Source organism: Streptomyces sp. NBC_01775, assembly GCF_035917675.1.
In the GTDB taxonomy this organism is placed as follows: domain Bacteria; phylum Actinomycetota; class Actinomycetes; order Streptomycetales; family Streptomycetaceae; genus Streptomyces.
Genome location: NZ_CP109104.1, coordinates 1073071 through 1128359 on the forward strand (window position 1 = coordinate 1073071; position 55289 = coordinate 1128359).

Annotated in this window: 51 protein-coding genes and 1 pseudogene (2 of these 52 only partly in view); 21 read left to right on the forward strand and 31 right to left on the reverse strand. The window is 73.1% G+C overall.

Annotated features, from left to right (window positions below; genetic code table 11):
• Both OHB04_RS05130 and OHB04_RS05135 read left to right on the forward strand, forming a co-directional pair.
• Nucleotides 1-5: the end of a bifunctional metallophosphatase/5'-nucleotidase gene (locus OHB04_RS05130; protein ID WP_326806896.1), read on the forward strand. The gene continues 1876 nt to the left of window position 1, outside the view; only the last 5 of its 1881 coding nucleotides appear in the window; its start codon lies beyond the left edge, outside the window; it ends in the stop codon at nt 3-5.
• 222 nt (nt 6-227) lie between these two features.
• On the forward strand, nt 228-1601 hold the full coding sequence (locus tag OHB04_RS05135) for a glutamate-cysteine ligase family protein (protein WP_326806897.1): 1374 nt from the start codon (nt 228-230) through the stop codon (nt 1599-1601).
• A gap of 118 nt (nt 1602-1719) precedes the next feature.
• Here the strand turns inward: OHB04_RS05135 and gdhA are convergent, their stop codons facing one another.
• Both gdhA and OHB04_RS05145 read right to left on the reverse strand, forming a co-directional pair.
• Nucleotides 1720-3072, reverse strand: a complete 1353-nt coding sequence (gdhA, locus tag OHB04_RS05140) for an NADP-specific glutamate dehydrogenase (protein ID WP_326806898.1) — start codon at nt 3070-3072, stop codon at nt 1720-1722.
• A 124-nt stretch (nt 3073-3196) separates the two neighbouring features.
• Nucleotides 3197-5014, reverse strand: a complete 1818-nt coding sequence (locus OHB04_RS05145) for a glycoside hydrolase family 15 protein (RefSeq protein WP_326806899.1) — start codon at nt 5012-5014, stop codon at nt 3197-3199.
• A 195-nt stretch (nt 5015-5209) separates the two neighbouring features.
• On the opposite strand from OHB04_RS05145, the gene OHB04_RS05150 reads away from it, so the two are divergent.
• The 4 genes from OHB04_RS05150 (at nt 5210) to OHB04_RS05165 (ending at nt 8113) form a co-directional block, all read left to right on the forward strand.
• Nucleotides 5210-5626: a CBS domain-containing protein gene (locus tag OHB04_RS05150; protein WP_326686486.1), complete on the forward strand. Its 417-nt coding sequence runs from the start codon at nt 5210-5212 to the stop codon at nt 5624-5626.
• A 107-nt stretch (nt 5627-5733) separates the two neighbouring features.
• Nucleotides 5734-6336: a helix-turn-helix domain-containing protein gene (locus tag OHB04_RS05155; RefSeq protein ID WP_326806900.1), complete on the forward strand. Its 603-nt coding sequence runs from the start codon at nt 5734-5736 to the stop codon at nt 6334-6336.
• 173 nt (nt 6337-6509) lie between these two features.
• A complete protein-coding gene (locus tag OHB04_RS05160) occupies nt 6510-6713 on the forward strand; it encodes a hypothetical protein (protein WP_326686488.1) in 204 nt (67 codons plus the stop codon).
• 11 nt (nt 6714-6724) lie between these two features.
• Nucleotides 6725-8113: an NADP-dependent succinic semialdehyde dehydrogenase gene (locus OHB04_RS05165; protein WP_326686489.1), complete on the forward strand. Its 1389-nt coding sequence runs from the start codon at nt 6725-6727 to the stop codon at nt 8111-8113.
• 87 nt (nt 8114-8200) lie between these two features.
• Here the strand turns inward: OHB04_RS05165 and OHB04_RS05170 are convergent, their stop codons facing one another.
• Nucleotides 8201-8458: a hypothetical protein gene (locus OHB04_RS05170; protein ID WP_442814782.1), complete on the reverse strand. Its 258-nt coding sequence runs from the start codon at nt 8456-8458 to the stop codon at nt 8201-8203.
• A 186-nt stretch (nt 8459-8644) separates the two neighbouring features.
• Here OHB04_RS05170 and OHB04_RS05175 point away from each other — a divergent pair, with 186 nt between their 5' ends.
• Nucleotides 8645-9013, forward strand: a complete 369-nt coding sequence (locus tag OHB04_RS05175; RefSeq protein ID WP_326692594.1) for a nuclear transport factor 2 family protein — start codon at nt 8645-8647, stop codon at nt 9011-9013.
• A 3-nt stretch (nt 9014-9016) separates the two neighbouring features.
• Here OHB04_RS05175 and OHB04_RS05180 read toward each other — a convergent pair whose 3' ends face one another.
• Both OHB04_RS05180 and OHB04_RS05185 read right to left on the reverse strand, forming a co-directional pair.
• A complete protein-coding gene (locus tag OHB04_RS05180; RefSeq protein WP_326686490.1) occupies nt 9017-10048 on the reverse strand; it encodes a glutathione S-transferase family protein in 1032 nt (343 codons plus the stop codon).
• A gap of 142 nt (nt 10049-10190) precedes the next feature.
• Nucleotides 10191-10460 carry a hypothetical protein gene (locus OHB04_RS05185; protein ID WP_326686491.1) on the reverse strand — a complete coding sequence of 90 codons (270 nt, stop codon included), beginning with the start codon at nt 10458-10460 and terminating at the stop codon, nt 10191-10193.
• Nucleotides 10461-10660: 200 nt separating this feature from the next.
• On the opposite strand from OHB04_RS05185, the gene OHB04_RS05190 reads away from it, so the two are divergent.
• Complete coding sequence (locus OHB04_RS05190; protein WP_326686492.1) at nt 10661-11383, forward strand: VOC family protein; 723 nt, start codon at nt 10661-10663, stop codon at nt 11381-11383.
• Nucleotides 11384-11397: 14 nt separating this feature from the next.
• Here the strand turns inward: OHB04_RS05190 and OHB04_RS05195 are convergent.
• The 8 genes and pseudogenes from OHB04_RS05195 to OHB04_RS05230 form a co-directional block, all read right to left on the reverse strand.
• Nucleotides 11398-12284: pseudogene (locus tag OHB04_RS05195) on the reverse strand (hypothetical protein); the annotation flags it as partial.
• A 133-nt stretch (nt 12285-12417) separates the two neighbouring features.
• A complete protein-coding gene (locus OHB04_RS05200; RefSeq protein WP_326806901.1) occupies nt 12418-13122 on the reverse strand; it encodes a hypothetical protein in 705 nt (234 codons plus the stop codon).
• Between the two features lie 429 nt (nt 13123-13551).
• Nucleotides 13552-14397, reverse strand: coding sequence for a S1 family peptidase (locus OHB04_RS05205; RefSeq protein WP_326806902.1), 846 nt, complete (start codon nt 14395-14397; stop codon nt 13552-13554).
• 16 nt (nt 14398-14413) lie between these two features.
• On the reverse strand, nt 14414-14782 hold the full coding sequence (locus tag OHB04_RS05210) for a CU044_2847 family protein (protein ID WP_326686496.1): 369 nt from the start codon (nt 14780-14782) through the stop codon (nt 14414-14416).
• 57 nt (nt 14783-14839) lie between these two features.
• Entirely contained in the window at nt 14840-15487 is a 648-nt protein-coding gene (locus OHB04_RS05215; protein WP_326686497.1) for a response regulator transcription factor, read from the reverse strand.
• Nucleotides 15488-15532: 45 nt separating this feature from the next.
• Nucleotides 15533-16873, reverse strand: a complete 1341-nt coding sequence (locus tag OHB04_RS05220) for a sensor histidine kinase (RefSeq protein ID WP_326806904.1) — start codon at nt 16871-16873, stop codon at nt 15533-15535.
• 52 nt (nt 16874-16925) lie between these two features.
• Nucleotides 16926-17573 carry a sensor domain-containing protein gene (locus OHB04_RS05225; protein ID WP_326686499.1) on the reverse strand — a complete coding sequence of 216 codons (648 nt, stop codon included), beginning with the start codon at nt 17571-17573 and terminating at the stop codon, nt 16926-16928.
• Nucleotides 17574-17708: 135 nt separating this feature from the next.
• The gene (locus OHB04_RS05230; protein ID WP_326806905.1) at nt 17709-18500 is read right to left on the reverse strand and encodes an alpha/beta fold hydrolase; all 792 of its coding nucleotides are present in this window, start codon (nt 18498-18500) and stop codon (nt 17709-17711) included.
• Nucleotides 18501-18855: 355 nt separating this feature from the next.
• On the opposite strand from OHB04_RS05230, the gene OHB04_RS05235 reads away from it, so the two are divergent.
• On the forward strand, nt 18856-20076 hold the full coding sequence (locus tag OHB04_RS05235; RefSeq protein ID WP_326806906.1) for a hypothetical protein: 1221 nt from the start codon (nt 18856-18858) through the stop codon (nt 20074-20076).
• A gap of 130 nt (nt 20077-20206) precedes the next feature.
• Here OHB04_RS05235 and OHB04_RS05240 read toward each other — a convergent pair whose 3' ends face one another.
• Nucleotides 20207-21799: a PTS ascorbate transporter subunit IIC gene (locus tag OHB04_RS05240; RefSeq protein WP_326686502.1), complete on the reverse strand. Its 1593-nt coding sequence runs from the start codon at nt 21797-21799 to the stop codon at nt 20207-20209.
• A 125-nt stretch (nt 21800-21924) separates the two neighbouring features.
• On the reverse strand, nt 21925-22761 hold the full coding sequence (locus OHB04_RS05245; RefSeq protein WP_326806907.1) for a PTS sugar transporter subunit IIA: 837 nt from the start codon (nt 22759-22761) through the stop codon (nt 21925-21927).
• A gap of 214 nt (nt 22762-22975) precedes the next feature.
• Between OHB04_RS05245 and OHB04_RS05250 the strand changes: the two genes are divergently transcribed.
• On the forward strand, nt 22976-24136 hold the full coding sequence (locus OHB04_RS05250) for a baeRF2 domain-containing protein (protein ID WP_326686504.1): 1161 nt from the start codon (nt 22976-22978) through the stop codon (nt 24134-24136).
• 112 nt (nt 24137-24248) lie between these two features.
• Here the strand turns inward: OHB04_RS05250 and abc-f are convergent, their stop codons facing one another.
• Together abc-f and OHB04_RS05260 are read right to left on the reverse strand one after the other, a co-directional pair.
• A complete protein-coding gene (gene abc-f, locus OHB04_RS05255; protein ID WP_326686505.1) occupies nt 24249-25904 on the reverse strand; it encodes a ribosomal protection-like ABC-F family protein in 1656 nt (551 codons plus the stop codon).
• Between the two features lie 77 nt (nt 25905-25981).
• Nucleotides 25982-27367, reverse strand: coding sequence for an MFS transporter (locus tag OHB04_RS05260; RefSeq protein WP_326806908.1), 1386 nt, complete (start codon nt 27365-27367; stop codon nt 25982-25984).
• Between the two features lie 693 nt (nt 27368-28060).
• On the opposite strand from OHB04_RS05260, the gene OHB04_RS05265 reads away from it, so the two are divergent.
• A complete protein-coding gene (locus tag OHB04_RS05265) occupies nt 28061-28405 on the forward strand; it encodes a DUF3574 domain-containing protein (protein ID WP_326686507.1) in 345 nt (114 codons plus the stop codon).
• A 53-nt stretch (nt 28406-28458) separates the two neighbouring features.
• Here the strand turns inward: OHB04_RS05265 and OHB04_RS05270 are convergent, their stop codons facing one another.
• Entirely contained in the window at nt 28459-28974 is a 516-nt protein-coding gene (locus tag OHB04_RS05270) for a lytic polysaccharide monooxygenase auxiliary activity family 9 protein (protein ID WP_326806909.1), read from the reverse strand.
• 144 nt (nt 28975-29118) lie between these two features.
• On the reverse strand, nt 29119-29916 hold the full coding sequence (locus tag OHB04_RS05275) for a polysaccharide deacetylase family protein (protein ID WP_326806910.1): 798 nt from the start codon (nt 29914-29916) through the stop codon (nt 29119-29121).
• 224 nt (nt 29917-30140) lie between these two features.
• On the opposite strand from OHB04_RS05275, the gene OHB04_RS05280 reads away from it, so the two are divergent.
• A complete protein-coding gene (locus OHB04_RS05280; RefSeq protein WP_326806911.1) occupies nt 30141-31016 on the forward strand; it encodes a phosphotransferase enzyme family protein in 876 nt (291 codons plus the stop codon).
• Between the two features lie 49 nt (nt 31017-31065).
• Here OHB04_RS05280 and OHB04_RS05285 read toward each other — a convergent pair whose 3' ends face one another.
• The 3 genes from OHB04_RS05285 to OHB04_RS05295 form a co-directional block, all read right to left on the reverse strand.
• On the reverse strand, nt 31066-32604 hold the full coding sequence (locus OHB04_RS05285; RefSeq protein WP_326806913.1) for an FGGY-family carbohydrate kinase: 1539 nt from the start codon (nt 32602-32604) through the stop codon (nt 31066-31068).
• Nucleotides 32605-32687: 83 nt separating this feature from the next.
• Nucleotides 32688-33488, reverse strand: a complete 801-nt coding sequence (locus OHB04_RS05290) for a DeoR/GlpR family DNA-binding transcription regulator (RefSeq protein ID WP_326686512.1) — start codon at nt 33486-33488, stop codon at nt 32688-32690.
• 15 nt (nt 33489-33503) lie between these two features.
• Complete coding sequence (locus OHB04_RS05295) at nt 33504-34199, reverse strand: histidine phosphatase family protein (RefSeq protein WP_326686513.1); 696 nt, start codon at nt 34197-34199, stop codon at nt 33504-33506.
• A 133-nt stretch (nt 34200-34332) separates the two neighbouring features.
• Here OHB04_RS05295 and OHB04_RS05300 point away from each other — a divergent pair, with 133 nt between their 5' ends.
• From OHB04_RS05300 to OHB04_RS05310, 3 genes are all read left to right on the forward strand, one after another.
• Nucleotides 34333-35796 (forward strand): FGGY family carbohydrate kinase, encoded by a 1464-nt coding sequence (locus OHB04_RS05300; protein WP_326809403.1) that lies wholly within the window; start codon nt 34333-34335, stop codon nt 35794-35796.
• Between the two features lie 71 nt (nt 35797-35867).
• On the forward strand, nt 35868-36377 hold the full coding sequence (locus OHB04_RS05305; protein ID WP_326686514.1) for a methylated-DNA--[protein]-cysteine S-methyltransferase: 510 nt from the start codon (nt 35868-35870) through the stop codon (nt 36375-36377).
• 78 nt (nt 36378-36455) lie between these two features.
• The gene (locus tag OHB04_RS05310; RefSeq protein ID WP_326686515.1) at nt 36456-36575 is read left to right on the forward strand and encodes an LPFR motif small protein; all 120 of its coding nucleotides are present in this window, start codon (nt 36456-36458) and stop codon (nt 36573-36575) included.
• Between the two features lie 39 nt (nt 36576-36614).
• Here OHB04_RS05310 and OHB04_RS05315 read toward each other — a convergent pair whose 3' ends face one another.
• The 5 genes from OHB04_RS05315 to OHB04_RS05335 form a co-directional block, all read right to left on the reverse strand.
• Nucleotides 36615-37658 (reverse strand): zinc-dependent alcohol dehydrogenase, encoded by a 1044-nt coding sequence (locus OHB04_RS05315; RefSeq protein WP_326686516.1) that lies wholly within the window; start codon nt 37656-37658, stop codon nt 36615-36617.
• A 103-nt stretch (nt 37659-37761) separates the two neighbouring features.
• A complete protein-coding gene (locus OHB04_RS05320) occupies nt 37762-40842 on the reverse strand; it encodes an alpha-mannosidase (RefSeq protein ID WP_326806914.1) in 3081 nt (1026 codons plus the stop codon).
• Nucleotides 40835-42160 (reverse strand): glycoside hydrolase 5 family protein, encoded by a 1326-nt coding sequence (locus OHB04_RS05325; RefSeq protein WP_326806915.1) that lies wholly within the window; start codon nt 42158-42160, stop codon nt 40835-40837. Before OHB04_RS05325 ends, OHB04_RS05320 begins: the two co-directional genes overlap by 8 nt.
• A gap of 167 nt (nt 42161-42327) precedes the next feature.
• Nucleotides 42328-42738: a hypothetical protein gene (locus tag OHB04_RS05330; protein WP_326806916.1), complete on the reverse strand. Its 411-nt coding sequence runs from the start codon at nt 42736-42738 to the stop codon at nt 42328-42330.
• Between the two features lie 29 nt (nt 42739-42767).
• A complete protein-coding gene (locus tag OHB04_RS05335; RefSeq protein WP_326806917.1) occupies nt 42768-43286 on the reverse strand; it encodes a hypothetical protein in 519 nt (172 codons plus the stop codon).
• Nucleotides 43287-43671: 385 nt separating this feature from the next.
• Here OHB04_RS05335 and OHB04_RS05340 point away from each other — a divergent pair, with 385 nt between their 5' ends.
• Nucleotides 43672-45285 (forward strand): hypothetical protein, encoded by a 1614-nt coding sequence (locus OHB04_RS05340; protein ID WP_326806918.1) that lies wholly within the window; start codon nt 43672-43674, stop codon nt 45283-45285.
• A 107-nt stretch (nt 45286-45392) separates the two neighbouring features.
• On the opposite strand, the gene OHB04_RS05345 is transcribed toward OHB04_RS05340, so the two are convergent.
• Nucleotides 45393-45947, reverse strand: coding sequence for a sugar O-acetyltransferase (locus OHB04_RS05345; RefSeq protein ID WP_326806919.1), 555 nt, complete (start codon nt 45945-45947; stop codon nt 45393-45395).
• A gap of 279 nt (nt 45948-46226) precedes the next feature.
• Here OHB04_RS05345 and OHB04_RS05350 point away from each other — a divergent pair, with 279 nt between their 5' ends.
• Nucleotides 46227-47354 (forward strand): Glu/Leu/Phe/Val dehydrogenase dimerization domain-containing protein, encoded by a 1128-nt coding sequence (locus OHB04_RS05350; protein ID WP_442815078.1) that lies wholly within the window; start codon nt 46227-46229, stop codon nt 47352-47354.
• A gap of 90 nt (nt 47355-47444) precedes the next feature.
• Nucleotides 47445-48788, forward strand: coding sequence for a 2-oxoadipate dioxygenase/decarboxylase (gene hglS, locus OHB04_RS05355; protein ID WP_326806921.1), 1344 nt, complete (start codon nt 47445-47447; stop codon nt 48786-48788).
• A 109-nt stretch (nt 48789-48897) separates the two neighbouring features.
• Here the strand turns inward: hglS and OHB04_RS05360 are convergent, their stop codons facing one another.
• Both OHB04_RS05360 and OHB04_RS05365 read right to left on the reverse strand, forming a co-directional pair.
• On the reverse strand, nt 48898-49803 hold the full coding sequence (locus OHB04_RS05360; RefSeq protein ID WP_326806922.1) for a LysR family transcriptional regulator: 906 nt from the start codon (nt 49801-49803) through the stop codon (nt 48898-48900).
• 129 nt (nt 49804-49932) lie between these two features.
• The gene (locus tag OHB04_RS05365) at nt 49933-51972 is read right to left on the reverse strand and encodes a tetratricopeptide repeat protein (RefSeq protein WP_326806923.1); all 2040 of its coding nucleotides are present in this window, start codon (nt 51970-51972) and stop codon (nt 49933-49935) included.
• 408 nt (nt 51973-52380) lie between these two features.
• Here OHB04_RS05365 and OHB04_RS05370 point away from each other — a divergent pair, with 408 nt between their 5' ends.
• The 3 genes from OHB04_RS05370 (at nt 52381) to OHB04_RS05380 (ending at nt 54828) form a co-directional block, all read left to right on the forward strand.
• Nucleotides 52381-53733 (forward strand): Hint domain-containing protein, encoded by a 1353-nt coding sequence (locus OHB04_RS05370; protein ID WP_326686526.1) that lies wholly within the window; start codon nt 52381-52383, stop codon nt 53731-53733.
• 100 nt (nt 53734-53833) lie between these two features.
• Entirely contained in the window at nt 53834-54460 is a 627-nt protein-coding gene (locus OHB04_RS05375) for a hypothetical protein (protein WP_326806924.1), read from the forward strand.
• Complete coding sequence (locus tag OHB04_RS05380; RefSeq protein WP_326806925.1) at nt 54457-54828, forward strand: hypothetical protein; 372 nt, start codon at nt 54457-54459, stop codon at nt 54826-54828. The genes OHB04_RS05375 and OHB04_RS05380 overlap by 4 nt, the downstream gene beginning before the upstream one ends.
• 342 nt (nt 54829-55170) lie before the next feature.
• On the opposite strand, the gene OHB04_RS05385 is transcribed toward OHB04_RS05380, so the two are convergent.
• On the reverse strand, nt 55171-55289 hold the final stretch of the coding sequence (locus tag OHB04_RS05385; RefSeq protein WP_326806926.1) for a GlxA family transcriptional regulator. 976 nt of this gene lie beyond the right edge of the window; only the last 119 of its 1095 coding nucleotides appear in the window; its start codon lies off the right edge, out of view; the stop codon is at nt 55171-55173.

Here is a 55289-nt window from a genome sequence, read left to right on the forward strand (position 1 = left end):
GCTGAGGCCCCGGGGCTTCCGCTGGAGGCGCCCTTCCGTTCCGGGCCGGTGCGGGTTCTGCTGGGGTGTGCGCGCCATGGACGGCGCGTACACCCCGGCCGTGCGCCGAGGTCCTCGACTGAAGGGGGTGCGCCGGGCCGTCGGCCTTCCCGAATACGGGGTGGACCGGCGCCGGGGATGATGTCGTTCCCTCCGATCCGCTTTCCGCCGAGACCCCGAGGTGCGTCATGGCTTCCGCTTCCGGCACCCCCTCGCTCTCCAGGGCCGAGCTGCGCAGCGTCTTCGACAAGGGCAACGCCGAGGGGTGCGCCAGGGAACTGGTCGGTATCGAGGTGGAGGCGGCGGCGCTGGACCCGGTCACCGGCGCCGCCGTGCCCTACGGGGGCGAGAGCGGCGTCCGCGCGCTGCTGGAATCCCTCGCCGCCGTGCCGGGCGCCGTACCCGAGTACGACCGGGGCGCGCTGGTGGGGGTACGGCCGAAGGAGGGCGGCGCCGTTTCGCTGGAGCACGGCGGTGCCGTGGAGTACTCCTCGCCGCCGGCCGGCTGTGTGGCGGAGCTGGCCGAGGTCAGCGGCCGGGCGCTGCGCGGACTGGCGGAGCGGGCCCGGCGGTTCGGCTTCGCGCTGGTGCCCGGGGGCCAGTACCCGTTCACCTCCATCGAGGAGGTGTGCTGGGTGCCGCACTCGCGTACCCCCCTCATGCGCCGCCACTTCGCGCGCCTGGGGGAGGCGGGTGTGTGGGGCCCGCGGGTGATGTCGATGACCCTGTCGACGCAGGCGTCGTTCGACTTCGGTTCGCCCGCCGATCTGGGCGAGAAGCTGCGGACGCAGGTCGCCGCCTCGACGCCCGCCGCCGCGCTCTTCGTCAACGCGCCGATGGAGGCTGGCCGGCCCTGCGGGGTGCTGTCGCGGCGCATGCACTACTTGAGCCGCACCGATCCATGGCGTACGCGGGTGATTCCGGTGACGCTGCGCGAGGACTTCAGCGTCGACCACTTCATCGACTGGGCGCTGTCCCTGCCGATGATCCATCGCTCCGCACCGGACGGCGGGCGCCGGAGCGCGCCGCCGGTGCCCTTCGGGACGCTGCTGACCGAGGGCTTCGAGGACGGCACCCGGCCGGATCTGCGGGATTGGCGGGCGCACCTGTCACAGATGTTCACCGATGTGCGGCTGCGCGAGACGCTGGAGATGCGGGCCTTCGACGGGCCTCCCTTCGGGGCCTTCGCGGCGGTGCCCGCGTTCTGGAGCGGGCTGACCTACCACCGGCCCTCGCGCACCGCCGCCTGGGAGCTGCTGCGCGGCGCCGGGCCCCGGCAGCACCAGGAGGCGCTGGACGACATCGCCCGGCGGGGGCTCGCGGCCCGCTTCGACGGGCAGCCGGTGCGGGAGATCGCCGCCGAGCTGCTGCGGCTGAGCGCGGAGGGGCTGCGCGCCCGGATCGAGGCGGGTCTGGAGCGCCCGGCGGCCCTCGCCTGTCTCGACCCGCTCCACGATGTCCTCGCCACCGGGGCGACCTTCGCCGAACGGGCCCTGGCGCTGTGGCGCGAGGAGCCCGCGAGCTATCCGGAACGGTTCGTGGCGCAGCACAGGATCCGCTGAACGCTCCGCGGGGGTGCCCCCTGTGGGCGCGTTTTCGGCTGCGGGTGAATTGTGGCTGGTCGCGCCCACGCGGCGGAGCCGCACATGTCACGATCCCGCGCCCCTTCGGGCGCACCGGTCACACCACGCCCTGGTCCCGCATCGCGTCCGCGACTCGGAAGAACCCGGCGGCGTTGGCGCCCAGCACGTAGTCGTCGGGGGCGCCGAACTCCTCGGCGGCGGTGACGCAGTCGGCGTGGATGCCGCGCATCACGGCGGCGAGCCGCGTCTCGGTCTCCTGGAACGTCCAGGAGTCGCGGGACGCGTTCTGCCGCATCTCCAGCGCCGAGGTGGCCACCCCGCCCGCGTTGGCGGCCTTCCCGGGTCCGTACAGGACACCGGCGTCGCGCAGCACCTCGACGGCGTCGGGCGTGCAGGGCATGTTGGCACCCTCGGCGACCGCCTTGACCCCCTTCTTGACGAGGCTGACGGCGTGCTCCTCGCGCAACTCGTTCTGCGTCGCGCACGGCAGGGCGATGTCGCAGGGCACGTCGTAGACGGAGCCACGGGTGCTGAAGGTGGCACCTGAGCGGGCCTCGGCATAGGTGTCGAGCCGGGCGCGGCGCTCCAGCTTGATCTCCTTCAGCAGGTCGAGGTCGAGGCCCCTCTCGTCGACGACATAGCCGGAGGAGTCCGAGCAGGCGATCACCCGCGCGCCGAAGGACCGGGCCTTCTCCAGGGCGAACAGGGAGACGTTGCCCGCGCCGGACAGCACGACACGGCGGCCGGACAGCTCCTCGCCACGGGTGGCGAGCATCTCGCGGACGAAGTGGACGGTGCCGTAGCCGGTGGCCTCGGTGCGGGCCTGTGAGCCGCCCCATCCGGTGCCCTTGCCGGTGACCACCCCGGCCTCGAAGCGGTTGGTGAGCCGCTTGTACTGGCCGAACAGGTAGCCGATCTCGCGGGAGCCGACGCCGATGTCACCGGCCGGAACGTCGGTGTGCTCGCCGAGGTGGCGGTGCAGCTCGGTCATGAACGACTGGCAGAAGCGCATCACTTCGGCGTCGCTGCGGCCCTTGGGGTCGAAGTCGGCGCCGCCCTTGCCCGCGCCGATGCCGAGCCCGGTCAGCGCGTTCTTGAAGATCTGCTCGAAGGCGAGGAACTTCACCGTGCCCAGCGACAGCCGCGGCACGAACCGGAGGCCGCCCTTGTAGGGGCCCAGCGCGCTGCTGAACTCGACGCGGAAGCCCCGGTTGACGTGGACCTCGCCCCTGTCGTCGGTCCACGGCACCCGGAAGAGAACCTGACGCTCGGGCTCGACCAGCCGCTCGACCAGGTTGGCCTCGGCGTACTCGGGCCGCTTGCGCAGCACCGGTTCCAAGCTGTGCAGTACTTCGCGTACGGCCTGGTGGAACTCCTCCTCGCCGGGGTTGCGGCGAAGAACCTCCGCGTACACGGCTTCGATACGGGCGCTGGCATCCACGTGCATCATCCTCGTCGGTCGCGCGGTCGTCCGCCCATTCCGGGCGAACGGGCCGGCTTCGAGGGTACGTGCGGCTGCCATGAGCCCCGCTCGGAGTCGTCCTCAGCCGACAGCCCGCGCCCGCCCGCTCTCCTCAGCCCGCGAGGCGCACGGCGTTCTCCAGGAGCAGGGCGTGCACGAACGCCTGGGGGAGGTTGCCGCGCAACTGCCGCTGTACGACGTCGAACTCCTCGGCGTACAGCCCCGGCGGGCCGTAGGCGGAGCGGCTGCGCTCGAACCAGCGGACGGCGGCGGTCATGTCGCCCTGGTGCCGGGCGGCGAGGGCCATCATGAAGCCGCACAGCAAGAACGCGCCCTCGGCGTCGGCCAGCGGGCGCTCGTCGTGCCGGAAGCGGTAGACGAATCCGTCCTCGGACAGCTCCTCCTCGACCGCGGCCAGGAACCGGGCCGTGCTCGGGTCGTCCTGGGGCAGAGCGCCCCTGGCCAGCGGCAGCAGCAAGGCGGCGTCCAGCGTGCCGTCGTCGGCGGCCCGCGCCCACGCCCCGTCCGGCCGCAGACAGCGCCGCCGGGTCTCGGCCAGTACGGCGTCGGCCAGTTCGCGGGGGCGGCGCGCCTCCTTGTCCGGGAGGTGCCCGGCGAGGGCGCGCAGCCCGGTCACCACGCTGAGCCGCGAGTGGGTCCACCAGCGGTCCTCCAGCTCCCACAGTCCGGCCTCGGGGCGCTGCCAGTTGTGCTCGACGGCGGTGACCGCGGTCTGCGCGGCGCGGCGCGCTTCCGGGTCGTCGAGGTGGCCGTGGCCGGCAGCCGCGGCGTAGAGCTGGAGGACCTCTCCGTAGGTGTCGAGCTGGAACTGACTGCCCGCGTGGTTGCCGACCCGGTCGCTGCCGCCCGGGTAGCCGCGCAGCCGCAGACTGCGCTCGGCGGGGACGTGCGCGCCCGTGACGGTGTAGGCGGGCCGCAGCGCGTCCCCGGCCTCCAGCACCCGCGCGGTGACGAAGCCGACGGTGCGCTCCAGCAGCGAGTGGGGGCCGTGTGCCGCGACGGCGATGCCCGCGTAGCACTGGTCGCGCAGCCACGCGTAGCGGTAGTCGTAGTTGCGGCCCTCCCCCGCGTGTTCGGGCAGCGAGGTGGTGGCTGCCGCGGCCATGCCGCCGGCGGAGCTGGTCAGCCCGGCCAGCACCGCGTACGCCTGCCGCGCGTCGCGGGGTGCCAGCAGTCCGGAGCAGTCGGGCACGGACCGGTGCCAGTGCCGCTCCGTCTCCTCCCACAGCCGCCGGGTGTCCAGGAGGTCGGCGCTGTCGCCTGCTTCGTCGGGGCCGATCTCCAGGACGAGGTCGCGCCGCTCGCCCGCGCGCAGGGTGAGGGCGGCCCGCAGGGAGCCGTCGTCGCCGGGCTCCGCTTCGGGGACGCCGGTCCAGCGCAGCCGCAGCCCGCCGCCGGAGGAGGTCCACACCGTGCCGGGGCGGCCGGTTCCGCTCTCGCCGGTCTCGCGGCGCGGGGTGCTCATGCGGGTGCTGCCGAAGCCGGGGCGCGCGTCGAGGAGGACCCGCACCCCGGTGCCGCCGGCGGGGGCCCGCTCGGCGCGTACCCGACGGAGCAGAACGAGACGTCCCGGCGCGGCGGGCAGGGCGAGCGCGTCGCGGCACTCGATCACGGCGTCGGTGGTCACCCAGCGGCTGACGCGGATGAGCGTGCCGTCCTCGTAGGAGCCGCCCGCCGCGTGCCAGTCGTCCTCGGGGCATACGACGTACTGCCCGGCGCCGCCGATGAGTCGGGAGAAGACAGCTTCGCTGTCCCAGCGCGGCGCGCACAGCCAGACGATCTCGCCTCGCGGGCTCACCAGGGCCCCGCGCTCGCCGTCTCCGAGGAACGCGTGCTCCCGCAGCGCCCAGGGGGTCCGGCCATCCGTGCTGCCCGCTGCGTCCCCTCGGGCGGGTGCCTGGTGCGTCATTCCCGCGACCCTAGTACGCCGCACCCGGCCGCACCCGGCCGCACCGGCCGCACCCCGGGCCGGGTCGGTCCGGGCCGGGTCGGTCCGGGCCAGGTCCGTCCGGGGAACGGTGTGCGTGGGGACGGGCGGCGACGGGTACCCGGCAGGTCCCGCGGCGGTCACCGGGCCCGCCGCCGGCCGGATGGGAGGACAGCCATGACGCAGGTCCGCGAGGTCATGACATCGGCGCCGGTCGTTGTCGGCACGCTCACCGGCGTGAGCGAGGCCGCACAGCGGATGCGGGACGAGGACATCGGCGCGCTGCTGGTGATCGAGGGCAGCACACTGCGCGGCCTGGTCACCGACCGGGACCTGGTGGTGCGGGTGTTGGCCGAGGACTTGGAGCCGCGCAAGACCACGGTCAGCGAGGTGTGCAGCCCCGAACTGGTGACGGTCGCGCCCGGCGACGACGCGGGCCGGGCGGTCCAGCTCATGCGCGAGCACACTCTGCGGCGGCTGCCGGTCATGGAGAACGACGAGGCCGTCGGCATCGTGTCGCTGGGCGATCTGGCGGTGGAGCTGGACCCCGAGTCGGCCCTCAGCGAGATCAGCGCCGCCGAGCCCACCATCTGAGGGCCGGACCGGGCTTCCGGCCCGCGTGCCCGAGGCACCGGCCGCCCGCGCGGGCCTCGCGAGCCGTCCGGTTGACAAAAGATGTTGCCGCGGTGGCAAATGGAGGGGTGACCGACGACAACGAGCTGACCGGGGTGCTGGATTCCGTGGGCCCCCGGCTGCGGGCGCTGCGCACGGAGCGCGGAGACACCCTGGCGGAGCTGAGCCGGACCACCGGCATCTCCGTCAGCACCCTCTCGCGCCTGGAGTCCGGGCAGCGCAGGCCCACTCTCGAGCTGCTGCTGCCGCTCGCCCGGGCGCACCGCGTCCCTCTGGACGAGCTGGTCGGCGCGCCGCAGACCGGAGATCCCCGGGTGCACGCGCGCCCCATCGTCCGCGAGGGCCGGACATTCGTCCCGCTGACCAGGCACCTGGGCGGGCTGCACGCCTACAAGCAGGTCATCCCCGGCGACAGCCACAACCCCGCGGGGGCGGGCGAGATCGAGCAGCGCACCCACGAGGGCTACGAGTGGCTCTATGTGCTGGCCGGGCGGCTGCGGATGAAGCTGGGCGAGCACGAACTGGTGCTGGTGCCGGGCGAGGCGGCCGAGTTCGACACGCGCGTGCCGCACGGCTTCCAGAGCGCCGACGAGCATCCGGTGGAGTTCCTGGCCATCTTCGGCAAGCAGGGCGAGCGTGTCCATGTGCGGGCCAAGCCCGCCGCCCGCTAGTGCCCCTCCCGGCAAGCTTTGCCCCGTAGCCGACCGCGAGCGGACAGGGCGTTCCCCCGCCGCACCAGGACAAACCTCGAAATGACCCCTCGGGCTTCCTTTGGCGCTCCCGGGCCGATGGGTGTTCCCTGGGGAGGGAACGACGCACCTTCCCGCGAGGTGAGGAGCTGGACATGTCCAAGCGCCAACCAGACCAGGCAGGCAGCGAGGCCGACCAGGCCCGGGGGCCGGACGAGCGGCAGATCCACGGCGGCATGCCGGACCGTCCCGACGACGAAGAGCTGGCCAGGCGCGCCGAGGCGGAACGGGCCGAGGCGGGCCTGGAGGACTACGACCCGGAGGACGTACCGCCCGCGACCGAGACCCCCGAGCGCTGAGAGGCCCGTTCATGCCTATCGCCACGGTGAACCCCGCTGACGGCGAGACCCTCAAGACGTTCGACCCGCTCTCCGGAGAGGAGATCGAGCGCCGCCTGGCCGAGGCCGACCGGGCCTTCCGCACCTACCGCTCCACCTCCTTCGAGGAGCGGGCGCGGCTGCTGGGCGCGGCGGCCGGCCTGCTGGAGCGGGAGACGGCGGACATCGCGCGCGTGATGACGACGGAGATGGGCAAGACCCTCAAGTCCGCCGAGGCCGAGGCCGCCAAGTGCGTCAAGACGATGCGCTGGTACGCCACGCACGCGGAGGGCCTGCTGACAGATGAGCACCCCACCGGGTCCGACGTGACGGACTCGGGCGCCGTCTCGGCCTGTGTGCACTACCGCCCGCTGGGGCCCGTGCTGGCCGTCATGCCGTGGAACTTCCCGCTCTGGCAGGTGATCAGGTTCGCCGCTCCCGCTTTGATGGCGGGCAACGTCGGCCTGCTCAAGCACGCCTCCAACGTGCCGCAGACGGCGCTGTATCTGGGCGAGCTGTTCCGCCGTGCGGGCTTTCCCGAGGGCTGTTTCCAGACGCTGCTGGTGCCCTCCGGCGCGATCGAGGGGGTGCTGCGCGACCCGCGCGTGGTCGCCGCGACCCTCACCGGCAGTGAGCCGGCGGGCCGCTCGGTGGCCTCGATCGCGGGCGACGAGGTCAAGAAGACCGTCCTCGAACTCGGCGGCAGCGACCCGTACATCGTCATGCCGTCCGCCGGCATCGAGGCCGCGGCCCGCACGGCGGTGGCGGCACGGGTGCAGAACAACGGCCAGTCCTGCATCGCGGCCAAGCGCTTCCTCGTGCACACCGAGGTCTACGACAGGTTCGCCGAACTGTTCGCCACCGGGATGCGCGAGCTGACCGTCGGGGACCCCATGGACGCGGCCACCGATGTGGGCCCGCTCTCCAGCGAGCAGGGGCGCGCCGACCTGGAAGAGCTGGTGGACGACGCGCTCGACCGGGGCGCCGTGGCGCTGTGCGGCGGCCGTCGGCCGCCCGGCTTCGACCGGGGCTGGTTCTACGAGCCGACGGTGCTCACCGGCGTCACGGACCGTATGCGCATTCACCGCGAGGAGGCGTTCGGGCCGGTCGCCACGCTCTACCGCGTACGCGACCTGGATGACGCCGTGTCGCTCGCCAACGACACCCCGTTCGGGCTGAGTTCGAACGTGTGGACGCGGGACGAGGCCGAAGTCGACCGCTTCGTACGCGACCTGGAGGCGGGCGGTGTCTTCGTCAACGGGATGACCGCCTCCCACCCGGCGCTCCCCTTCGGCGGCGTCAAGCGCTCCGGCTACGGCCGGGAGCTGGCGGGTCACGGCATCCGCGAGTTCTGCAACGCGACGACGGTCTGGCGCGGCTGACAGGCCAGGGTGATGCCGGCCCGGCCGCCGGATCCGGTGCGCCCGGACGGCGTCACCGCCACGGTGGGGGGGGAGCCCGTCCGGAAGTCACCGCATTCCGAACAGTTCCTCGGCCTGCCCGATCCCCCGTTTCAGCGCCTCGGGATCCGGGCGCAGCCCGGCGACCGACGCGTCGACGCCGCGCAGCCCGGCGCGGGCCAGCAGCCGTTTCTCGTTGGTGACCCACTCCCCCCGGGCCGCGAGCACCGCGTGTGCGGACTGCATCGCGGCCGTCGCCAGGGCCCCCGCGACCTCCGTGAGCGCGGCCCGGGGCACGCTGTTGGTCTTCGCGTAGGCGAGGGTCATGCGGGCGGCCGACCGCGGGGACAGCGGCGTGGGCACGACGCCGCGGCCCGTCGCCCATTACCCCGCGGGTAATCGACCGGCCGTGGGGTGCCGGTGCATCGTCGTCCCATCAGCCGCACGGCCCCAGGGCCGGACGGGGACGGACACCGAGTGGGGAGCAGGCCCATGAGCGCGAACGAGAACTCCATGAACACATACGAGAACGCCGTCGAGCGCTACTTCGCGGCCTGGAACGCGGCCGGCGCCGAGGAGCGGGCCAAGGCCGTCGCCGCGGCCTGGACGGAGGACGGCTCCTACACCGACCCGCTGATGGACGTGCGCGGGCACGACCAGCTGGCGGCCTCGCTCGCGGCCACCATGGAGCAGTTCGCCGGCTGCGAGTTCCGGCTGCTGGGCACGGTGGACGGGCACCACGACATCGCCCGCTTCTCCTGGGAGCTGTTCGTGCGCGCCGACGGCTCCTCCCCGGCGGCCGGGTTCGATGTGATCACGCTGGCCGACGACGGGCGGATCAAGTCGGTCAAGGGCTTCCTGGACCGGCTGCCCACCTCGTGACGCTCAGGGCCGGTGTGAGGCGGGGAGTTCCTCGTCGGCGGGCGGCGGGCCCGGCGGGGTGCCGTCGCCGAAGGGCCGCCCGCCCAGCTGCTCACGGTGGTGCGGGGTCTGCCAGCCCGACAGGTCCGGGCCCACCGGCACGATCGAGGTCGGGTTGATGCCCGTGTGCACGGCGTAGTAGTGCCGCTTGATGTGGTCGAAGTCGACGGTGTCCCCGAAGCCGGGGGTCTGGTACAGGTCGCGGACGTAGGCCCACAGGACGGGGTCCTCGGTCAGCTTGTTGCGGTTGCACTTGAAGTGGCCGTGGTAGACGGCGTCGAAGCGGACCAGGGTGGTGAACAGCCGGATGTCGGCCTCGGTGAGGGTGTCGCCCACGAGGTAGCGCTGGTCACGCAGCCGCTCGGAGAGCAGGTCCAGGCGGCGGAAGACATCCGCGTACGCGGCCTCGTACTCCTCCTGCCGGGTGGCGAACCCGGCGCGGTAGACCCCGTTGTTGACGTCGCGGAAGACGCCCTCGGCGACCTCGTCGATCTCCGCGCGCAGGGCCTCGGGGTACAGGTCGGGAGCGCCCGGCCGGTGCAGCTCCCGCCACTCGGTGGCCAGGTCGAGGGTGATCTGCTGGAAGTCGTTGGTGACCAGCTTGCCGCTGGGCACATCGACGATGGCCGGGACGCTCACGCCGCCCGGGTACTCCGTCTCGCGCTTGTCGTACGCCTCGTGCAGGAAGCGGATGCCCAGCACCGGGTCGCGGTCGTCGGGGTCGAGGGTGAAGCGCCAGCTCCTGTCGTCCTGGATGGGGTCGGTGACGCCCAGCGAGAGCGCGCTCTCCAGGCCGAGCAGCCGCCGTGACACCAGCACGCGGCTGGCCCAGGGGCAGGCGCGGCTGACGACCAGGCGGTAGCGGCCGGCCTCGACGGGCCAGCCCTCCTTGCCGTCCGCGGTGATCCGGTCGGCGAAGTGGCTCTTGGACCTCTTGAACGCCTTGCGGCCGTACTCGGTGTTCCCGGCACGGTCGCCGGTGTCAGCGGGGCTCATGCGGTCTCCTCCTCGCGGGGTCGAGCCGGGAGACCGTTCTCCCGGCTCGACCTCGAACGACATGGGTGTCTGACCGCATCCCACCACCGATGGGCCACCCGTGCCGAGCACCGACGCGAATCCGGCCGCGCCCGGACGCGCCTCAGCGCCCTATCTGCCAGGCGAAGGGCGGCAGTTGGGCGGCCCGGCAGTACACCTCGACGGCCCACGGAAGCGCCGCGGCCGACGGATGCAGCCGGGCCCCTTCCAAGCTGGCCAGCAGCCGGGCGCCATGGTGGACACAGCCGGTGTACTGCCTGCCGTCACCGGCCAGGACAGTGACGGCCAACCGCCTGCCCTCGCACGGCGTCGGGTCCTTCGTGTCCGCGGCCGGGCACCTGCGCGCGCCGTCCGCCGTCATCCCACTGTCCATGTCCCCACCCCGTGCCGTTCGCCCTGTGCCGATGGGTTGCTTCCCCAACTTCGGCTGATAATGAGGGAGTTGACACATCATTGGGGAACTCTTAACCAGGGCGGCCCGACAGCGGACGACGCGGGTTAATCAGTTGACGGGGCGGCACCGGCTGGGCAGGCTCCAGCACGACCCGTCTGCCCCTACCGGGAGACCTACGGATGACTTCTCACCTGTACGCGCTCTGCTTCGACGCGCACGACCCGCCCCGTCTCGCGCGGTTCTGGGCGGACTTTCTCCGCTGGGAGACGTCCGAGGACTCCTCCGCCGGCATCACGCTGCTGCCCAGCGATGAGACCGGGTTCCGGCTCCGCTTCCTCCCGGCCCAGGAGCGGGAGACAGGCCAGAACCACATGCACTTCGATCTGACGAGCACGTCCCTCGACGACCAGAAGCAGGTGGTGGAGAGGGCGCTACAGCTCGGTGGCCGGCACATCGACATCGGTCAACTCCCGGAGGAGGGGCATGTGGTGCTCGCCGACCCCGAAGGCAACGAGTTCTGTGTCATCGAGCCGGGCAACAGCTTCCTCGCCGAGTGCGGGTTCATCGGAGCGCTGGCGGGCGACGGTTCACAGGAGGCCGGGTACTTCTGGAGCCACGCGCTGGGCTGGCCGTTGGTCTGGGACCAGGACCAGGAGACCGCGATCCGCTCACCGCACGGCGGTCCGAAGGTCACGTGGGGTGGTCCGCCCCTGATGCCGAAGACGGGGAAGGAACGGCTGCACTTCGACCTCGCCCCACTCGCCGGAGGTGACCAGCAGGCGGAGGTCGACCGGCTCGTCTCCCTCGGAGCAACGCGCGTCGACATCGGCCAGGGGGACGTCGACCGGGTGGTGATGGCCGACCCCGACGGCCACGAGTTCTGTGTGCTGACCCCCCAGTAAGCCACGTGGCGGCCTCAGCGGCCGTCCCGACCGGGGGCGGCCGGCCGACGGAGGGCCGAGGGCAGGGCCGCGGAGGGGAGCCCGTCCGGCGTCAGTCGCTCGGCGAGAGCGGCACGCTCCTCGGAGAAGGCGGGATCGGAGCGGTAGTCGCCATGGCCCAGGACCGGCCGCGGGAGCGGGTGTTCGCGGGTACGGCCGTAGACGAAGGGGTCGGGCAGGGGACCGCGGTCCACGGCCGGGCCGCCCCCGCTCACCCGGACGGGCCCGCCCACCGGGTCGGTCAGACGCCACAGGTTGCCCCAGCAGTCCACCTCGCGGTGCAGCGCGTCCAGCGCGCCGGGGCCGAAGTAGGCGGGGAACCAGCGGCCGTAGATCCGCTCCAGCGGGGACCCGTAGGTGAGCAGCGCGATCCGACGGCGGACCGGGGAAGGCAGCTGCCAGACGGCGGCTGCGGCCGGGACGCTGCCCTGGGAGTGGCCGGAGATCAGGACGCGCCCGTCCGTGCTCTCCACCCAGGTGGCGATCCGCCAGGCGAGGTCGGGCACCGCGCGCTCCGCGTAACAGGGCGGCGCGAAGGGGTGCGCGGCGCGCGGCCAGAACGTGCCCGCGTCCCACAGGACGCCGACGGCGCTGCGTGAGGAGGGGTCCCGGTAGGCGGTCCGGCCCCGGTCGAGGAGGAAGAGCAGGCCCAGCGCGGCCATCCAGGAGCCCACCTCCTGGAGGGTGTGGGCGATCCCGGAACCCTGGCCCGGAGTCCGTCGGGGAGGTGGCCGCTGAGCACGGCGGCGGAATCGAGCAGCAGCAGCGCCAGCGCCGCGGTGACGGTCAGCCAGGGCGCCGAATCGAGGATCCGGGCGCGCGCGATGGCCCGCGTGATGCTCCGGGTGCGCGCACGGTCGGGGCCGGGGACGCGAACCCGCGCAGCGGGGTGCGCCCGCCGAGCCGCCGCCGGTGCAGCCACACCCCCACGGCGGCGAGTGCCGCGATCAGCACCCCTTGGGCCGACGCGATGACCCCGAACGCCCAGGCTCCGGTCAGCTCGCCCGCCGAGACCCAGCCGGGGCGTGGCCACAGCGCGTAGACGGCGGCGAGCACGAGCGTCGCGAGCCCGAAGCCGGGCAGCGCGCGAACGGCCGGACCGTCGGCCCGGGCGTCGAGCCGGCGCTCGCTGCGCCCTCGCCGGGCGACGGCGTATACCGCCCAGCAGACACCCGCGCCGGCCAGCGCGCCGAGGGCCCAGCCCGCCGCGTCCCGTACGGCGTCGCCCGCGCCGCGGTCGTGAACGAGCGCCCGCTCCCCTGCCGCTCGGGGCCGGCCCGCTCCTCGGCCAGCAGGCGGGAGGCTGTCACGGCCCGCTCCAGCTCCTCGCGTACGGCCTGGGCCTGCGGGTGCCGGGCACCGAGCGTGGCTGCGGACCGCTGCGCGGCGGCGGCCAGCACGTCGGTGAGCCGTTCGGCGCTCGCCAGGTCGCCGTCCTGAGCCGCGATCTCGTGCCGGGCCGCGGCCAGGGTGACCAGCGCGGCCAGGGCGCGGGGGTGTTCGGCGCCCCAGCTCTCGATCAGCGCGTCGCAGACCGTCTCCAGCTCCTGGACGAGCTTCGCCGCCTCGCGTTTCCTGCCTCGTGCCCCCGCCGCCCGGAAGAGCACGGAGCAGCAGCGCATCCGGATTTCGAGCCGCTCCCGGTCGCTCTCCACCGAGGCCGCCAGTTCCCGCGCCTCGCGCGCGTCTTTCCGGGCCACGTCCCAGTCGCCCGCGTGCGCCTCGACGACGGCGAGGTTCGCCAGGGTGTGCGCCCGCTCCGCCTCCCCCGGGCCAGCGACAGGGCGCTGCCCAGCACGCTGCGCGCCCGGAGGTGCTCGCCCGCCTCGATGAACAGGACACCGAGACGGTTGTGCGTCGCACAGCCCCCTCCGCCGGGATGCGCTCTGTGGCGACCCGGCTGTACGCCTCCACCAGCGCTGACTTGAGCGCCTCCGCCTCCCCCGCCTCCCGCAGCAGGGCCACGAAGAGGGCGAAGTTCCCCGCGTCCTCGGCATCGAGGAGCAGCCAGGGGTGCGCGAGGATGCCGGGCAGCGCCTCGGCGAGCGCCGCCCGCGCGCCCGGCTCGCCGCGCAGCACGCGCTCGACCCGGCCGGTGACGTCCGCCCACACCAGGGGCTCGGGTTCAGTCATCGTCGTCGGGTCCGTCGGGCCCCCCGAACAGGTCGGTGACCCGCTTGAGCGTCCGGCCCCGGCCCTCCTCGGCGTCGGCCGCGGTGATCAGTCCGCTCTCCTCCCACTGCCGCAGCGAGGCCAGGACCCGGCCGGCATCGCTGAGGATGTCCTCGTTGCCGGGCCGCGCCCGGGGCGGAGGAATGTCGGCGGCGGACCGCGCGGGGCCGGACCTCGGCGCGGCGACCAGGGCTCTGAGATGCTCCACGCCGAAGTGCGGGAAGATTTCCATGGCGTAGCGGACGGTCGCGGCGAACAGGACGTTGCTGCCGGCCCCCCGGGTCCTGCCGGTTGAGCTGCTGCTCCAGGAGGATGCCCACGACGGGCCGCTCGCCGCGCTCCTGCTCGCCCGCCTCGACGGGGCCGCCCGAGTATCCGGCGAAGCTGCCGAGGAGCTGGTCCACCTGGAGCTGCATCACCTCCAGTTCGCCGCCTTCCACGCACCGGTGCGCGATCGGCGCGTGAGTGACCCGGCCGCTGAGGTGCGCCGTCTCCTGGGGCGGGCGGTAGCGGCAGTTCCAGGCGACCTTGGGCCTGGGGGTGTCCGTCCGGGGTGCGGCGGCCAGCCGGTGTCCGTGGGCGCCCTCGACGGTGACCAGGGCCAGGTCCCGCTCCTTGACGGCGTCGCACTTGCGGCCCGGGAGGCGGCGCCCGTCGGGGAGTTCGAGGGTGAGGGCGGCCTCTTCGGAGGACAGGCCGCGCAGGCAGTGCAGGGCGGTGAGCACGAAGCCGGGGGTGATCAGGAATCCGGCGCCGAGATAGGTGTCGGACTCGTACAGGTGCACCCAGTGCTGCTCGCTCATGACTCATGCGCCCCGGTCATGACTCGGCCTGAGCCGGACCTGTGCGCTCGACGGTGAGCGTCACCTCGAAGGACGCTTCGGCCGATGCCTTGGAGAGGATCACTCCCGCCTCGGCCGCCAGTGTCAGGCCGAAGGTGACCTCCGCGCTCCTGACCGACCAGCCGCCACGCTCCGGTACCCGGGCCAGCGAGTCCTGGGCGAGCGCCGACGCCTGCACGATGGCCTGCTGGATCTCCTCCGAACGGCCGTCCAGGGGCGCGGAGGCGCGGGTTCTGCTGCCGATCTGCCGGCCCCCGCGGGAGTCCAGTTCGACGGTCTCCACCCGTACGCCGGTCAGTGCCCCGGATTCCTCGCCGGTCGCGCCCTGTGGCGTGCCGCCCTCCATCGCTGTCCCCTCGGCAGAACCTTCACCCGTCAACGCGCTGCTGCGCAGGGCTAGATGCTAGGCGCTCTTGAGGTAGCGAAGAACCGCCAGGACGCGGCGGTGGCCGGTCTCGGAAGGCGGGAGGCCCAGCTTGCCGAAGATGTTGGCGACGTGCTTCTCCACGGCGCGTTCGGACACGACGAAGGAGGCGGCGATGGCCTGGTTGGTGCGCCCCTCCGCCATCAGGGCCAGCACCTCGCGCTCGCGCGGGGTGAGCGCGTCCAGCTCCGTGGCCCGCCCGGCGGCCCCGAACAGCTGGGAGACGACCTCCGGGTCCAGGGCTGTGCCCCCGGCCGCGACCCGCCGCAGCGCCTCGGCGAACTCGCCGATGTCGACGACGCGTTCCTTGAGCAGGTAGCCGACCCCGGCCGCGCCGTCGCCCAGCAGCCGTGCCGCGTACTTCGTCTCGACGTACTGAGAGAAGATCAGCACCCCCACGCCGGGGTGCTCGGAGCGGAGGGTGACGGCGGCGCGCAGCCCCTCGTCGGAGTGGCCCGGGGGCAGCCGGATGTCCACCACGGCGGCGTCGGGCCGGTGTTCGTCGACGGCGGCCAGCAGCCGCTCCGCGTCGTCCACGGCGGCGACGACCTCGATGCCGCGCAGCTCCAGGAGCTGGGCGAGGCCGTCGCGCAGGATGGCGGAGTCCTCGGCGATGACAACGCGCACGGCAGGGCCCCGTCCCGTCATTCGTGCTGGTGGTCCGCCCGGCGCTCAGCCCATGGGCAGATTGACGGTGATCACCGTAGGCCCTCCTGGCGGGCTGACGCACTCCAGGGTGCCGTCGACCGTCCGGACGCGGGCGAGCAGCCCGGTCAGCCCGCTGCCCGCACCCACGGCGGCCCCGCCCCTGCCGTCGTCGCGTACGGTCAGCCGAAGGGTGCCCCCGGCCCCGTGGGCGTCCCCGTGAACGTCGACGGCGACGTGGCGGGCCGCGCTGTGTTTGGCGGCGTTGGCCAGGAGTTCGGCGACGCAGAAGTACGCGATGGACTCGACCGCCTGCGCGGGGCGGTTCGGCAGCTCGCAGCGCAGCTCGGCCGGCAGGGGGCCGGCCGTCACGAGGGTGGCGAGCGCGGTCTCCAGCCCCTGGTCGAGGACGGGCGGATGGATGCCCTTGACCAGGTCGCGCAGGTCGGAGACGGCCGCTGTGGCGTTGCCGCTGGCGGTCTCCACCACGCTCAGCAGCCGCTCCTTCTCCGCCCCGGCCGCGATCAGCTCCCGGATGAGCGTCAGATGCATGCCCAGGCCCACGAGCCGGGCCTGGGTGCCGTCGTGGAGGTCGCGTTCGATACGGCGCAGGGTCGCCGCCGCGTCGTCGACGGCCTGGGCGCGGGTCTCCTCCAGGGTGCGGATGCGCTGCTCGGCGGAACTGGGTCCGGCCGAGGCGCGCAGCAGGGCCCGGTGCGGGGCCAGTGCCCAGCGCAGCAGCCGGGGCGCCAGCAGCACGAGCAGCGCCCCCAGGAGGACGGGGACGAGGAGCCGGGGCCAGGTGTCGAACTCGACGTCGGCGACCTCCAGGGAGACCCGCCGCTCGGAGCCGTCCGCCCGGTGTTCGGTGATGTGGTTCCAGCGCTGGAGGAGGGGGTGGGCCAACAGCAGCGGCCCGTAGGCGTAGCCCACCACGGCGGCGGCCACCGGGGGCAGCGCGGCAAGTGGCGCCAGCAGCACCAGCCCCACGGCACGCCACCCCGCCCGCTCGGTCAGCAGCGCCTGCCGCCAGCCCCGTGGCCCCGGGCCCGTACGGCGACGGCGGGAGAGTCGTTGGGCCCACTCGCCGGTCTCGCCCAGCAGCCCGCGGGCCGCCACGCGTTGGAGGTCTCCGGCGGCGAGCGCGCCGCGCACCGTCAGCGCCAGCAGCCACAGCCCCGGCGACGTCCAGGACAGCGCGGCGCCCAGCACCAGCCCCGCCACCACGAGGAGGAGGGCGACGAGCGCGAGGGGCAGGGCCAGCAGCGCGTAGAGCAGCGCGGCCAGCGCGCGCGGGCAAAACGGTGCGGCGAGGGCAGCGCGTACGGTGCGCTGGGCGGCGCGTACGGTGCCCGGTGTGCGGGACATACCCGTCAACATACGGGCCCCGCCTCCGGCCGGTCCCACCGCTTCCGGCTGCTCAGAGCTGGTGGATGACGGGTATGGACAGCGCGCCGCCGACGGCGGCGGCCAGGAGCGCGGGCAGGACTGCCCGCCACAGCGCCGCCCGTGCGGGACCCAGCAGCGCGGTGGCCAGCCGCGCCTGGAGCGCGGAGAGGCCCCTTCCGATCCAGAGCAGCGCGAGGACGGCCACTCCGCCGCCCAGGAGGTGCACCGTCCACGCTCCTGCGAGAGTGGGGCCGCCCCAGTCGGTCGCGGGGGTGGCATCGCCCATCCCGATCACGTCGCGCACCGGATAGCCGACGTTCAGCAGGACGAGGCTCAGGCCGTAGACGGCGACCATGGCGGCGATCACGTTGAGCGGGAGGCTCACGACGGCGTGCGCCAGGGCCCGGAGGGCGGGGCGGCGCCCGGGCTCTCCCGGCTTCCCCGGCTCCCCCGCTTCGATGCCCAGCAGCCGCCGCGCCAGGCCGCGTTGGACGCGCCCCGCAGGACCGCCGACGAGGGCGAGCGGCACACACAGAATGCCGACGGGAGCGGCGAGCAGCGCGTAGGCCACCCGCCGCCAGGTCGCCGCGCGGAAGGGCTCCCGCAGGACGGTGGCCCAGGAGCGGCGGCGGGACTGGGGCGCGGTGGGCCGGGGTGCGGTGGGCGGGTGGATCGTCATGTCCTCAGCCTGGTACGCCGAGGGGGCGCGGACGATGGTGCCAGCACGGAACTGCGGGGTTCGGTTTATCCCACCTCGGGCCACAACCCGGACCCTGCACGCAAACCGAAGAATCCGCACAACCCGGAAAGCGCGTCAGCCGGTGACGAAGTCCCGTACCACGGGGGCCAGATCGCCGACAGGCACCTCGTGGAAGGCACCGGGCAGCGAGCGGAAGGCACCGTCCGGGAGCGCCTCGGCGGTGAGGCGGGCGGCCTCCTGGAGCATGGGCGTGCTGGCGTCGCTGCTCAGCACCAGCGCGGGGACCTTCACCCGCGCCAGGGTCGCGGCGGGCAGGGTGCCGTCACCCATCAGCGTCGTGTCGTAGGCGAGGGTGTGGGCCAGCTTCACCATGCCGTCCCACATGGGAGACTGCCGGGCGCCCTCGACGGCCTGCGGCGGGAGGCCGACGACCTCGGTCATGAAGTAGACGACCGCCTCACCGGGCGCGCCCTGCTCGTTCAGCTCGGTCAGCCGGGCGGAGTGGTTGAGGGACTGCGGCTGTCCCACGGCACCGGTGAAGGGCGGCTCGAACAGCACGATCCGCGACAGCGGGGCCCCGGCACGCGCGGCCTCCAGCAGGACGAAGGCGCCGGAGGACATCCCGTACCCGTACACCTCTCCCCCGTCGGCCACGGCCCCGGCCACGGCCGCCAGGTCCTCGGCCTCGCGCGCGGGCGCGTACGGCGGGGTGTCGCCGCTGTCCCCCCTGCCCCTGCGGTCGTAGACGACGCCGCACAGGCCGAGGCCGGCCAGCCCGCGGGCGAGGGGCACTCCTGCCTCGCGGGCGCTCAGCGCCCCGCCCGCGACAAGAACGGGCGTGCCCTCCCCGTGGCGCTCATAGGCGATGGGGGTGCCATCCGGTGACATGACGGTACTGACGGCCATGTGCGTTCCCTCCCTGTATGTACGTGTCTGTCAGACGCCGCTCCTGAGAACTTCTAGCAGAGGGGACCGACAACGGGCCCCGGCGCGCGGGCCGGAGGGCCGAGTGGGCGCAGCCGGAAGGGCTCAGTGCCTGTGTCGTCTTGAGAGTGGAAGGTTCTCCGGAGGATCGGGCGCTGCGCGGGCGAGCAGCGAGTCCTCGTGGATCAGATCCCGGCCCGGGATCTCGGCAACCGCCTCTGGTCGAACTCGGAAACAACCGTGTCCGGCCGCGGGCTGACCGACGGACCTTCCCTGCCACAGCACCAGCCAGCGGCGTCCGCGGGCGTTGTCAGCTCCCTGGGGCAAGCTGGTGGCCATGCGGACACTCTTCAACGGCGAGTTCAGCGTGGACTACGGCCAGATGTACATCGACAGCCGCGCCGAGGCCGACATCCACGAAGGCCCGGAGGCCGGTCTCCACGAGTGCTTCATGGGACAGCAGGCGGGACTGTGCGGGGCGGCCGTTCCCGGACACCTGTTCCTGCTGACCGGCATCAGCGAAGGCTCTGTTCCCCTCACCGTCGAACTGCACGAGGCGGAGCCGCCCTTGGACTTCGACGGCTGGGAGGACATCGTGGAGACGCCCTTCCGGGCCGCCTCCAACGACACGACACTGAACGAATGGGACGGCGAAGGGCGGGACCTCGGCCTGCCCGCGGGCACGTACCGCGCGCGTTACCACTGCCGTGGCATGGACGAGGCCGTCGGCCTACGGCTGGAGGACGAGGCGGTGCTGGACGAGTACCTGCTCCAGTTCTGGCCCGCCCCGCATGAGAGCGACCGCGTCGTGAAGCAGACCAGCGAATCTGCCGCCTACTGGCACCAGTTCGCGAGTGAACTGCCACCGCCACCCACCCCCGAGGAACTGGCCGAGGCCGAACGCCTCACCCGCGAGAAGGAGGAGCAGGACGAACGAGAGCGGCGTGAGCGCGCCGAGAAGAGGGAATGGGGCGGGCGGCTGCCCAGCGACCGGCTGCGGAGCGTCGGCAAGGCTGCGGCAGGGCTGCGGACGCTTGATGTCGCCCTCGTACACGCGGTCGACGAGGCCGGGCCGGAGACCCAGCGCGCGATAGCCCGTTGGGCCGCACACCGTTCTTGCGACGTGGCCGGTCTCAGCGGCGCGGACTGGATCGCCCGCGGCCTGGCCGGACTGGACCGGGGCCTGCCCTTCTCACCGCCGCTGGACGACCCGAAGACAGCGCGGAATCTCCTCTCCTCCGACCCGCAGGTTCCCCACACCGTCATCACACGGCCGGACGGCACCAGCGACTCCCAGCAGGAAGTGGCGCTTTTCTCCCTGATCATCGCGGCGGACCCCGATCCACTCAAAGCCCTGCTCCTCGCACTCCACGCCGCCGCCGGCGCCCACGGCACCGGCTGGCATGATCTGCTCACCGAAGTCCGCAGCGAGTTCCCCGAGACAGCCCACGCTCCGCTGCCACCCGAGACCGTCCCGCCCAAGAAACGTCCGCATTACGGCAATGCGATACGTGCCGTGGCCGTGAAGCAACACCCGGGCGAGGAACCGCAACGGTGAGAAGCTCGACGAGCCGGACGCCCGATCGTCTTCTCCCGGTCTTTCATCCCGCATTCGGTGTCCGATCCAGTGGTGCCGGGTCGCACCAACCGCAGATTCCGGGACGAAAGAACGGGAGAAGACCCCCCTCTCAGGCCTCGGGCGGCGGGGGCGGCTTGGGGGCTCCGGCGGGCGGCGGGATCTTGGCGTAGCTCCGCGTCCCGGCCGCGTCACCGCCCGGTGCCGCCATGCCGGCCTTGGCCGCCTCCGCCGCGTCCCCCTGGCCCCCGCCGGGCAGGGCCGCGTCACGACGGGCACCCGGGTCCCAGCCCGGCTCCACGACGCGCTTTTGCACAGTGATCGCGCCGGCGAGCACTGCGGCGCCGAGGAGCAGCATGAGCACGATGCCGCCCGCGTCACCGGCCTTGGCGGCGTAGCCGGTGAGGGCGCCGAACCAGCCGAAGTCCGCGTCGCCGAAGGTGGTGTTCTCGTTCCCGAACGCGCCCAGCACCTTCAGCAGCACGGCGGGCAGGAAGGTGATCAGCAGGCCGTTGCAGAACGAGCCGATGACGGCGCCGCGCCTGCCCCCGGTCGCGTTGCCGTAGACCCCGGAGGCACCGCCGGTGAAGAAGTGCGGGACCAGCCCCGGCAGCACCAGCGCGAGCCCGAAGGCGGGGTTGAGCACCCAGGCGAGCAGGGCCAGCATGCACAGGCCGCCGACGAAGCTGGAGAGGAAGCCGATGAGCACCGCGTTCTGCGCGTAGGGAAAGACGATCGGCGCGTCCAGCGCGGGCACGGCGCCGGGGACGACCTTCTGCGCGATGCCCTGGAAGGCGGGTACGAGTTCGCCGAGGATCGTACGGACGCCGAAGAGGATGACGGCGACCGCGATGCCGAACTGGAGGCCCTGCATGACGGCCTGCATCAGGTAGTTGCCGAGGTCGGTGGCCGCGGCGCCGTTGTCCGCCGCGAACGCCTTGAACGCGGTCTTCTCGCCCGCCTTGACGACGTAGACGACGGCCATGATCAGGTAGATCAGCAGCATGGACAGCGCCGTGGCGACCATCGAGTCCCGCAGGAAGCGCAGCCCTTCGGGCAGCTTCATGTCCTCGGTGCTGCGGCTGCGCTTGCCGACGAGCTGCCCCACCGCGCCCGCCGTGACATAACCGGCGGTGCCGAAGTGGCCGATGGCTACGGTGTTGTTGCCGGTGATGCGCTTGGTCCACGGGTGGGCGAAGGCGGGCATGGAGACGAGCATGATGCCCAGCAGGGCGCCGCCGAGCACCACCACGACCCAGGAGGAGAGCCCCGCCGTGGCCAGGACCATGGTCAGCAAGGTCGCCATGAACAGCATGTGGTGCCCCGTCAGGAAGACGTAGCGCAGCGGGGTGAAGCGCGCCAGGACGAGGCTGAGCGCGAAGCCGACGATCATCAGCCACGCCACCCTGGCCCCGAACTGCGTCTGGGCGATGCCCACGATCGCCTCATTGGTGGGGATCACCCCGTGCGCGCCGGTGGCGCCCTGGATCATCTCGCCCAGCGGCGCCAGCGAGCTGACGACCAGCCCGGCGCCCGCGTTGATGAGCAGAAAACCCAGCGTCGCCTTGATGGCGCCGCCGACTATCTGCCCCGTCGTCTTCTTCAGGGCGATCAGACCGGCCGCCGTGATGAGGCCGATGAGATACGCGGGGACGCTGAGGATCTCGTTGACGAGAAACTTCGCGACCGTGACCAGCAGGTCCATGCCGCCTCCGTGGACGCCGTAGCGGGTGTCGGGCGCCGTCAGCGGTGCTGGGGCGCCGTTAAGTCGAGTGGGTTGGCGTAAGACGTGCGGGACGGCGTAAGACGTGTGGGACGCCGTGGATCAGCTCAGACGTCATAGGTGTCGCGCAGGGTCTTGTCCACCTCGGTGGTCGAGGTGAAGTCCTCCACGACCTTCACCGGAATCCCCACGTCGCCCAGCGTCCTGGCGATCTCCCGGGAGGTGAGGATGGCCACCGCCTCGGACGCCTTGCCCTTGGCGGAGATCGTGTCGGTCGCCTCGACGGTGATGTTCTTGTCCCAGCCCCAGCGGTCCAGCACCTTCTCCAAGGTGTTCTTCAGGAAGAGGCTGGTGCCCACGCCGTTGCCGCAGACGGTGAGGATCTTCTGCACGGCGGCCCCCGCCGCCTTGACGCCGACCGCCTCGGCACCGGCTGCGGCGCCGCTCTCCCCCTCGGTGCCGGCTGCGGCGCCGCCCTCCCCTTCGGTGCCGCCCGTCTGCTGTTCGAGCACCTGGTGCAGAGCCTCGGGCGTGGGCGCGTCCCGCAGCGAGGACTCGGTGGCGGGATCGCCCAGCAGCCGGGCGAGGGAGGCCATGGCCGCCGTGTGGGCCCCCGAATCCTGGGCGGCCAGCGCCACGACAAGGGTGACGGGGTCGTTCGTCTCGTGCCCGAACGTGACGGGCTCCGCCAGCCGCACCCAGGACATGCCGGTACGCAGCACCGCGGGCGAGGGCCGGGCGTGCGCGAACGCGAAGCCCGGCGCGACGACGATGTACGGGCCGTGCTCCTCGACGTTCCGGATCATCTCGGCGGTGTATTCGTCGGTACTCGTGCCGCTGTCCACCAGCAGCTCACCCGCGGCACGGACCGCCGCACGCCAGTCGGCCGCCGGCACGCCGAGGCGGATGGCCTCGGCCGGCAGAAGTTCACTCAGGGACGCCATGCACGGATCTTGGCATGTCCTCGATCGGCCACCCCAGGGGGTCCCCCGGGGGCCGGCTCAGAAGGCCCTGGTAGGGGCCGGACCAGGAGGCTCTGTGCGGGGCCGGACCGGGACGCCTGTGTCGGGTGGGGGCGCACTGGGTACCCGCTGCGACCACAGCCGGTCATAGCCGTCACAGAGCTGTAGGACCGTCACAGAGACGTAGGGAGGAAACATGCGCCTCGAATCCCTCGCCCCTCTTCTCACCCGTAACGGACCGTGGGCAACCGTCTACACCGATACGGCGCGGGCCACCGAGTCCGCCGGGGCCGAGCGGCGGCTCACGGCGCGCGCGGCGGGCGACGAGCTGATACGGCAGGGCGCCGATCCCCGGACCGCCGAGGCCGTGGTGGAGCGCCTGGCCGCGCTCTCGCCCAACGAGGAGCCGCACGGCGCTGCCGTGTTCGCCACCGAGGGTGAGGTCGTGCTCGGCCTGCCGCTCACCGAGCCGCCCGAGCGGGCGCGGGTGAGCTGGTCGGCACTGCCGCACCTGGGACCGCTGCCCGGCCTGATGCGGGAGAACCCGCTGTGCCTGACGGCCCGCATCGACCGGACCGGCGCCGACTTCGAGCTGCGCGACGCGTACGGCACCCGGCCCGCCGGGCAGGCGCTCGGCGAGGACTGGCCGGTGCACCGCACCGCCTCGGGCGACCCGTCCGAGCGGCACTTCCAGCTGCGGGTGGAGAACACCTGGGAGAGCAACGCGGGGCTGATCGCCGACGCGATATCCCAGCGCTTCCAGGAGACGGACGCCGATGTCCTGGTCCTCAGCGGAGACCCGCGCGAGCGCCGTGCCGTCCACGACCGGCTCCCCGAGCCGCTGCGCGAGGCCGCGATCGAGACCTCGCACGGCGGCCGGGCCGCCGGTGCCGACAGCGAGCTGCTCGACCGTGACACGCGGCGGGCCCGCGAGGAGTTCACCGAGCGGCACACCGCCGAGGCCCTCGCCGGGCTGCGCGCCGGACACGCGGCGGGCGCCGCCCCCGCCACCGGGGCCGGCACGGCCGAGACCGTGCCGGCGCTGGTGGAGGCCGCGCGCGAGCACCGCGTCGGCACGCTGCTCATGCGGCCCGGCGGGCCGGACAGGGAGCAGGAGGTGTGGGTCGGCCCCGCCGCGGACCAGATCGGCGTACGCCGGTCCGAGTTGCAGTACCTGGGCGCTCCCGACCCGGCCGCCGCCCGCGCCGACGACGCGCTGCTGCGCTGCGCGGTGGCCACGGACGCGGAGGTCCTGGTGGCCGACACCGAGGAGGATCTGCCGGTGGGCGGCCTCGGCGCCCTGCTGCGCTGGACGTACGACGAGAATCCCGCGGGCCCGGCACCGGGCACCTCCTGAGCACGTCCGACGGGGGCGTCCCTGCGAGATGTCCGCGGGACACCCGACGGGACGCCCGACGGGATCTCCGGCAAGGCGTCCTGCCGGAGATCCCGCGGGCGTCCGGGAAGGATTACGAGGGCGTCGGCACGCTCCCCTCGTTCACCACGCGCCCCGCCCGCAACTCCAGCCGCTCCCCTGGGAAGCGGGCGCGAAAGCGACGGTCGTGCGAGACGAGCACCACGGCGCCCGCGTAGGAGGCGAGCGCCCCTTCCAGTTCCTCGATGAGGCCGGGCGCCAGATGGTTGGTCGGCTCATCGAGGACGAGCAGCCCGGCAGGGCGGCTCACCAGCCGGGCCAGCTCCAGCCTGCGCCGCTGTCCCACGGAGAGCGCCGCGACGGGCACGGCCAGGTCCTCGGCCCGGAAGAGACCGAGGGCCAGCAGCGCGTCGGCGTGCTCCTCGGGCGGCCCGCCCCGCCCGGCGGCGAACGCGCTCAGCAGCGGCAGCCGGGCGGGCGTGGCGGGCAGCTCCTGGCGCAGGAAGGCCGTACGGGCCGGGCGGCTGACGGTACCGGTGTCGGGCGCCAGGTCTCCGGCGAGCACCCGCAGCAACGTGGTCTTGCCCGCCCCGTTGGGCCCGGCGACCAGCAGCCGGTCACCCGGCCGTACGCACAGCGATTCCACGTACAGCCGGCCGCCGACCGTGACACCTTCGAGCACGGCGGGCGCGGCGGCCCCCGGTGAACCGGCGGCACCGGTGGCGAGCCCCGTCGCGGCGGGCACGGTGAAGCGCAGCGGCTCCGGCGGCGGGGGCACCGGGTCGCGAAGGAGCCGCTCCAGGTGCTGCCCGGCGGCCCTGACCTGGCCCGAGAGCTTGTTCTCGTGGGAGCGGCGGTGCTTGCCGAAGCCCTGGCCCGGATCCTTGCCGCTGACCGCCAGCCGCTGACCGGCGGCCTCCACCAGCTCCCGGGTCCGGGCCAGCTCCTCCTGCCACTCCTCGTACTCCCGCGCCCAGCGGCGCAGGGCCGCGGCCTTGGCCGTGCGGTAGCCGCTCCAGCCGTCGCCGTAGCGCGTGACGGCGCGGGTGTCGCGGTCGACCTCCAGGATCGTGGTCGCGACCCGGTCGAGGAAGGCGCGGTCGTGGGTGACCGTGACGACGGTGCCGTGGTGGGCCCGCAGCTGCTCCTCCAGCCAGGTCGCCGCGCGCTGGTCGAGGTGGTTGGTGGGCTCGTCGAGGAGGAGCAGTTCGGGCCCGGAGGCCAGCACGCAGGCGAGCGCGAGGCGCGCCCGCTCCCCGCCGGAGAGCGAGCCGAGGGTGCGCTCGCGGGTGAGGTGGGCGAGGCCGAGGCCGTGCAGCCCGGCGTCGACGCGCAGGTCGGCCTCGTAGCCGCCGCGCTCTTCGTAGGCGGTCAGCAGGTCGCCGTACTCCTCCAACGCCTCGGGGCCCGCCTCGCCCAGGCCCGCCTCGGCCTCGCGCAAACGCCGCTCCAGGGCGCGCAGTTCGGCCAGCGCCGCGTCGACGGCGTCCTGGACGGTGCGGGTGGGTTCGAGGTCGAGGGTCTGTGCCAGATGGCCGGTGCCGCCGGGTGCGCGGACGGTGATCTCGCCGCTGTCGGGGGTTTCGGCCCCGGACAGCAGGCGCAGCAGGGTTGTCTTGCCAGAGCCGTTCTCGCCGATGACCCCGGCCCGTTCGCCGGGCCGTACGGTCAGCGAGACCTGGTCGAGCACACGGCGGTCGCCGTATGCCTTGGAGACGTCCTTGAGCGTGAGTTGAGCGCGGTCGCGCATGAGGTTCTTTCCCTGATGTGGGTGAGGTCTGCCGGATTCGCGAAGAGGACAACGGCGACCGCACGCTCACCTGTCGCTCAGGTCAGCGGGTCGAGCCGCGTCCGCGGGCCGGGATCAGAGAAAGAAGTAATGCGTGTGCATGGCGGGAGGGTATCGGACGCTCTTTCGCCGGGGCATCCGGTTTTCCGTGCCCCGGTGGGCGGCCCCCGGGACGGACCCGGCCGGGCGGGGCGTACGAGGCGCCCCGGCCCACCGCGTCCTGGCCATAACGCCTCGGACTTGACGCCCTTCCACGGTGGCGAGGCTGCCACGTCCCAGGAGCGGGAGCCGCGGTCGAGCCAGCCTGCGAGCAGCCCGAACCCGGCGCCCGCCAGCGAGAGCATCGCCCCGAGCGTGCTGGGTGCCGTCAGCCCGAAGCCGGCGGCGATGACGACGCCGCCGAGGGAGGCGCCCAGCGAGTTGGCGATGTTGAACGCCGACTGGACGCTGGCGGAGCCCAGTTCGGGCGCGTCGCCGCCATGGTCCAGGATGCGGGCCTGGACGCTGGGGATGGCGGCCATGCCCGCGATGCCGGTGAGGAAGACGTTGAGCGCCACCAGGACCGTGTTCTGCGCGGTGAACAGGAACATGGCCAGTGAGACGGCGAGGGTGAACAGAGCGAAGCACATGGTGCGCAGCGGCCGGTCGGCGAGCCGGCCCCCGAGCATCGTGCCCACCGTCATCCCGGCGCCCGACAGCGCCAGCAAAGCGGTGGCAGCCGTGGGGGTGTAGCCGCTGACTTCGGTCACCAGCGGCCGGATGTAGGTGTAGAACGAGGCGGTGCCGCCGAATCCGAAGACGACCACCGCGTAGGCGAGCCACACCTGTGGTCTCTTGAACAGGCCGAGTTCACCGCGCACGGAGCCTCGTTCGGCTCCCGGCTGGAGGGGGAGGAGCAGCGCGAGGGCCACGAGCCCGAGCACCCCGATGCCGGCGACCACCGTGAACGTCCAGCGCCAGCCGACGGTCTGGCCGAGCAGGGTGCCCAGCGGGGAGCCGACGATGTTGGCCATCGGCACCCCCACGAGGACCAGTGACAGCGCTCTGCCGCGCTTTTCCGGCCCCACGAGACCGGCGGCGACGACCGCGCCGATACCGAAGAACACCCCGTGCGGCAGCCCCGACAAAAACCGGGCCGCGAGCAGCAGTTGGTGAGTGGAGGCAACGGCTGAGGCCACATTTCCACAGATGAACAGGGCGGACATGGTGAGCAGCATCGTCTTTCTGCGCACCCGCAGACCGGCGACGGTCAGCAGCGGTGCGCCGATCACGACGCCGAGCGAATAGAACGAGACGTAGCCGCCAGCGTCGGGGATCGAAACCCCCATGTCGGAGGCCGCCTCGGGCAGCAGACCCATCATCACGAACTCGGCGGTGGCCGCTCCGAACGTCGCGATGGCCAGGGCCAAGAGGGCAAGGGGCAACAGGGACCTCCTTGCGGAGCGGGGCTCCGGGTGTCACGGCCCGCCAGGGGCGAGTCGCTCCTTCAATTGAGGTTGGGCACCATAGGATTGGATCAAACAATTCCCCAAAAAGGCTGCCCATAGTAGGATTTGGGAATTTCTCCGAACTCCCCCTGGAATTACGGCAGTCGGGAGAAATCGAGCTGGGGCGAGTCACACTCGGCGGGTATGGATGGCGCGTCGCACCCGCCGCTTTCCGTGGCCGGGCGGCAGAGCCCGCCGAGATCTGTGTGGCGGGCGTGACGAAAGGAATCCGTCCGTGCCGACCGAATCCACCACTCCGGCCACAGGCCCCGCCGATCCCCGAGGGGCCGCGGGACCCACGAGTCCCGCGGGATCCAGCGACCTCACCCGGCCCGCCGGATCCGCCCGGTCCCGACGGCTCCGGCTGAGAACCGCTCTGGTCGCGGCGGTCCTCGCCGTCTCCGTCTCGGGACCCGCTGCCCAGGGCCTCTCGTTTGGATCTTCGTGGATCAGGCCGCAGCGTCAGATGCGGTGCATCGCAAGGCGGAGGAGCGTCCTCGTACTGGGCGTACTTGGATGCTTCGACAACGCAGCGAGGTGCCGTAGCTGTCGTCGCGGACCCGCGAAGATCCAAACGAGAGGCCCTACGCCGCGCTGGACGAGGAGCGGGCACCCTCCGCCTCGTCCGCGGTGCCCGCGCGCGGCAAGGCGTACGTCGAGACGCGGCTCTTCTTCGGGACGGCGAACCCGGACGGCGGACCGGCCGTCACGGACAAGCAGTTCCGCGCGTTCATCGACAAGCACGTCACCCCGCGCTTCCCCGCGGGTCTGACCGTCCAGGTCGGACGGGGACAGTGGCGGGACAAGCGCGGGGTGATCGAGCGGGAGCGCTCCTACGAACTGACGGTGCTGTATCCGGCGTCGGAGTCCTCGGGACACGATCCCGACATCCAGCGGGTCCGGGCCCTGTATCAGCGACTGTTCAACCAGGAGTCGGTACTCAGGACGGACGAACCCACCAAGGTCGACTTCTAGTGCCGTGACCGGCGATGTTCGCCGGGAGGGGCCCTGGCGCGCCAGGGCCGGTCTCAGCCGATGTTGACGTCCACGCAGGCGTAGAAGGCGTTCGCCGTGTCGGCGATGTTCCACACGGCGAGCACCCTCTGCTTGCCGCTGAAGCCCTGGAAGTTGACGCCGTGCGAGACGTACTCGCCGGGTGCCGCACCGCCGTCGTCGAACTCGGCGATCTTCGTGTTGCCGATGAAGTACTGCCAGGTCGAGGTGCGGTGACTGACCGTCAGCTTCCAGTTGAAGGTCGCCGACCTGCCGACGTTGGTGACCTGCCAGCCCTTGTTGTCCTCACGCAGCTCGGCGAACCGCGCGTTGCCGCCCGCACAGTCCTTGAGCCCCTTGGGGCCCTCGACGCTCTGCGGTTCGTACTTGATGTCGCCGCACTGGACGACGCCGGTGGCGCACTGGGCCTGCCTGCTCGCGGGGTTCGTGACCCAGCCGTGCGCACTGGCGGGGGTCACGGAGAGCCCGAGAACCAGGAAGGGGGACAGGCCGGCGCCGATCAGCGCCGCCAACTTCCGTCTTTTGTGCATTGCAGCTCCTTGGGGGGAGAGGCCGAGCACATGAAATTGGTCTGGACTTTAACGTCTGGCCGCACACGGTCAAGTCCTCACGCACCACCGGAGCCGCATCGGCGCACGCCGGGTCCGCGACCGGACCCGCCGGACCCGCCCGCGTCACGCCTTGGGGAAGCTGAAGCCGTAGCCCTCCTTCTGGAGCCAGGGCAGGTACTGGCGCAGCGCCTCGTAGGACTGGGAGCGGTCGCCGCCGCCGTCGTGGAGGAGGATCACCGCACCGTCCTCCGTCTGCTCCTTGGCGCGCTGGACTATCGCGTCGGCACCGGGGCGCTTCCAGTCACCGGGATCGACGATCCAGCCGAGGGGGCGCATGCCTTGTCCGGCCGCTATACGACGGCTGTAGGGGGTGAAGGCGCCGCCCGGCGCCCGGTAGTAGTACACGCGGGCCCCGCCGGACGCCTTGTCGATCATGCCCTTGGCGTCGAGTATCTGCTTTTTCTGATAGCCGGCCGGCTCGTGGTCCATGCCCGTGTCGTGGTCGACGGTGTGGTCGCACAGCCGGTGGCCCTCGGCGACGATCCGCTTGACGAGTTGGGGGTAGCGACGGGCGTTCGGGCCAATGAGACAGAACGTCGCCTTTATCTGGTATTTGCGCAGCAGATCCAGCGTCTTGGGGGTCCACTCCGGGTGCGGCCCGTCATCCAGGGTGAGCGCGACCGAGTGACCACCCGCCGCCGAGTGATGGCTGAGCGCCCTGCTCGCCTTGGGCACCACTTTCGGCTTGGAGCGCTTGACCGCGGGGCGCTTCCCCTCCCCCGTCCCGGTCCCGGCCTGCGCGCCGGAGCCGCGCACACTCTGCTCCCAGCCCGGGTGATGGGCCGAGGCGACAGCCCCCGAGGTGGTCCCGACGAACGCCGTCAGCAGACCGACCGCGACGGTTCCCGTAGCGGCGACCATCGCCACGGCTCCCGGCCGACTGCTCCCCTTGCTGTGCACAACCACTCCCAACTGCCCGTTTTTACCGTGCTTGTCAATGATGCAGATCCCACGGGCGTAACAACGGTTCCGCGTGGGACATGAGAGATACGCCGCATTTGGACCGGGGCACCGCAGGAGCGGATACCCGGACCTGACAGGCTGAACGAGCGGACGCGCTGAGAGAAGAGGGAGACCAGAGGCACATGGTGAGCAGTGAGGCATTCACCGAGCAGCGGGCACGCGAGGTGCTGACGGCGGCGGCCGGTGAGCAGGCGGGATCGGCGCAGCTGCTGTCCCTGGGCGAGAACGCGGTCTTCGCACTGGGCGGAACCGTCGTACGGATCGGCCGCGACCCGGAGCTGCTGGCCCGCGCCGAGCACGAACTGCGCGTCGCGACCTGGCTGGAGAAGGAGGGAGTGCCCGCCGTCCGGGCCGCCGACCCGGCGCCCCGGCTGATCGGGGACCATCCCGTCACCTTCTGGCGGCGGCTGCCCGACGCCGTACGTCCGGCGGGTGCGGCGGACCTGGCGGGGCTGCTGCGGCTCGTGCACACGCTGCCCGCACCGCCGTTCACGCTGCCGCCACGGGAACTGCTCGGCGGGGTGGAGCGCTGGCTGCGGCTCGCCGGGGACGCGGTGCCGCGCGAGGACGCGGCGTTCCTGCGCGCCCGCCGCGACGACCTCACCGCCGCGCTGCCGGGACTGCTCCCCCGGCTGACGCCCGGTCCCCTCCACGGCGACGCGCTGCCGCGCAACGTCCACGTCACCCCCGAAGGCCCGCTGCTGGTCGACCTGGAGACCTTCTCCTTCGACCTGCGCGAGCACGACCTGGTGGTGATGGCTCTCAGCCTCGACCGCTACGGGCTGCCCGAGGCGGAGTACGAGGCGTTCTGCGACACCTACGGCTGGGACGTGCGCGAGTGGGACGGGTGCGCGGTGCTGCGGGCCGCGCGGGAGACGGCCAGTTGCGCGTGGGTCTCCCAGCACGCGCCGGGCAACCCCGCCGCGCGCGAGGAGTTCCTGCGCCGCGTGGCCTCGCTGCGCGACGCCGACCCGACGGTGCGCTGGCACCCGTTCTGAACCCTCAAGGGCTGTACGGCTCCACCGTCCGGTGCCGCCCGCGGCCGGATCAGGCCGCCGGGGGTGACAGCCAGCCGCGGCGCTCCAGTTCGGCGACGAAGCGGCCGTAGGAGTCGTCCAGTGCGCCCTTCTCCGAGGGCTCCGGTTCCACCAGGTGCCCCTCTCCCGTCCCGCCCGTCATCGCGCTCGCGGCCTCCTCCAGGGAGGGGTGCAAGGTACCGGCGGCGGCGAGCAGCACGGCACCGAACGCGGTCTCGGCCCGCGCCGCCACCCGCAGCGGCATACCCAGCGCCGTGGCCCGCAGCCGGGTCCACAGCGGGCTGCGGCTGCCGCCGCCCGCCGCGTACAGCGGGCCGGAGACCGGGACGCCCAGCGCGCGGATCCGCTCCAGGGCGAGCCGTTCGAGGAAGGCCACGCCCTCCAGGTCGGCGCGGTGCCGTTCGGCGTCGTCGGCGGGGGTGCCCAGGGTGAAGCCGCGTGCCGCGCCGCTGACGAAGGGGAAGCGCTCGCCCTCGCGGCGCAGCGGATAGCTCACGCAGGCGGCCGGGCCCCGCTCCTCGGCCGCGGCGTCCAGCGCGGGCAGTCGGCCGGAGGGCACCTGGGCGAGGGCTTCGCCGCCGGTGTTGGAGGCGCCGCCCGGCAGCCACCAGCCGTCGGGGTGCCGGTGGCTGTAGAGGGCGCCCGAGGGGTCGGTGAGCAGGTCCCGGGTGACGCCCTTGAGGACGTAGGTGGTGCCCAGGACGCCCACGAACTCCCCGGGGCGTACGGCCCCGGTGGCGATCTGGCCGGCGCAGCCGTCGGTCATGCCGAGCCGTACCTCACAGCCTTCGGGCAGCCCGGTCTCGGCCGCGGCTCCGGCGCTCACGGTACCCGCGCTGCTGCCCGGCGCACGGACGTCCGGCAGCCAGCCGGCCGGAATGCCGAGCGCGTCGAGGACCTCGGCGGGCCACTCGCCGGTACGCGGGTCGTATCCGGTCTTGAGCGCGTGGCTCCAGTCGGCGGGCACGGGACCGCCGGTGAGCCGGGCGCCGATCAGGTCGGGGGTGTGCAGCACGCGTGCCGCGCCGGGGTGTTCGGCGGCGTGCCGGGCGTACCAGGCGACGCGGCCCAGCGCGGCCGTGGGGCCCACCGTCAGTCCGAGCGCGGACCACCGCGGTGCTCCGGCTTCCTGGGCGCGGGCGTTGAGGTCGGCGCCCCGGCGGTCGTCGTACATCAGCGCCGGCCCCAGCGGGGCGTCGTCGGCGTCGGCCAGGACGAGGGTGCCCGAGGTGGCGGAGACGGCGACGGCGGTGACCTCGGCGCCGCCTGCGGGCAGGGCCGAGGTGGCCTGGCGCAGGGCCTCGGCGGTGGCCGGCCACCAGTCGCGGGCGTCCTGTTCGCTGCGGCCCTCCTCGCGCACGGGCTGCGGCAGCCGGGCCCGGCCCTCGGCGAGCACCGTGCCGTGGGCGTCGGCGCACAGGACGCGGACGGCCGCCGTCGCGATGTCGATCCCCGCGACGACGGGGACGGCGGAGGCTGGAGACACGGCGGTGGGGGTGGATGCGGTGGCGGACGGGGACGGCGGGGAGGCCGGGGCGGGGATGGGCATGGGCTCCCTTTCCTCGGGACTGTTCATTTCACGAGAGCTGTTAAATTCACACCGAATATGTGATAACGCGGACCCAGGGCGGCTCAGCCCTTGGCCGGGGCGACCCGGACATCGGTGTGCTCGCGCAGCTCCGCCAGCAGTTCGGCCTCCACTCCGTCGTCGACCACCACGTGGTCGAAGTCCGCGACGGGGCACAGCCGGTGCAAGGCGGTGCGGGCCACCTTGGAGTGGTCCATCAGCAGCGCCGTACGCGCCCCGGAGCCGAGCATGGCGCGCTTGACCAGGACCACGTCCTGCTCCTGGTGGAAGGTCATGTGCGCGTTCATCGCGGAGGTGCTCACCAGCACCAGGTCCACCGACAAGGACTCGATGGCCTCCACGCACGCCACGCCGAGGAAGGAGTCGTGGGTCTGGGAGTACTCCCCGCCGAGCGCGATCAGCCGGATCTCCTCGCGCCCGGCGAACACGTCCAGCACGCGGCGCGCGTTGGTCAGCACCGTCAGCGGGGCCCTCGCCGGCAGCAGCCCGGCCAGGGCCAGCACGGAGGTGGAGTCGTCCAGCATCACGGACATGCCCGGCTCCACCAGCTCGGCGGCGGCCAGCGCCACGGCCTCCTTCTGGGGCACATGGACGCCGAGGCGGTAGTCGAGGTTGCTCTCGAAGACGCTGGTCGGCAGCGCCGAGACGCCGCCGCGGAAGCGCCGCAGCACCCCGCGTCCGGCCAGCGCGTCCAGGTCACGGTGGACGGTCATCACGCTCACGCCGGTGACCTCGGCGAGCCAGGAGACGGTCACGGTGCCGTGCTCCACCACGCGTTCGGCGATGAGCTGTCTGCGGTTCTCCTGCGAGCGGGCAGAACCGGCGGGTGCGGCCGGATTCGTCATGGCGTCAAGTCTCGCTCACCTGGGGGAGGTTACGGGCGGAATGCCGTGGGCTTCGGGAGCGGCGGAGGCCGCGGGCGGCAGTTCGCCCGTCGGCACGTTCAGCGAGCGCAGCGCCGCTCGCCCCCCACTCCCACCGTCCAGCTCGATCTGCGTCACCGCCGCGTTGTCCAGCCTCGGCAGCACCTGGCGGTAGCGGCCCAGGGGGATGCCGAGCAGCGCGCACAGGGCGATGCGGAACGCGGTGTTGTGCGCGACGACCAGCACCGTGCCGCCCTCGTATGCGGCGGCCAGCTCGCGCAGCGCGCCGCACACCCGCTCCGCCACGGCGGCGGGCGGCTCGGATCCGGGGAAGGCGCCCCGCTCGGCGTCCTGCTGGAAGGCGCGGACGAGACCGGGGTCCTCGGCGGTCATCTCGGCGATGGTGCGCCCCTCGCCCCAGCCGAAGTCGGTCTCGCGCAGCCGCTCGTGGACGGCCGGCTCCAGACCGAGGGCCCGCGCCGAGGGCGCGGCCGTGCGGCGGGCCCGCGCCAGGGGCGAGCAGGCGACGGCCTGGATGCCGTACTCATGGGCGTGCCCCGCCGACCACCGGCCCAGCGCCTCGGCCTGGCGTTCACCGGCCTCGGTCAGCGCCACGTCGGAACTCCCGCAGTAGCGGTTCTCGGCGTGCCAGACGGTCTGGCCGTGCCGTACGAGCAGGAGCCGGGCGCTCATCTGTCCTCCTGGACGGGGTGGGCTGGGCTTGCTGAGCCGAGTGGGTTGGGCTTCTTCACGTCGAGCGCTATAAATATAACAATCTCAGTGTGGAGAACAGGCGTCTGGAGGGCGTACGGCCATGACCTCAACCATCGGGACGATCATCGGTGTCGACATCGGCACCTCCGTCACCAAGGCCGTCGCCTTCGACCGTGACGGACGCGCGCTGCACACCGCGGCCCGCCGCTCCACGCTGCTGCGCGAGCCGGGCGGGCTCGTCGAGCAGGACCTGGAGGAGGTGCTGGAGAGCGTCGTCGAGGTCGTCCGGCAGGTCGCCGCCGCGCTGCCCGCGCCGCCGGAGGCGCTCGCGCTCACCGGGCAGGGCGACGGGCTGTGGCTGCGGGACGCCGACGGGCGCGCGACGCGGCGCATGATCTCGTGGATGGACGGCCGCGCCGCGCCGCTGGTCGGGCGCTGGCAGCGGGACGGCACCGTGGCCGAGGTCTTCCGGCACACCGGCTCCGGCATGTTCCCCGGCTGCCACGCGCCGCTGCTGGCCTGGTTGGACGAGCACGAGCCCGAGACGCTGAAGCGCTCCGCCGTGGCCGGATACTGCGTGGACGCGATAGCCCAGCGGCTGACCGGCGCCATCGGCGTCGACGCCTCCGACGCGACCTTGCCCTTCCTCGATCCGGTCAGCCGCGCCTACTCCCCCGGGGCGCTCGCCGCCTGCGGCGTCTCCGCTCTCGCCCGGCTGCTGCCCGAGCCTGCGGTGCCCGGCACCGTACTGGCGCTGGATCGCGCGGGCGCCGCGCTGCTCGGGCTGCCCGAGGGGCTGCCGCTCACCTCCGGCCCCTATGACCTGCCCGCCTGCGCCCTGGGCAGCGGGGTGCGGGAGCCCGGCGACGGGCTCCTGACGGTGGGCACCACGCTGGCCTGCCAGGTGCTGACCAACCGCGCGGAGACGGGCACCGGCGCCGAGCCCGCCGGAATGTGGCTGTGCACCCCCGAGCCGGGGCGCTGGCTGCGCGCGATGCCCGCGATGGTCGGCACGGCGGGCATCGACTGGGCGCTCGGCCTCGTCGGCGCCACGACGGAGGACCTGGAGCCGCTGCTGGACCAGAGCCCGGCCGGGGCACGCGGGGTGGTGGCGCTGCCGTTCCTGTCCGAGGCCGGGGAGCGGGCGCCGTTCGTCTCGCCCGGGGCACGCGCCGCCTTCGAGGGCCTGTCACTGGCCCATGGGCGGGCCGATGTCGTCCGCGCCATGTGCGAGGCCGTCGGCTACGCGGCCCGGCACTGCCTGGAGACCGCCGGCCTGGCCGGAACGCTGGCCGCCTGCGGGGGCGGCACCCGCTCGGCGGGGTGGATGCGCGCCTTCGCCGGGATCCTCGGGCGTCCCGTACGGGTGCCGCTGGAGACGGAGGTCGGCGCGAAGGGCGCGGCGCTCGTCGCCCGCGCCGCGCTCGGCGACCCGGCCGACGAGGAGGTCTGGCACGCCGACCACCGCCTGGTGGAGCCCGACCCCCAGGTGCGCGAGCTGTACGAGCGGGGATACGAGGACTACCGGGCGCGGGTGGAGACCTCGCGGGAGCGGTGGGACGGCCCGGAAGGGTGATGTCGCATTTCCGCCAGCCCGGACGCCGGCGACGAGGGAGGCTGGATACCTGATCGCCGGAAGGGACCGACATGCAACGCACGTACACGGTGACCGACAGCCCGCTGGGCCCGCTCACGCTGGTCGCGACGGACGGCGCCTTGTCGGGCCTCTACATGGAGCGGCAGCGCCATCTGCCGCCGAAGGAGACCTTCGGCGAACCGGACCCCGGGGCGTTCGGCGCCGTGATCACCCAGCTCGGCGAGTACTTCGCGGGCGAGCGCACCGGCTTCGATCTGGAACTCGCGCCCCGGGGCACCGATTTCCAGCGCACCGTGTGGGACGGGCTGTGCCGTATCCCCTACGGCGAGACCGTCACCTACGGTGAGCTGGCCGAGGAGATCGGCCGGCCGAGCGCGGCCCGCGCCGTCGGGCTGGCCAACGGGCGCAACCCGATCGGCATCGTCATCCCCTGCCACCGCGTGATCGGCTCCACCGGCGATCTGACCGGATACGGCGGCGGCCTCGAACGCAAGCGCCACCTCCTGGACTTCGAGCGCGGCCTGACCGCACGACGGCACCCGGTGCCCGACGGCGTGTGAACCCGGCAGGTTTACCCCGGCCAGGAGCGGCCACCCGTCGCCGCGTACAGGCAACAGCGTCTCTCTTAGGAGGACACGATGTTCCGCGCCATAGCCGATGTGCTGCGCGCTGTAGGCGGCGCGATCGCCACCGTCGTCACGCTTCCGTTCCGTGCCCTCGCCCGGCTGTTCGGCGGGGCTTCCCGCTCCGCGCACTGACACAGCCGCGCGGCGGGCCCCGGCCCGCCGCGCCCCGCTTCACCGGCCGCCGAAGTCCAGAAGGATCTTCGGCGGCCCGGTGCGTCCGCGCTCCAGCAGGGCGAACGCCTCACCCACGGACTCGGCGGGAAAGACCTTCGCCACCAGCGGCGCCGCGTCCAGGACACCGCGCTCGAACAGGGCGACGGTGCGGTCGTAGTGCGAGATGCCGTGCTGGATGCCGAGCACGTCCACCCCCTGGAGGGACAGCTCCCCCGGTGTGAACGACACCGGCTCCCTGGCCACCCCGACCAGCGCGATCCGCGCCCCCCGCTCGGCCATGCGCAGTGCCCCGGTGAACGCCGAGGCCGCGCCCGAAGCCTCCACGATCAGCGAGCAGGCGCCCGCCGGGGCCTCGTCGGCGTGGTACGCGGCGTCCGCACCGCAGGCCAGGGCGAGGTCGAGCCCGGCCTGGTCGATGCCGACCGCGTGCACCTGGTCCGCGTAGCGGCGGGCGTACTGCACCGCCAGCAGCCCCATCGTGCCGGTGCCGATGACGGCGACCCGGTCATCGGCACCGAGCCGGGCCCGCTCGAACGCCTCGACGACCGAGACCGCCGGCTCGATCAGCGCGCCCGCAGGCTCGGGCAGGCTCTCCGGCAGCGGGGTGAGCGCGTGCACCGGCATCCGTACGTAGTCGGCTGCGCCGCCCTGGAGCCCGTACAGGCCCGTCTCGCGCAGCGCCGGGCACATCTGCGGACGCCCGGCGTGACAGCGGGCGCAGGCGCCGCACGGCACCATCGTCCGGCCGACGACGAGCGAGCCGACGGGGGGCGCGCCCTCGGGCACCCCGTCGGCGTGGGCGACGACCTCGCCGTACCACTCGTGCCCGAACACATGCGGGAAGGTGATCCGGCCGTCCTGGAGGAACGCGGAGGTCCCGTGCAGGATCTCCAGATCGGTGCCGCAGATCCCCGCCTGCCGGGTACGCACCAGCGCGGTCCCGGGCTCCGGTGCCGGCACCGGCACGGAGGCCAGGTCGGTCTGTCCGATGCCGGTGACGCGGGCGGCACGCATCCGGCCCTCGGTCCAGTTCCCCTTCATCGGACGTCCTCCCAGGCTCCGTGCGGCGCTCTGTCACACCGCTCTCCTCGTGCTGCTCGCAGCGCTCGCGGCGCTCGCGGCGCTGCGGGCGGCAACGCACGGATCATGGCATGGGCCGCTCCGCGTCCGTGGCCCGGGTCATGCGCAGCGTGAGCAGCCGGAAGGGGCGGAGCGTGAGCCGTACGGCGCCGTCCGCCGCCACGTCCACCCCGGTGCCCTCGGGTGCCGACGCCAACGGCCGCTCCAACAGGTCGACGGGGCCCACGGATCCGGCCGGGAAGCCCGGTGTGAGCGTGACGTGGGCCCGCCCGCCGTGCGCCTCGTGGAGGCGCACGACGACATCGCCGCTGCCGTCGTCGGCCAGCTTCACTGCGGAGACCGTCACCGCGTCGCCGTCGACGGACACCAGCGGCGCCACGCCGCCGGCTGCGCCCCGCACGCGGCGCTCGGGGAGGTTGACGCGGTGGCCCTCGCGTACGGCGTCCGCGATCCCGGCGCCCGGGACGAGTGCGTAACGGAAGCGGTGGAGGCCCTGGTCGGTCTCCGGGTCGGGGAAGCGCGGGGCCCGCAGCAGGGAGAGGCGCACGGTGGTCGTGGTGCCACCGTCGGACTCGCGGACGGCACGGGTCACCTCGTGCCCGTACGTCGAGTCGTTGACGACGGCCACACCCCAGCCGGGCTCGGCCAGGTGCACGAAGCGGTGCGCACACGCCTCGAACTTGGCCGACTCCCAGCTGGTGTTGGTGTGGGTGGGCCGGTGGAGGTGACCGAACTGGGTCTCGGCGGCGTACCGGTCGGTGTGCAGGTCCAGGGGGAAGGCGGCCTTGAGGAACTTCTCCGTCTCGTGCCAGTCGACCTCTGTCTCCAGGTCGAGGCGGCGCTGTCCGCGCGCCAGGGTGAGGTGCTGGACGGCGCGCGAGTCGCCGAAGGCGCGGGTGACGCGGACGGTGGCGCGCTCGTCGCTCTCCTCGGTGAGCAGCACCTCCTCGGCGTCGGTCAGGTCGGTGACGACGTTGCGGTAGAAGGCGTCCACGTCCCACGCGTCCCACTTGTTGGGGAAGTCGGGGTGGATCTGGAGGAGGTTGGCGGCGGTGCCGGGCGCGAGGGTCTCCCGGTCCGCCGCCGGGTCGTACACGGAGACGACGAGGCCGCGCGCGTCGACGGCGACCCGCAGCAGCCCGTTGTCCAGCGTGAGTCCGCCGTCCTCGCGGGCGGTCACGGACACGGGAGCGCCCTCCGCGCGGGCCGCGCCCGCGGCCAGCGCGGGCACCCCCGCACGGGCGTGCGGCGCGGTGTTGAACAGCAGCTCACCGCTCCCCTCCCCCGCCAGCGCGGTCTGCGCGGCGCCGATGATCTCCTCCAGCTCGGCGGCCACCCGCGCGTACGTACGCTCGGCCTCGCGGTGGACCCAGGCGATGGAGGAGCCGGGCAGGATGTCGTGGAACTGGTGCAGCAGCACCGTCTTCCACAGCCGGTCCAGCCGCTCGTAGGGGTAGGCGGCGCCGGTGCGCACGGCCGCTGTCGCGGCCCACAGCTCGGCCTCGTAGAGCAGGTGTTCGCTACGGCGGTTGCCCTGCTTGGTCCTGGCCTGGCTGGTGAGGGTGGCGCGGTGGAGTTCGAGATACAGCTCGCCCGCCCAGACGGGCGCGCCGGGGTACTCGGCCTCCGCCTTCGCGAAGAAGTCGGCGGGCTTCTCCCACGCGACGGTGGCCAAGCCCTCCAGGTTCCGCAGCCGCCGGGCCTTGGCGATCATCTCGCGGGTGGTGCCTCCGCCGCCGTCGCCGTAGCCGGTGGGGGCCAGGGAGCGGGTGGCGCGGCCCTTCTCCTTGAAGTTGCGGGCCGCGTGCGCGATCTCGCCGCCCGCCATGGTGCAGTTGTAGGTGTCGACGGGCGGGAAGTGGGTGAAGATCCGGGTGCCGTCGATGCCCTCCCACCGGAAGGTGTGGTGCGGGAAGGAGTTGGTGGCCGACCAGGAGATCTTCTGGGTGAGCAGCCACTTGGCCCCGGCCGCCTTGATGATCTGCGGGAGCCCGGCGGCGAAGCCGAAGGTGTCGGGCAGCCACGCCTCGTCGTTCTCGATGCCGAACTCGTCGAGGAAGAAGCGCCGGCCGTGGACGAACTGCCGGGCCATGGCCTCGGATCCGGGCATGTTGGTGTCGGATTCGACCCACATGCCGCCCGCCGGGACGAACCGGCCGGCGGCGACGGCCTCGCGGACCTTCGCGTAGATCTCGGGACGGTGTTCCTTGACCCAGGCGAACTGCTGGGCCTGCGACATCGCGTAGACGAACTCGTCATCGACGTCGGGGGCCTCGATCAGCGCCGTCATGTTCGCCGTCGTACGTGCCACCTTGCGCACCGTCTCGCGCAGCGGCCACAGCCAGGCGGAGTCGATGTGCGCGTGGCCGACGGCGCTGACGCGGTGGGCCGTGGCCTCGGCGGGCTTGGCGAGCGCCTCGGCCAGGCAGGCGCGGGCGGCGGTGGCGCTGCCGCCGATGTCCTGGAGGTCGAGGGCGTCCAGGGCCCTTTCGAGCGCGCGCAGGATCTCCCAGCGGCGCCCGCCTTCCAACGGCAGTTCGGCCATCAGCTCACCGAGCACCTCCAGGTCCAGGATCAGCTCCCACACCTCGGTGTCGAGGACGGCCAGGTCCATGCGGGCGAGCCGGTAGAGAGGTTCGGTGCCGGCTGTGCGCTCGTCGCCCAGCGGGGTGGGGCGGAAGGGGTGGCCGTTGCCGAGGATGACCGGGTTGGCCGCCGCCTCGATGTGCAGGGTGATCTCCTCGCCGCCCTGGGCGCGCTCGGCGATCCGCACCCACTGGTTGCGCGGGTTGAGGCCCTTCACGGGGCTGCCGTCGGGGCGGTAGACGAGGCCCTCGCACTGGAAGCCGGACATGTTGCCGTCGAAGCCGAGGTCCAGCAGCGCCTCCACCGTCCGCCCCGCCCACTCGGCGGGCACGCTGCCACGCACCCGGAACCAGGTGGTCCCCCACGGCGGCCCCCACGCGGCGTCGGCCTCGGTGGGCGCGTAGTCCGCGCCGAGGCCCTGCGCCACGGGTACGGGCTCGCCGGGCGCCTGCCAGGAGGCGACCTCCAGCGGCACGGAGAGGGGATACAGCGCGGGCCGGACCCGCTCCTCCAGCACCCTGGCGAGCCGGGCCTCCACGAGTGTGCGGTCGTCATGCATGCGGGCGTTCCTCCTGGGACGTACGGCGTGCGGGCGGCGGCACCCCGCCGAGCGGCACCTCGCTGGGGTGCACCGTCTCGGTGATACCGCGCGCGGCCAAGTGTGCGGGCTCGGCGGCGCGGGAGGCGAGTACGGCGGCGGGACGAACCCCGTCGGCGGCGAGGGCTGCCCACGCCTCGAAGAACGTGCCGCCCGGCGCGCATTGGGTGCGGCCCGGGCCCGGCCCGGCGCCCTGGTGGTCCGGGGCGGCCGTGTCCGGCTCGTCCGGGTCGAGGACGAGCGCGGTGGTCCGGGGCGCCGGCCGGGAGGCTCCGGCGCGCCGTTCGGCGGCGATACGGGCCAGTTCGCGGCCGGCCGGCTTGGGCTGCCGGGAGTGGGTGAGCAGACCCAGGCCGTATTCCAGCTCGGGGAAGTCGGCCAGCGCGCGGTCCACGTCGTGGGAGCACCACCAGGTGACGCCCCACAGGTGCGCGCAGTCGAGTGCGGCCTCGACGGTCGCGGCGGTGAAGGCGGCGGCCCGCTCCGGCGGGATGTGCGGGGAGGGCGCGCCGACCTCCTGGAGCCATACGGGCCGCGCCGGGTCGGTCGCCCAGGCTTTGGACAGCTCGATCAGATAGGCGGCGTGCTGTTCGGTGGCCGTGCCGGTGGGGCCGTGACGCTGGGCCGTGCCGTTGAACACCCACGAGTGAACGGCCGTCATGACGCCGAGGGTCGCGGCCTGGTCCGGGGTGAAGGGGTGGCCGCGCCGGTACCAGGTGGCGTCGTCCTCCGCGTGGAGGTGCGCGCGGCCGGGGGCGCCCTGCTCGCAGGCCGCGAGCATCCGGCGCAGCCAGGCGTCGATCTGCGCCGCGCTCGCCCTGTGGGGGTCGGGGTGCGGGTCGTCGGAGAACTGGTTGATCTCGTTCCCGAGCGTCATTCCCAGGAAGTTGGGCCGCGCATGGAGGGCGGCGGCGAGCGTACGCAGATAGGCCGCCTGGGCCTCGACGACCTCGGGGTCGGTGAAGAGGTTTCCGCGGTGCCAGGTCGTCGTCCACGCGGGGAGGAAGTCGAAGCTGGACAGGTGGCCTTGCAGACCGTCGACGGCGACGTCCAGCCCGCGCTCGGCCGCCGCGTCCGTCAGCGCCACCAGTTGCTCGACGGCCCGGGGGCGGATGAGGCCGCGGTTGGGCTGGAAGAGCGGCCAGAGCGGGAAGACGCGGATGTGGTCGAGGCCGAGGGCCGCGACGGAGTCGAGGTCTTCGCGGATCTCCGCGAGGTCGAAGTCGAGCCAGTGGTGGAACCAGCCGCGGGTGGGGGTGTAGTTGACACCGAAGCGCATGTGGCGGGCCTCCAGGGGCGGGCGGTACGGTCCGGCCAGTCTCGGGCCTCGCGAGCCTCCCGTAACCCCGGCGGACTCCTCGCGTGACGCCACCACCCTCCCTCTCCCAGGCAGCCTGACCGCTCTACGGGTCGAGGCGAATCCTGGGCACGGCCCTCATGACGCGGTCAGTTGGTGAACGCCGGATCGCCGGCCTTGCCGATCGGGGGCGAGATGCGGACCACGCCGTCGTGGCTTCCGCTCGCCACCCGGACCGTGTCCCCAGGGCCGGGCACTGCGGTCAGCGCCATGATCGTGGACTTGTAGCCCCGCTGACCGAAAGCGGGGCCGTGCCGGTTGAATACCTCGCCGACAAGCTCTCCCCCATAGGGATCGCATATCCGCACCGCCGCGTCACGGCCGCAGTCGACGCCCACGGCGAGGAGCGGACCGTCCGCGAGCGGGACCGATGCCATGGTGTCGACGAGAGCGTCGAGGTCGATCCGGGCCACTCGGCGCCGGGTTGTGACGTCCCACACCGCAATTGCGCGGCGGTGGTTCACGGCCAGGTGCGAGCCGCCCGGCCCGGTGTCGAGCACGGCAAGATCTCCTCCGAAGCATCCGTCGGTCAGGCTGTAGCTGCGCCACCTCCACCGTCTCGGCACCCACGGGGGCCGCGCCGGCACCCACAGCTCGACCTCGCTGCTGAACCGATCGGTGACGAACCCCGCTGTGTCGTCGCCCAGCCGCACCCCGGCCTGCCTGAAAACCCTCGGGCCGATGTGTTCCGGCGGTCGGGAGGCTGCGCGAACTCGAACACCACCAGGTCGGTGTCGGGGTCGATGACCTGAACCCGCTCGCCGCCGATGTCCACGATGAGGGCGCGAGTCCGTTCGGTGGCCGGCACGACACCGCGGCCGGACGCCCGCGCCAACTCGACCGGGCCGAGTCGCAGCGCGGCAAGCTGCGTCCGGACCTCGTCACCCTGGACCGGCCCGCCCACCAGCTCACCGGTCAGGGGATCCCATACCCGCACGGAGTTGTGGGTGTCGGCGCTCACAAGCAGAACCTGGCCCTCGTCGGAACGGACGGTGACCAGACGGTCGATGATCCAGCTGTGCCCGCGCAGTTCAAGCTCCGGTTCCATGGGCGCACAGTGTGCCGGATGACGCCGGGACCGGTCCCGCGGGTCTCGCGTTCGAATGGGAAGTCGGCGCGTCGCCGCCGCGCCGCCGATACCGGGTGCGCGACGAGACGCCGAGCCGCGCCGAGTCTCTGCGGCTGTGACGTCCGCAACCGCACGGACGCATACGCCACCGGATGCGGGGCATACCGACTTGTGCTGCCCCACGCGGGCGGCGTACGTGATTCGCGCGCAGGTCCGGGCCACAGGTCTGGCCCTGCACCGGCCCCCGCCCTGTACTGAGCGCAGGGCTCGGCGTACAGGCGCAGGCGTACCACTGCAAAGGTACGACGGACCGCACGGGCACAGGCGAACCGAACCTCGCGGAGCGACTCACCGGGGGCGTGACATGACGGAACCCACATCCACATCCGCGGCCACATCCACCGCCGCCACCGCACGGGCCGAGCCGGGGGCGCCGTACACCGATCCGACCCTGGGCATCCCCGTGGAGACCTCCTGGCGCGGTGAGCCGGTCAACCGGCTGGTGACGATCGGGGACTCGCTGACCCAGGGCTTCCAGAGCTGCGCCGTCTTCCACACCGGCCTGTCGTATCCGGCGATCATCGCGCACGAGCTGGGCTGGGCCGACCGCTTCCGTCAACCCGACTACGACGGCTGCGGCGGACTGCCGCTCAACCTGGAGTTCCTCCTGCGCGACCTGGAGGAGCACTACGGCAAGAACCTCGACTGGTGGGAGACGGCCCCCGCGCTCTTCCGCGCCCGCCGCTTCATGGACCGGGTGGAGGACTACTGGGAACGGGGCCCGGGCGCGGCGCCCGCCTCGACCACCGCGATCAACCACAATCTGGCGGTCTTCAGCTGGGACCTGCGCGACGCGCTGGAGAAGTCGGCGGACGTGTGCCGCAGGGCGATCGGCGCGCCCAAGGACGACCTGGTGCGGCAGATGACCGGCAACGCCGTCGAGCGCGCGGCGCTGCGGGCCCTGCCCACGCGCCCGCCGAGGGCGGGCGCGCTCACCCAGCTCGGCGCCGCCGCCGTGCTCGGCGAGCAGACGGGCGGGCCCGAGGAGGACCGGGAGGGGGACCCCGAGCACGGCATCGAGACGCTGATCGTCTTCCTCGGCGCCAACAACGCGCTCTCCTCGGTCATCGAGCTGAAGGTCGCGTGGAGCGGCGAGGGCTATGACGACCTGCGCACCAAGGGGAAGTACACGGTGTGGCGGCCCGAGCACTTCGCCGCCGAGCTGGACCAGGTGGCCGACGCGGTGGAGCGGATCCGCGCCCGGCACGTCATCTGGTGCGCCGTCCCGCACGTCACCATCGCGCCGATCGCGCGCGGCGTGGCGAGCAAGATGGAATCCGGCTCGCGCTACTTCCCGCACTACACCCGCCCCTGGATCAGCGACAGCGACTTCGACGTGCGGCGCGACCCGCACCTCACCGGCGAGCAGGCGCGGTCCGTGGACGAGGCGATCGACGAGTACAACGACGCGCTGGCCGAGGTCGTGCGCAGGGGCCGGCACGCGGGCCGCGACTGGTACCTGCTGGACAGCGCCGGGCTGCTGGACCGGCTCGCCTCACGCCGGTTCGCCGAGGACGAGCAGGCCAGGCCCGGCTGGTGGACCCCCTACCCCCTGCCGGAGGAGCTGCGCGCGCTCGACCCGGTGCCCAACTCCCGCTTCCTGCTGAGCGACGGCACCCGGCGTATCGACGGGGGACTGTTCTCGCTGGACGGTGTCCACCCGACGACGGTCGCCTACGGCGTCCTCGCCCAGGAGCTGATCACGGTGATGCGCTCGGCGGGGGTGGAGTTCCGTACGCCGCACAGTGGCGAGCCGCGCCCCGACCCGGTCCAGGTCGACTTCGCCCGGCTGGTGCGGCGCGACACCCTCATCAACCACCCGCCGGGCAACCTGAGATCGGGGCTGCACGCGATCGGCTGGGCGGACGAGGCGCTGGACGTGCTGAAGCGCACGGTGAGCTTCGGCTTCACCGGCTGACCCCGGGCTGCTCCTGGCTGCCCCGGCCGCCCCCGAGGGCGGCCGGCCAGGGTGGCCGGGTCCGAGGGCCGGCAGGCGGCGGGCTCAGGGTGCCGTCGCCCCGGCGCCTACAGCGAGCGGACGACGCGGGCAGGGTTGCCGACGGCGAGCACGTTCTCGGGGAGGTCCTTGGTGACGACGGTGCCCGCGCCGACGACCGTGTTGGCACCGATGGTGACGCCGGGGCAGACGATGACGCCGCCGCCGAGCCACACGTTGTCTCCGACACTGATCGGCACGGCCTTCTCCCACCCGGCCCGCCGCCGCTCGGCGTCCATCTCGTGGGTCGACGTCAGCAGTTGGACGTTGGGACCGATCTGCACGTCGCGGCCGATGGTGATGGGGGCCGAGTCCAGGAAGACGGCGCCGAAGTTGATGAAGGTGTTGGCGCCGATCGTCAGGTAGGTGCCGAAGTCGCAGGAGAACGGCGGGCGGATACGGACGTCCTCGCCGAGGTCTCCGATCAACTGCTCCAGTATCGCCAGGCGTTCGGCGGGCGGCGCCGTGGCCGCCGCGTTGTAGGCCGCGCACAGCTCGGCGCGCCGCACGGTCTCCCGCGCCAGCTCCTCGTCGTCGGGGATGAACCAGTCCCCCGCCAGCATGCGCTGCTTGTTCTCGCCCACGGCTGTCCTCTCCCATGCTCGGCTGCGTCCAGGAGAGGATCCTCCCTCACCCGTCGCCGTCCCCCGCGCCCCGGACCTCATCCCCGGAGCATAAGTCCGGCTCATGCTCAGCGTGCCGAGGCTGAATTCTCGGGCGGTTGGGAGCGGGTCGGCGGTCCGGCACCGTGGGCGCTCACGTCCGGCGCGCGCCCAGCCGCGCGACGCGTGGACGTCCGACGCACCCCGCGACCCGAAGGAGCGAACGACGTGACCGAGGCACCAGCGGGACTCCTCTCGCAGATGGACGAGTGGGGGCCGGAGAAGGTGGTATGCGTCTCGGACTCGCGCACCGGCATGCGCGGCGTCCTCGTGCTGGACAACACCGCTCGCGGCATGGGCAAGGGCGGGACGCGGATGAGTCCTACCCTCGACGTGCCCGAGATCGCGCGGCTCGCCCGCACCATGACGTGGAAGTGGGCCGCCGTCGACCTCTTCCAGGGCGGCGCCAAGGCCGGCATCCTCGGCGATCCGCACGCGCCCGGCAAGGAGGCGGTGCTGCGCGCCTTCGCCCGCGCCCTGGCCAACGAGGTGCCGCGCGAGTACGTCCTCGGCCTCGACATGGGTCTGACCGAGCGCGACGCGGCGATCCTCCGCGACGAGCTGGGCGACCGGGGCGCGGCCGTGGGCCTGCCCGCCGCTCTCGGCGGGGTGCCCTACGACGAGCTGGGCGTGACCGGATACGGCGTGGCCGAGTCCGCCGAGGCCGCGGGCGAGGCGATCGGGCTGCCGCTGCGCGGGGCGCGGGTGGCGCTCCAGGGGTTCGGCGCCGTGGGCGCGGCGGCGGCCCGGCGGCTGGCCGCGCTGGGCGCCGTCGTGGTCGCCGTCTCCACCGGGGAGGGCGCCGTGCACGATCCGGACGGTCTGGACCTGGCGGCGATGCTGAGGCTGCGCGACGAGTACGGCGACGCGTGTGTGCTGCACGGTGCGGGCCGGCGGCTGCCGGTGGGCGGGGAGCTGCGCGTCGACGCGGACATCCTGGTGCCCGCCGCGCGCGAGGACGCGGTGGACGAGGAGATCGCCCGCGCCACGCGGGCCCGGCTGGTGGTCGAGGGCGCCAACTCGCCGACCACGCCCCGCGCCAAGGCCGCGCTGGCCGGGCGCGGCATCGTGACCGTGCCCGACTTCATCGCCAACGCGGGCGGGGTGGTGGCCGCCGCCTTCGCCATGGACGCGCGCTACTCCCCCTTCCGGCCCGAGCCCGCACAGATCTTCACCACCGCCTCGGCGAAGCTGCGCGCCAACACCGCGCAGGTCCTGGAAGAGAGCAGGCTGCGGGGCAGCACCCCGCACGAGGCGGCGACGGCCCTCGCGCAGGAGCGGGTACGCGCCGCGATGGAGCTGCGGGGCAGGCTCCCGCGCGCGAGCTGACCCGCGCCCCGCGCACTCGTACGCCCGCTCCCCTGCTCCCCCGCGCCCGTCCCCACATCCCCTCGTCCCCACATCCAGGAGAGGCATCGCATGACTCAGCAGGCCACCGTCCCCCCGCACGAGCTGCGCGCCCGCTTCGCGCGCGGCCTGTCCGAGCTGTACGGCAGGGAAGTGCCCGCCTACACCACGCTCGTGGACGTCTCCCAGCAGGTGAACACCGAGGTGCTCGCCGAGCGGGGCAGCGCGGCCGAGCGGCTCGGCGACATCGCCCGCGTCACCGCCGAGCGGCACGGCGCCATCCGCGTGGGCACCCCGGAGGAACTCGCCCAGGTGGCCCGGGTGTTCGGTGCGGTGGGGATGTATCCCACCGGCTTCTACGATCTGCGCGAGGCCGCGCCCTCCCCCGTGCCCGTCGTCTCCACGGCCTTCCGCCCGGTCGACAAGGAGGAGCTGGCCCGCAACCCCTTCCGGGTCTTCACCTCCTTGCTGGTGCCCGAGGACCGGCGCTTCTTCGACGCGGAGCTGGAGGCAAAGCTCAAGGAGTTCCTGTCCGCCCGCAGGCTCTTCCCCGAGGAGCTGCTGGAGCTGGCCGACCGCGCCGAGTCCGACGGCGGGCTGGGCGAGCCGGCGGCCGAACGCTTCCTGGAGCTGGCCACCGGAGCCTTCGCGCTGTCCGGCGAACCGGTGGACCGCGCCTGGTACGCCACGCTGGAGCAGGTCTCCAGTGTGGCCGCCGACATCGGCGGCGTCGGCTCCACCCACATCAACCATCTGACCCCGCGCGTCCTGGACATCGACGCGCTCTACGAGCGGATGCGGGCGCGCGGCGTCGAGATGATCGACAAGATCCAGGGCCCGCCCCGCCGGGAGGGCCCGGACGTGCTGCTGCGGCAGACCTCGTTCCGCGCGCTGTCCGAGCCGCGCCGCTTCCGTGAGGCGGACGGCACGGTGCGCGAGGGCGCGCTGCGGGTGCGGTTCGGCGAGGTCGAGGCGCGCGGGATCGCCCTGACCCGGGCCGGCCGCGACCTGTACGACGCGGCCCTGGCCAGCGGCGGGTACGAGGAGCGCATGCCGCGCACCGAACGCGAACTCCTCGCCCGCGACCTGGCGTTCTTCACCTTCCGAGCCGTACCGGAGCGGGGCGGGACACCCTCGTCCGGCGACCTGCTCACGCTCGTGGACGAGGGCCGGCTCGTGCCGGAGCCGATCGTCTACGAGGACTTCCTGCCCCGTTCGGCCGCCGGTATCTTCTCCTCCAACCTCACGGGAGAGGGCTCGATGGACGCCTCACGGGACACGGCGGCGCGGGACGCGGCCTGGCTCGCCGAGGTGGTCGGCCGTACGGTGCACGACCCCTACGAGCTGTACGCGGCCCAGCGCGAGGCCTCCTTGCGCGAGGCCGCCGCGCGGCTTGGCCTCCCCCGGATCGGCTGAGGCAACGGCCGGTGCGCGCCCTGCGCTCCCCGGCCTTCTCGGCGTCTCCGGCGCACTTCGGCGCACTTCGGCGCACTTCGGCGCGCACCCGCCGAGTCGGCGCCGGGGATCAGCCGTTGCCCCGCTCGTGCGCTGCGGCGGCGCGGGTCAGCGCGTCCAGGAGCGGGGGCAGGAGGGGGTTGAAGTTGGCGGTGCGGTGGATGGCCAGAACGCGGCGGCCGGGTGCGTCGCCTGCCAGCGGCAGCGGCCCGGGTGCCGCGCGCAGCGCGAGCCCGGGGACCAGCGCCACCCCCAGCCCGGCCGCCACCAGCTCGCTCACGGCGCCGTAGTCGTTGGTGCGGAAGGCGACGCGGGGCGCGAACCCGGCCGTGGCACACAGCAGGCTGAGCGATCTGGCGCCCGCGGTGTCCTCGCGGCTGGAGATCCAGGTCTCCTCGGCCAGCGCGCCGAGCGGCACCCGCTCCTCGTCCCGGCCCGGGTGCGCGGGCGGGAGCAGTACCCGCAGCGGCTCGTGCAGCAGCTCGGTGACCGTCAGCTGTGCGGGCACGGTGCGCGGCACCAGGTCGTAGACGTAGACGAGCGCGACGTCCAGCGTGTCGGAGAGCAGCAGCGGAAGCAGCTCGTCCGGCTCGCCCTCCTCCAGGGACACCTCGGCCCCGGGCTGCTGCTGGACGAAGCGGGCCAGGGCCCAGGGGATGAGCGCGGCGCCCGCCGTGGGGAAGCTGCCGACCCGTACGAGCCCGCGCTCGCCCGCCGCCAGGGCACGCACCTCGTGCTCCAGCGCCGCCAGCTGGTCGAGGAACCGGGTGCAGCGCTCGCCCAGGGCGACGGCCGCGCGTGTGGGGTGGATGGTGCGGGCGCCGCGCTCGAAGAGGACGAGGCCCGTGGTGCGCTCCAGCGCGCTGATCTGCTGGGAGACGGCGGAGGCCGTGTAGCCCAGGCGGGCCGCCGCCTCGCTGAGGGACCCGGTGGCCAGGACCTCGCTGAGGGTGCGTACGTGCACGGGGTTGAGCATAGGCGGAACGGTAACCCAGCCTCCGGGGCGTGCTCCCGCCTCATTCGCCCTGGTGACGGCGCTCGCGCACGCTGTCGTCGTCCCTCACGGCTCCCCCTGCCGCCCCTCACGACTCCCCCTGCCCGTCCCTCACAGCTCGCGCAGGCGCTCCTCCAGCCGTCGTACCGTCGCCGGGCTGAGGGGGCGGGCGAGCTTCCTGGCCTGCTCGTAGCGTTCGCGGGCCCGTTCGCGATCGCCGTCGGCCTGGGCGACCCTGCCCATCAGTTCGAGCGTGCGGGCCTGCCCGTCGGGGGCGCCCAGCGTCTCGAAGGCGGCCAGCGCCGTGCGCAGTTCGCGCTCGCCGCCGCTGCTGTCCCCTGCCCGCGCCTTGGCCTGGCCCAGCAGGGTGAGGGCGCGCGCGGCGCCATGGCCGTCCCCGTGTGCGGTCAGGTCGGCCTGGGCCCGGGCCAGGTGGCGCACCGCGCGCCCCCAGTCGCGGGCGAGCAGCGCGGTCTCGCCGAGGCCGAGGCGGGAGTGCGCGGCCCCGTGCCCGTCGGCGAGTTCCGCACGAAGCCGCAGCGCGTCCCGGAAGCCGGCCTCGGCACCGGCGAGTTCGCGCACCCGCAGCCGGGTGGTGGCGAGGCCGTCGAGGGCTTCGGCCCGCTGGTGGGGGTCCTTGTCCTGCTCGGCGTGCCGGCCGGCGAGCGCGTACCACTCGGCGGCCTCCTCGTAGCGTCCCGCCTCGCGCAGCCCCTCGGCGCCGGACAGCAGCATCCGGCCCTCACCCGCGCGGGATCCGGCGCGGCGCGCCGCGGCGAGGCCCATCTCGTGCGCCTCGATCCACAGGGCCGAGGGATTCAGCCGGCTGAACAGCGGCCACATGGCGTCGGCCAACTGCCAGCAGACGGTGTCCCATCCGGCGGCGGCGCTGTGGCGGAGGACGGCCATGAGGCTGTGGCGTTCGGCGTCGAGCCAGGCGAGCGCCGCCTTCTCCCCGGCGAAGGCGGGGGTGGGCGGGGGCGGTGCGCGGTGGTCGCGTTCGGGGGCGTGGCGGCCGGGGGCCAGCACGGCGGTGGCGCGGGTGGCGGTGTGCAGGCACCAGTCGGCGTAGCGGCGGACGGTCTCTTCCTGGGTCAGCGCGGTCTCGTCCCGCTCGCCCCGGCGGCAGGCGTGTGCGCGCACCAGGTCGTGGAAGCGGTACGCCCCACCCCGGCCCGAGGGCTCCAGCAGCCCCGCGCGGACGAGCGTCGCGAGGTCGGCGGCGGCCTGGCCCGGGGCCCGGTCGCACACGGCGGCGGCCAACTGCGGGGTGCAGGCGGAGGCGGGTATCAGCCCCAGCCGCCGGTAGGTGCGGGCGGCGTCGGGCGGCAGCAGCCGGTAGGACTCGTCCAGCGTGGCGGAGACGGCCGCGTGCCCTTCGGCCCGCAAGGAGGAACCGGGCTGTCCGAGCCCCCGGGACAGCGCGGCGGCGAGCGCCCCGACGGGCTGTTCCGGGTGGAGGGCGAGTTGGGCGGCGGCCAGCCGGACGGGCAGCGGCAGGCAGGCGCAGAGGGTGACCACGTCGATGGCGCCGTGCGGCTCCCGCCCGGTGCGCTCGCCGTCCCCCGCGCGGGCCAGCAGGGTGACGGCGGCGGCGGGGGTGAGGGCGCCGAGGGAGTGCAGGGCCGCGCCGTCGGCCAGGAGCGCGGTGAGGGAGCCGCGGCTGGTGACCACGGCGAGGCTGCCGCCGCCCGCCGGCAGCAGGGGCCGCACCTGCGCGGCGTCGGCGGCGTCGTCCAGCAGGACGGCGACGGGCAGTTCGGCGGCCAGAGCGCGCCACAGCGTGCCGCGTTCGGCCGGGTCGGCGGGGACGGGGGCCACACCCAGGGCGCGCAGCAGCCGCTCCAGCACATCGGCGGCAGGTGCCGGTCCGTACGGCGCGTGTGCGGCGAGGTCGGCGTACAGGATCCGCCCGAAGGAGCCCGCGCGGCGGCGCAGCCACCGGTTCACCAGCGCGGTCTTCCCCACCCCGGCGGGCCCGCTGACCACCAGCGCCGTCGCCGGGTCCCCGGGGCCACCCGGGGCGCCGGAGCGGCGGGGGTCACCGGAGCGACGGGCCGTGAGGTGGTCGAGGGTGCGCATGTCCTCGTGGCGGCCCACGAAGTACGCGCTCTCCGGGGGGAGTCGGCAGGGAGGATCCGGTTCGGGCACCGGCTCAGGTCTCGGTCCGGGCCCTGGTTCGGGCTCTGGCATGGGTCGTTCACGCCCCTTCAGGTCCGGCTCGGCAAGTCCCTCATGGTTCTACGTGTCCCCCGGAACACCGATCAAAATCGCGCAGGAGCCCGCATTTTGCGACCTGTCGGCGAGGTTTCCTGTGCGTCAAGGCAGAAGGGAAGATTTTTCCCCTGTTTCTTCGGTATTCGAAAGGGCCCAGCGCTTCCCCTGGAGGCGCTGGGATGAAAGGGGTCCAGGTTTTCCCGGCCCGCACCTTCCGGTAGCTCAAGTTCCGCTAGTTAAATGAATGCGCCCGCACGAGGCGGCGAAACCGCCTTTCGGCTGGAACAAGGGGGAGGGAAAATGGTACGTCAATGCGAATCCGCGCACTGTAGCGGCGCGGACATGGAAATCAACGAGATCTGCAAACTCGAAGGCTGGCCCATCAACCATCCGGTGCTGACCCGGGACAACATCGGGCCGTGCTACTGCTCGTGTTCCTGCCTGGCCTTCGGAACGATGGTCGAGGACGGTACGGGGGGATTCAAGGCCATCGAGAACTACGCCGTCGGCGACGAGATCATGGCCTCGGGCACCGGGCTGAGCTGGACGTCGAAGCCCGTGGTCTTCAGCGGGGGCACCACCGGCGCCTCCCGCCAGAAGTTCACGGTCCTGGTGCTCTACGGGGAGACGGCGCTCGCCGTCACGAGCGACCATCTCTTCCTGCTGGCGGGCGACGAGCACACGCTCAAGCGCGCCGACCGGCTCTCGCCCGACGACGTGCTGATCTCGCCTTCGGGTGAGCCGGTCAGCGTCACCGCCGTCCATATCGGCGACTATCTGGCCGGGTTCCACCACGTCGCGGCCTCCGACAAGGAAGCGCCTCCGGAGGACCTGGAAGGCCACCTGCTGAACACCAACGGGGTGGTCAGCGCGGACTACGTCGTGCAGATCACGGCGCGCCGTACCGACGTGGCCGGGTTCAAGGTCAAACAGCACGACGACATGCCCGTCGTGGGCTCCGCGGAATATGTGGAGCGCTACGGGAGGGGCTGCCTGGAGGCTCCTGAACTGCCGGACGCGGTCACCTCCCGGACACCGCTGCGTGCCTCGGGATTCAACGCGCCCGACCTCGACCTGGCGCAGTACACGTTCGTACCGGCCGACGCCACCCGGGTCATCGTGCCGGACCACGCGTGCGGCTTCCTGTCTCCCGAGGAGGCCGAGGCCAAGGCCCGTTCGCCCAAGCGGCCGTTCAACGACCCGCTGGCACGCGAATGGACGGAGGCGCTCATCCAGCAGCACAAGACGTTCTACCCGGACGTCACCTACTCGCTGGACTGGGCGAGCGACGAGGTCAACGCGTACGCGTGGGTCGAGAACAACGTGCGGCACGTGGCGCTCAAGGGGGGCCTGGTGCGCGACCAGGACCTGGAGCTGGAGGGAATCGCCCTGGTGCTGGCGCACGAGCTGGCCCACCACTACGGCGGCACTCCCACCTTCCCGAGCGGGCTGTCCTGCGAGGGCCAGGCCGACTACCGCGGCGTGCGCAACATCATGCGCAAGGTGTGGTTCGGCGACTCCTACATCACGACGACGGACGCGGCCATCGCCCAGATGGCCAACTTCTTCGGCGTGCCCAACGACCCGCACGCACCCGCCGGCAGCGCCGGGTGCGGACACCCGCCGGGTGCCTGCCGGGTGGCGACCTACCACTCGGCGGTGAGCCTGGCGGGCAAGCCTGTCTGCGCGGCCTGACCGCCCGAGGCTCGGGACGGCCGCCGGGGGCTGAGACCTCGGCAGCACGGGCGGCCGTCCCGTCCCGCGCCCTGTCCGAATCGCGTACCAGGGAGAGTTGATGGCAGGCACACAGAACGAACAGCGGGCGCCCGGCCGCGCGGAGATCGCCGCGACCCTGGGCATTCCGGAGCGACGGGTGACCGACGCGGTGCTCGCGCAGATCGCACACGACCCGATGTTCCTGCACCATCTGGAGCTGTGCAGGGACGATCCCGGCATGCTGGGCCTGCTGTTGGGCGAGACGGGTACCGCCCCTGCGGACGAGCCGGGCGCGGCCGACGGCCCAAGCGCGGCGCACAGGACCGACGCGGCGCACAGCGCGGACGCGACGCGCAGGACGGACCCCGCGCACAGGACCGACGCGGCGCGCGGGCCGGACTCCGCCCCCGCGCGGGAGCACCGCACACCCGGGAACACCGAACTGCTCGGCCGCGCGGGCACCGCGCTCGGCCGGTGGGCGGCGGCCGGCTTCTCCCGTACTCCGCAGCCCCTCTACCAGGAACGACTGGCCACCTGCCACGGCTGCGAGCACCTGACCGCCGCCCCGCGCACAGCCCTCTACCGGCTGATGGGCACCGGCGAAGGCCCCTCGGTGTGCGGGCTGTGCGGCTGTGACGTGCGCAGGAAAGCGGCGCTGGCCACCGAGAGCTGCCCGGCGGGGCGGTGGGAGGCGATGCCGCGATGAGCGCACGCACGGTCCCGGCCCCGGTACGGGTGATCGACAACGGGGTGCGCAGCTTCGTGCCGCCGACCTTCTGCTTCGAGCTGTGGGACGAGGACGGCAACCACGTCGCGACCGTCTCCCAGCTCGTCATGGCCGACGAGGACGACCGGGAGCTCGCCGACTTCGAGGCGCTGGACGCCCTGGAGTCGGGCCGGGGCGCGGGCGATCAGGTGCGGGTCCTGGGCCGGATCGACCCCTACGAAGTGGGCGGCACCGGCGACGCGGTGGGGGCCGGCGGGGGCGGCGAAGACCGGGATCCGGGCGCGCGCTTCACCGTCACGGAAACGGTGCGCACGGATACGGAAAGGCAATATCCCGAAAATTCTTGAGGCAGCCTGCGGCGCGTTCTTGACTCCTCGCCGTGCTTTGCCTTGGCGTTTTCCGTAGCTCTCCAGGAAGGCACAGACACAGCCCACCTGTCGATGGCTCTGATGTGCCTGATTTTCGTGGCTATGCAGTGCCTGATTTTTCACGTTGCATCATCGAACAGTCCTCCTTGAAGGGGGAGTTATGGCACAACGTCCGAGCGTCAATGGCGTCGCCCACATCATTGCGCTCAATTGATGGGCCGAAAAGAGCCACCGGCCGGGTGAGAGTCACGTGATATCTCGCGTTCGGCGAGCTGTTCCTCGCCGCCTGCGGCCCGTTCTCGCGAGGGAGCGCGGCGGCCCTCAGACGCCGGCGAGGCCCCGATCGCGCCGCTTCGGCCGCTCCGGCCGCTCCGGCTGGTCCGGCCGCTCCGGCTGGTCCGGCCGCTCGGACTGGTCCTGCGGCTCCCGTGGCTTCTCAC

What these genes read in the sequence shown, in the direction of transcription:
- OHB04_RS05295 (WP_326686513.1), bottom strand. Translation starts at nt 34,199, where the DNA reads ATGAGCGCCCGGCTCCTGCTCGTACGGCACGGCCAGACCGTCTGGCAC.
- abc-f (WP_326686505.1), bottom strand. Translation starts at nt 25,904, where the DNA reads ATGCGCGACCGCGCTCAACTCACGCTCAAGGACGTCTCCAAGGCATAC.
- OHB04_RS05170 (WP_442814782.1), bottom strand. Translation starts at nt 8,458, where the DNA reads ATGACCCTCGCCTACGCGAAGACCAACAGCGTGCCCCGGGCCGCGCTC.
- OHB04_RS05190 (WP_326686492.1), top strand. Translation starts at nt 10,661, where the DNA reads ATGACTTCTCACCTGTACGCGCTCTGCTTCGACGCGCACGACCCGCCC.
- OHB04_RS05250 (WP_326686504.1), top strand. Translation starts at nt 22,976, where the DNA reads ATGCGCCTCGAATCCCTCGCCCCTCTTCTCACCCGTAACGGACCGTGG.
- OHB04_RS05320 (WP_326806914.1), bottom strand. Translation starts at nt 40,842, where the DNA reads ATGCATGACGACCGCACACTCGTGGAGGCCCGGCTCGCCAGGGTGCTG.
- OHB04_RS05180 (WP_326686490.1), bottom strand. Translation starts at nt 10,048, where the DNA reads ATGAGCCCCGCTGACACCGGCGACCGTGCCGGGAACACCGAGTACGGC.
- OHB04_RS05270 (WP_326806909.1), bottom strand. Translation starts at nt 28,974, where the DNA reads ATGCACAAAAGACGGAAGTTGGCGGCGCTGATCGGCGCCGGCCTGTCC.
- OHB04_RS05210 (WP_326686496.1), bottom strand. Translation starts at nt 14,782, where the DNA reads ATGGAGGGCGGCACGCCACAGGGCGCGACCGGCGAGGAATCCGGGGCA.
- OHB04_RS05145 (WP_326806899.1), bottom strand. Translation starts at nt 5,014, where the DNA reads ATGACGCACCAGGCACCCGCCCGAGGGGACGCAGCGGGCAGCACGGAT.
- OHB04_RS05205 (WP_326806902.1), bottom strand. Translation starts at nt 14,397, where the DNA reads ATGAGCGAGCAGCACTGGGTGCACCTGTACGAGTCCGACACCTATCTC.
- OHB04_RS05280 (WP_326806911.1), top strand. Translation starts at nt 30,141, where the DNA reads ATGGTGAGCAGTGAGGCATTCACCGAGCAGCGGGCACGCGAGGTGCTG.
- gdhA (WP_326806898.1), bottom strand. Translation starts at nt 3,072, where the DNA reads ATGATGCACGTGGATGCCAGCGCCCGTATCGAAGCCGTGTACGCGGAG.
- OHB04_RS05325 (WP_326806915.1), bottom strand. Translation starts at nt 42,160, where the DNA reads ATGCGCTTCGGTGTCAACTACACCCCCACCCGCGGCTGGTTCCACCAC.
- OHB04_RS05335 (WP_326806917.1), bottom strand. Translation starts at nt 43,286, where the DNA reads ATGGAACCGGAGCTTGAACTGCGCGGGCACAGCTGGATCATCGACCGT.
- OHB04_RS05225 (WP_326686499.1), bottom strand. Translation starts at nt 17,573, where the DNA reads ATGACGATCCACCCGCCCACCGCACCCCGGCCCACCGCGCCCCAGTCC.
- OHB04_RS05360 (WP_326806922.1), bottom strand. Translation starts at nt 49,803, where the DNA reads ATGCTCAACCCCGTGCACGTACGCACCCTCAGCGAGGTCCTGGCCACC.
- OHB04_RS05245 (WP_326806907.1), bottom strand. Translation starts at nt 22,761, where the DNA reads ATGGCGTCCCTGAGTGAACTTCTGCCGGCCGAGGCCATCCGCCTCGGC.
- OHB04_RS05350 (WP_442815078.1), top strand. Translation starts at nt 46,227, where the DNA reads ATGGACGAGTGGGGGCCGGAGAAGGTGGTATGCGTCTCGGACTCGCGC.
- OHB04_RS05305 (WP_326686514.1), top strand. Translation starts at nt 35,868, where the DNA reads ATGCAACGCACGTACACGGTGACCGACAGCCCGCTGGGCCCGCTCACG.
- OHB04_RS05230 (WP_326806905.1), bottom strand. Translation starts at nt 18,500, where the DNA reads ATGGCCGTCAGTACCGTCATGTCACCGGATGGCACCCCCATCGCCTAT.
- OHB04_RS05380 (WP_326806925.1), top strand. Translation starts at nt 54,457, where the DNA reads ATGAGCGCACGCACGGTCCCGGCCCCGGTACGGGTGATCGACAACGGG.
- OHB04_RS05165 (WP_326686489.1), top strand. Translation starts at nt 6,725, where the DNA reads ATGCCTATCGCCACGGTGAACCCCGCTGACGGCGAGACCCTCAAGACG.
- OHB04_RS05310 (WP_326686515.1), top strand. Translation starts at nt 36,456, where the DNA reads ATGTTCCGCGCCATAGCCGATGTGCTGCGCGCTGTAGGCGGCGCGATC.
- OHB04_RS05175 (WP_326692594.1), top strand. Translation starts at nt 8,645, where the DNA reads ATGAACACATACGAGAACGCCGTCGAGCGCTACTTCGCGGCCTGGAAC.
- OHB04_RS05220 (WP_326806904.1), bottom strand. Translation starts at nt 16,873, where the DNA reads ATGTCCCGCACACCGGGCACCGTACGCGCCGCCCAGCGCACCGTACGC.
- OHB04_RS05275 (WP_326806910.1), bottom strand. Translation starts at nt 29,916, where the DNA reads ATGGTCGCCGCTACGGGAACCGTCGCGGTCGGTCTGCTGACGGCGTTC.
- OHB04_RS05185 (WP_326686491.1), bottom strand. Translation starts at nt 10,460, where the DNA reads ATGGACAGTGGGATGACGGCGGACGGCGCGCGCAGGTGCCCGGCCGCG.
- OHB04_RS05160 (WP_326686488.1), top strand. Translation starts at nt 6,510, where the DNA reads ATGTCCAAGCGCCAACCAGACCAGGCAGGCAGCGAGGCCGACCAGGCC.
- OHB04_RS05135 (WP_326806897.1), top strand. Translation starts at nt 228, where the DNA reads ATGGCTTCCGCTTCCGGCACCCCCTCGCTCTCCAGGGCCGAGCTGCGC.
- OHB04_RS05315 (WP_326686516.1), bottom strand. Translation starts at nt 37,658, where the DNA reads ATGAAGGGGAACTGGACCGAGGGCCGGATGCGTGCCGCCCGCGTCACC.
- OHB04_RS05375 (WP_326806924.1), top strand. Translation starts at nt 53,834, where the DNA reads ATGGCAGGCACACAGAACGAACAGCGGGCGCCCGGCCGCGCGGAGATC.
- OHB04_RS05340 (WP_326806918.1), top strand. Translation starts at nt 43,672, where the DNA reads ATGACGGAACCCACATCCACATCCGCGGCCACATCCACCGCCGCCACC.
- OHB04_RS05235 (WP_326806906.1), top strand. Translation starts at nt 18,856, where the DNA reads ATGCGGACACTCTTCAACGGCGAGTTCAGCGTGGACTACGGCCAGATG.
- OHB04_RS05150 (WP_326686486.1), top strand. Translation starts at nt 5,210, where the DNA reads ATGACGCAGGTCCGCGAGGTCATGACATCGGCGCCGGTCGTTGTCGGC.
- OHB04_RS05240 (WP_326686502.1), bottom strand. Translation starts at nt 21,799, where the DNA reads ATGGACCTGCTGGTCACGGTCGCGAAGTTTCTCGTCAACGAGATCCTC.
- hglS (WP_326806921.1), top strand. Translation starts at nt 47,445, where the DNA reads ATGACTCAGCAGGCCACCGTCCCCCCGCACGAGCTGCGCGCCCGCTTC.
- OHB04_RS05370 (WP_326686526.1), top strand. Translation starts at nt 52,381, where the DNA reads ATGGAAATCAACGAGATCTGCAAACTCGAAGGCTGGCCCATCAACCAT.
- OHB04_RS05285 (WP_326806913.1), bottom strand. Translation starts at nt 32,604, where the DNA reads ATGCCCATCCCCGCCCCGGCCTCCCCGCCGTCCCCGTCCGCCACCGCA.
- OHB04_RS05290 (WP_326686512.1), bottom strand. Translation starts at nt 33,488, where the DNA reads ATGACGAATCCGGCCGCACCCGCCGGTTCTGCCCGCTCGCAGGAGAAC.